General features: G+C 69.6%; 51 protein-coding genes (2 of these 51 cut by a window edge). 28 read left to right on the top strand and 23 right to left on the bottom strand.

What is annotated here, in order from left to right:
• The 10 genes from GGR71_RS08735 to GGR71_RS08690 form a co-directional block, all read left to right on the top strand.
• Positions 1–367, top strand: partial view of a Smr/MutS family protein gene (locus GGR71_RS08735; protein WP_048488990.1) — the 3' portion only. 167 nt of this gene lie to the left of the window's left edge; 367 of the gene's 534 nt are visible here — the last part of the coding sequence; its start codon lies beyond the left edge, outside the window; it ends in the stop codon at positions 365–367.
• Positions 368–721: 354 nt separating this feature from the next.
• Positions 722–1,795: a DUF535 family protein gene (locus GGR71_RS08730; protein WP_160958841.1), complete on the top strand. Its 1,074-nt coding sequence runs from the start codon at positions 722–724 to the stop codon at positions 1,793–1,795.
• 48 nt (positions 1,796–1,843) lie between these two features.
• A complete protein-coding gene (locus GGR71_RS08725; protein ID WP_160958844.1) occupies positions 1,844–2,392 on the top strand; it encodes a sigma-70 family RNA polymerase sigma factor in 549 nt (182 codons plus the stop codon).
• The gene (locus GGR71_RS08720; protein WP_160958847.1) at positions 2,392–3,360 is read left to right on the top strand and encodes a FecR family protein; all 969 of its coding nucleotides are present in this window, start codon (positions 2,392–2,394) and stop codon (positions 3,358–3,360) included. Before GGR71_RS08725 ends, GGR71_RS08720 begins: the two co-directional genes overlap by 1 nt.
• Positions 3,361–3,470: 110 nt before the next feature.
• Positions 3,471–5,870: a TonB-dependent siderophore receptor gene (locus GGR71_RS08715; RefSeq protein WP_343160800.1), complete on the top strand. Its 2,400-nt coding sequence runs from the start codon at positions 3,471–3,473 to the stop codon at positions 5,868–5,870.
• A gap of 58 nt (positions 5,871–5,928) precedes the next feature.
• Positions 5,929–6,294: a hypothetical protein gene (locus tag GGR71_RS08710; protein ID WP_160958850.1), complete on the top strand. Its 366-nt coding sequence runs from the start codon at positions 5,929–5,931 to the stop codon at positions 6,292–6,294.
• 25 nt (positions 6,295–6,319) lie between these two features.
• The gene (locus GGR71_RS08705; protein WP_160958853.1) at positions 6,320–7,987 is read left to right on the top strand and encodes an NAD-dependent malic enzyme; all 1,668 of its coding nucleotides are present in this window, start codon (positions 6,320–6,322) and stop codon (positions 7,985–7,987) included.
• A gap of 74 nt (positions 7,988–8,061) precedes the next feature.
• Positions 8,062–9,744 carry an aspartate-alanine antiporter gene (gene aspT / locus GGR71_RS08700; RefSeq protein ID WP_160958855.1) on the top strand — a complete coding sequence of 561 codons (1,683 nt, stop codon included), beginning with the start codon at positions 8,062–8,064 and terminating at the stop codon, positions 9,742–9,744.
• 253 nt (positions 9,745–9,997) lie between these two features.
• On the top strand, positions 9,998–11,848 hold the full coding sequence (locus tag GGR71_RS08695) for a sensor histidine kinase (RefSeq protein ID WP_160958858.1): 1,851 nt from the start codon (positions 9,998–10,000) through the stop codon (positions 11,846–11,848).
• A complete protein-coding gene (locus GGR71_RS08690; RefSeq protein ID WP_160958861.1) occupies positions 11,845–13,167 on the top strand; it encodes a sigma-54-dependent transcriptional regulator in 1,323 nt (440 codons plus the stop codon). Before GGR71_RS08695 ends, GGR71_RS08690 begins: the two co-directional genes overlap by 4 nt.
• A 28-nt stretch (positions 13,168–13,195) precedes the next feature.
• Here GGR71_RS08690 and truD read toward each other — a convergent pair whose 3' ends face one another.
• From truD to GGR71_RS08635, 11 genes are all read right to left on the bottom strand, one after another.
• Positions 13,196–14,275, bottom strand: a complete 1,080-nt coding sequence (truD, locus tag GGR71_RS08685) for a tRNA pseudouridine(13) synthase TruD (RefSeq protein WP_160958863.1) — start codon at positions 14,273–14,275, stop codon at positions 13,196–13,198.
• Between the two features lie 111 nt (positions 14,276–14,386).
• Positions 14,387–14,890 (bottom strand): 2-C-methyl-D-erythritol 2,4-cyclodiphosphate synthase, encoded by a 504-nt coding sequence (ispF, locus tag GGR71_RS08680; protein WP_160958866.1) that lies wholly within the window; start codon positions 14,888–14,890, stop codon positions 14,387–14,389.
• A 39-nt stretch (positions 14,891–14,929) separates the two neighbouring features.
• On the bottom strand, positions 14,930–15,400 hold the full coding sequence (locus GGR71_RS08675) for a hypothetical protein (RefSeq protein WP_160958869.1): 471 nt from the start codon (positions 15,398–15,400) through the stop codon (positions 14,930–14,932).
• Complete coding sequence (ispD, locus tag GGR71_RS08670; RefSeq protein ID WP_160958872.1) at positions 15,400–16,098, bottom strand: 2-C-methyl-D-erythritol 4-phosphate cytidylyltransferase; 699 nt, start codon at positions 16,096–16,098, stop codon at positions 15,400–15,402. Before ispD ends, GGR71_RS08675 begins: the two co-directional genes overlap by 1 nt.
• Positions 16,098–16,460, bottom strand: a complete 363-nt coding sequence (gene ftsB, locus GGR71_RS08665; RefSeq protein WP_160958875.1) for a cell division protein FtsB — start codon at positions 16,458–16,460, stop codon at positions 16,098–16,100. The genes ispD and ftsB overlap by 1 nt, the downstream gene beginning before the upstream one ends.
• A gap of 3 nt (positions 16,461–16,463) precedes the next feature.
• Positions 16,464–17,756, bottom strand: coding sequence for a phosphopyruvate hydratase (eno, locus tag GGR71_RS08660; RefSeq protein ID WP_160958877.1), 1,293 nt, complete (start codon positions 17,754–17,756; stop codon positions 16,464–16,466).
• A gap of 87 nt (positions 17,757–17,843) precedes the next feature.
• Entirely contained in the window at positions 17,844–18,191 is a 348-nt protein-coding gene (locus GGR71_RS08655; RefSeq protein WP_237474301.1) for a hypothetical protein, read from the bottom strand.
• A gap of 85 nt (positions 18,192–18,276) precedes the next feature.
• On the bottom strand, positions 18,277–19,107 hold the full coding sequence (kdsA, locus tag GGR71_RS08650) for a 3-deoxy-8-phosphooctulonate synthase (protein ID WP_048488981.1): 831 nt from the start codon (positions 19,105–19,107) through the stop codon (positions 18,277–18,279).
• Positions 19,108–19,114: 7 nt separating this feature from the next.
• Entirely contained in the window at positions 19,115–19,603 is a 489-nt protein-coding gene (locus tag GGR71_RS08645) for an acyltransferase (RefSeq protein ID WP_160958880.1), read from the bottom strand.
• Positions 19,600–21,267, bottom strand: a complete 1,668-nt coding sequence (locus GGR71_RS08640; protein ID WP_160958883.1) for a CTP synthase — start codon at positions 21,265–21,267, stop codon at positions 19,600–19,602. Before GGR71_RS08640 ends, GGR71_RS08645 begins: the two co-directional genes overlap by 4 nt.
• Before the next feature lie 137 nt (positions 21,268–21,404).
• Positions 21,405–21,659 carry a hypothetical protein gene (locus GGR71_RS08635; RefSeq protein ID WP_010343426.1) on the bottom strand — a complete coding sequence of 85 codons (255 nt, stop codon included), beginning with the start codon at positions 21,657–21,659 and terminating at the stop codon, positions 21,405–21,407.
• Between the two features lie 165 nt (positions 21,660–21,824).
• Here GGR71_RS08635 and parE point away from each other — a divergent pair, with 165 nt between their 5' ends.
• Entirely contained in the window at positions 21,825–23,714 is a 1,890-nt protein-coding gene (gene parE / locus GGR71_RS08630) for a DNA topoisomerase IV subunit B (RefSeq protein ID WP_160958886.1), read from the top strand.
• A gap of 279 nt (positions 23,715–23,993) precedes the next feature.
• On the opposite strand, the gene GGR71_RS08625 is transcribed toward parE, so the two are convergent.
• A complete protein-coding gene (locus GGR71_RS08625) occupies positions 23,994–24,800 on the bottom strand; it encodes a CDP-diacylglycerol diphosphatase (RefSeq protein WP_237474302.1) in 807 nt (268 codons plus the stop codon).
• A gap of 208 nt (positions 24,801–25,008) precedes the next feature.
• On the opposite strand from GGR71_RS08625, the gene GGR71_RS08620 reads away from it, so the two are divergent.
• On the top strand, positions 25,009–26,457 hold the full coding sequence (locus GGR71_RS08620) for a S10 family peptidase (protein WP_202404962.1): 1,449 nt from the start codon (positions 25,009–25,011) through the stop codon (positions 26,455–26,457).
• A gap of 234 nt (positions 26,458–26,691) precedes the next feature.
• Here the strand turns inward: GGR71_RS08620 and GGR71_RS08615 are convergent, their stop codons facing one another.
• Together GGR71_RS08615 and GGR71_RS08610 are read right to left on the bottom strand one after the other, a co-directional pair.
• A complete protein-coding gene (locus GGR71_RS08615; protein ID WP_160958891.1) occupies positions 26,692–27,813 on the bottom strand; it encodes an inorganic phosphate transporter in 1,122 nt (373 codons plus the stop codon).
• Between the two features lie 82 nt (positions 27,814–27,895).
• Positions 27,896–28,522 (bottom strand): DUF47 domain-containing protein, encoded by a 627-nt coding sequence (locus tag GGR71_RS08610; protein WP_160958893.1) that lies wholly within the window; start codon positions 28,520–28,522, stop codon positions 27,896–27,898.
• A gap of 258 nt (positions 28,523–28,780) precedes the next feature.
• Between GGR71_RS08610 and GGR71_RS08605 the strand changes: the two genes are divergently transcribed.
• Positions 28,781–30,124 carry a hemolysin family protein gene (locus GGR71_RS08605; RefSeq protein WP_160958896.1) on the top strand — a complete coding sequence of 448 codons (1,344 nt, stop codon included), beginning with the start codon at positions 28,781–28,783 and terminating at the stop codon, positions 30,122–30,124.
• Positions 30,108–30,770 carry an exopolysaccharide biosynthesis protein gene (locus tag GGR71_RS08600; RefSeq protein WP_160958899.1) on the top strand — a complete coding sequence of 221 codons (663 nt, stop codon included), beginning with the start codon at positions 30,108–30,110 and terminating at the stop codon, positions 30,768–30,770. The genes GGR71_RS08605 and GGR71_RS08600 overlap by 17 nt, the downstream gene beginning before the upstream one ends.
• A gap of 36 nt (positions 30,771–30,806) precedes the next feature.
• Here the strand turns inward: GGR71_RS08600 and GGR71_RS08595 are convergent, their stop codons facing one another.
• Positions 30,807–30,995 carry a hypothetical protein gene (locus GGR71_RS08595; RefSeq protein ID WP_160959079.1) on the bottom strand — a complete coding sequence of 63 codons (189 nt, stop codon included), beginning with the start codon at positions 30,993–30,995 and terminating at the stop codon, positions 30,807–30,809.
• 198 nt (positions 30,996–31,193) lie between these two features.
• Entirely contained in the window at positions 31,194–32,192 is a 999-nt protein-coding gene (locus GGR71_RS08590) for an LLM class flavin-dependent oxidoreductase (protein WP_160958902.1), read from the bottom strand.
• A gap of 538 nt (positions 32,193–32,730) precedes the next feature.
• Between GGR71_RS08590 and GGR71_RS08585 the strand changes: the two genes are divergently transcribed.
• Positions 32,731–33,537 (top strand): SDR family oxidoreductase, encoded by an 807-nt coding sequence (locus tag GGR71_RS08585; RefSeq protein WP_160958905.1) that lies wholly within the window; start codon positions 32,731–32,733, stop codon positions 33,535–33,537.
• Positions 33,538–33,902: 365 nt separating this feature from the next.
• On the opposite strand, the gene GGR71_RS08580 is transcribed toward GGR71_RS08585, so the two are convergent.
• Both GGR71_RS08580 and GGR71_RS08575 read right to left on the bottom strand, forming a co-directional pair.
• A complete protein-coding gene (locus GGR71_RS08580; RefSeq protein WP_160958907.1) occupies positions 33,903–34,640 on the bottom strand; it encodes a sulfurtransferase in 738 nt (245 codons plus the stop codon).
• Positions 34,641–34,755: 115 nt separating this feature from the next.
• Positions 34,756–35,121: a DUF6164 family protein gene (locus GGR71_RS08575; RefSeq protein ID WP_184451827.1), complete on the bottom strand. Its 366-nt coding sequence runs from the start codon at positions 35,119–35,121 to the stop codon at positions 34,756–34,758.
• A gap of 66 nt (positions 35,122–35,187) precedes the next feature.
• Between GGR71_RS08575 and GGR71_RS08570 the strand changes: the two genes are divergently transcribed.
• The gene (locus tag GGR71_RS08570; RefSeq protein WP_160958912.1) at positions 35,188–35,634 is read left to right on the top strand and encodes an FKBP-type peptidyl-prolyl cis-trans isomerase; all 447 of its coding nucleotides are present in this window, start codon (positions 35,188–35,190) and stop codon (positions 35,632–35,634) included.
• Between the two features lie 13 nt (positions 35,635–35,647).
• A complete protein-coding gene (locus GGR71_RS08565) occupies positions 35,648–36,910 on the top strand; it encodes a TIGR03862 family flavoprotein (protein ID WP_160958914.1) in 1,263 nt (420 codons plus the stop codon).
• Between the two features lie 26 nt (positions 36,911–36,936).
• Here the strand turns inward: GGR71_RS08565 and GGR71_RS08560 are convergent, their stop codons facing one another.
• The 4 genes from GGR71_RS08560 to GGR71_RS08545 all read right to left on the bottom strand — a co-directional run bounded on the left by GGR71_RS08560 (position 36,937) and on the right by GGR71_RS08545 (position 42,847).
• Positions 36,937–39,123, bottom strand: coding sequence for a diguanylate cyclase domain-containing protein (locus GGR71_RS08560; protein ID WP_184451825.1), 2,187 nt, complete (start codon positions 39,121–39,123; stop codon positions 36,937–36,939).
• Positions 39,124–39,300: 177 nt separating this feature from the next.
• The gene (locus GGR71_RS08555; RefSeq protein ID WP_160958919.1) at positions 39,301–39,789 is read right to left on the bottom strand and encodes a GNAT family N-acetyltransferase; all 489 of its coding nucleotides are present in this window, start codon (positions 39,787–39,789) and stop codon (positions 39,301–39,303) included.
• The gene (locus tag GGR71_RS08550; protein ID WP_160958921.1) at positions 39,786–41,408 is read right to left on the bottom strand and encodes an FMN-binding glutamate synthase family protein; all 1,623 of its coding nucleotides are present in this window, start codon (positions 41,406–41,408) and stop codon (positions 39,786–39,788) included. Before GGR71_RS08550 ends, GGR71_RS08555 begins: the two co-directional genes overlap by 4 nt.
• 149 nt (positions 41,409–41,557) lie before the next feature.
• A complete protein-coding gene (locus GGR71_RS08545; protein ID WP_160958923.1) occupies positions 41,558–42,847 on the bottom strand; it encodes a nucleotide sugar dehydrogenase in 1,290 nt (429 codons plus the stop codon).
• 363 nt (positions 42,848–43,210) lie between these two features.
• Between GGR71_RS08545 and GGR71_RS08540 the strand changes: the two genes are divergently transcribed.
• Complete coding sequence (locus GGR71_RS08540) at positions 43,211–43,534, top strand: hypothetical protein (RefSeq protein WP_048488963.1); 324 nt, start codon at positions 43,211–43,213, stop codon at positions 43,532–43,534.
• Between the two features lie 15 nt (positions 43,535–43,549).
• Complete coding sequence (locus GGR71_RS08535) at positions 43,550–43,726, top strand: hypothetical protein (protein ID WP_184451815.1); 177 nt, start codon at positions 43,550–43,552, stop codon at positions 43,724–43,726.
• An 85-nt stretch (positions 43,727–43,811) separates the two neighbouring features.
• Here GGR71_RS08535 and GGR71_RS08530 read toward each other — a convergent pair whose 3' ends face one another.
• Positions 43,812–44,792: a substrate-binding domain-containing protein gene (locus GGR71_RS08530; RefSeq protein ID WP_160958926.1), complete on the bottom strand. Its 981-nt coding sequence runs from the start codon at positions 44,790–44,792 to the stop codon at positions 43,812–43,814.
• Positions 44,793–44,952: 160 nt separating this feature from the next.
• Here GGR71_RS08530 and ptsP point away from each other — a divergent pair, with 160 nt between their 5' ends.
• The 9 genes from ptsP to GGR71_RS08485 form a co-directional block, all read left to right on the top strand.
• Positions 44,953–47,463 (top strand): phosphoenolpyruvate--protein phosphotransferase, encoded by a 2,511-nt coding sequence (ptsP, locus tag GGR71_RS08525; protein ID WP_160958928.1) that lies wholly within the window; start codon positions 44,953–44,955, stop codon positions 47,461–47,463.
• Positions 47,460–48,413, top strand: coding sequence for a 1-phosphofructokinase (pfkB, locus tag GGR71_RS08520; RefSeq protein ID WP_184451813.1), 954 nt, complete (start codon positions 47,460–47,462; stop codon positions 48,411–48,413). The genes ptsP and pfkB overlap by 4 nt, the downstream gene beginning before the upstream one ends.
• Positions 48,414–48,468: 55 nt before the next feature.
• The gene (locus GGR71_RS08515) at positions 48,469–50,199 is read left to right on the top strand and encodes a fructose-specific PTS transporter subunit EIIC (protein ID WP_184451811.1); all 1,731 of its coding nucleotides are present in this window, start codon (positions 48,469–48,471) and stop codon (positions 50,197–50,199) included.
• Between the two features lie 92 nt (positions 50,200–50,291).
• Positions 50,292–51,560: a carbohydrate porin gene (locus tag GGR71_RS08510; RefSeq protein WP_184451809.1), complete on the top strand. Its 1,269-nt coding sequence runs from the start codon at positions 50,292–50,294 to the stop codon at positions 51,558–51,560.
• An 855-nt stretch (positions 51,561–52,415) separates the two neighbouring features.
• The gene (locus tag GGR71_RS08505; protein ID WP_160947424.1) at positions 52,416–53,123 is read left to right on the top strand and encodes a response regulator; all 708 of its coding nucleotides are present in this window, start codon (positions 52,416–52,418) and stop codon (positions 53,121–53,123) included.
• Complete coding sequence (locus tag GGR71_RS08500; protein ID WP_184451807.1) at positions 53,120–54,541, top strand: sensor histidine kinase; 1,422 nt, start codon at positions 53,120–53,122, stop codon at positions 54,539–54,541. The genes GGR71_RS08505 and GGR71_RS08500 overlap by 4 nt, the downstream gene beginning before the upstream one ends.
• Positions 54,538–55,962, top strand: a complete 1,425-nt coding sequence (locus tag GGR71_RS08495; protein ID WP_160958939.1) for an efflux transporter outer membrane subunit — start codon at positions 54,538–54,540, stop codon at positions 55,960–55,962. The genes GGR71_RS08500 and GGR71_RS08495 overlap by 4 nt, the downstream gene beginning before the upstream one ends.
• Positions 55,962–57,095 carry an ABC transporter permease gene (locus tag GGR71_RS08490; RefSeq protein WP_160958942.1) on the top strand — a complete coding sequence of 378 codons (1,134 nt, stop codon included), beginning with the start codon at positions 55,962–55,964 and terminating at the stop codon, positions 57,093–57,095. Before GGR71_RS08495 ends, GGR71_RS08490 begins: the two co-directional genes overlap by 1 nt.
• Positions 57,092–57,671: the 5' portion of an ABC transporter ATP-binding protein gene (locus tag GGR71_RS08485; RefSeq protein ID WP_184451805.1), read on the top strand. It continues 188 nt past the right edge of the window; the window shows 580 of its 768 coding nt (coding positions 1–580); the start codon lies at positions 57,092–57,094; its stop codon lies off the right edge, out of view. Before GGR71_RS08490 ends, GGR71_RS08485 begins: the two co-directional genes overlap by 4 nt.

Raw genomic sequence — 57,671 nt, 5'->3', positions numbered from 1 at the left:
GCTGCGCCAGAGCGCACCGCTGGAAGCCGGCGATGTCGCCAGCTACCGCCGCGAGCATGTGCCGGCGCGGGTATTCCAGCGCCTGCGCAAGGGCCAGTTCTCGGCCCAGGACGAACTGGACCTGCACGGCGCCACCGCGGCGCAGGCCGAGACGCTGCTGCGCCAGTTCCTGGCCGAGGCGCACGCGCACGAGTTCGGCTGCGTGCGGATCGTGCACGGCAAAGGCCTGCAATCCGGTGGCGTGCCGCTGCTGAAGAACCTGGTGGACCGCCTGCTGCGCCAACGCAACGACGTGCTGGCCTTCCATTCGGCGCCAACCGCGCAAGGCGGCACCGGCGCGATGCTGGTGCTGCTGGCGCGGCGCTGACGGCTCGGCAGCCGCAGGCACCATGACGCTCGCCCCAGAAAGGATCCTTGCAGTGGCCAAGGTCGCGGGCGCCGGATCGTCTCCACGCGAATCCTGCACCGCGCACTGACCTGTAACGCCCGCGTAGGAGCGGCTTCAGCCGCGACCGGCGTGAACGGAAAACCCCGTCGCGGCTGAAGCCGCTCCTGCGTCAGCGCATGCACGTGATGTCACGCGCACCCACGCCCCGCCCGACCCCGGCCCGGTCGGGCCAGGACGCCGGTTGCACGACCGGCCACTTCGCGTGCGGGCGCATTTCAATTTTCGCCCGCTGAAACGTCTTGTCAGAGAGTACCGCCCCTCTGCGAGCCGAACGTGACCGAAGCAACCACCGAATTCTTCCTGCAACCCACTGATCTGGTGGACGTTTCCACGAGCGCCGCGGCGTTCGAGACGGCGCCGGCGCGCCTGGCCCGACCGGTGCCGCCGTCGCCGCCCCGGCCGAGCGATAGCGCCGCACCGTCCCGGTGGTGGCCGCTGCTCCTGGCATCGTTCCAGGGGCGGACGGACTGGCACGGCAACCGCCTGCAGCGCGGGATCAAGGCGGCCAAGTACCTGCTGCGTGCGTTGAGCATGCCGACCGAACACGGGCGTTTCCTTGACGCACTGCGCCGCGATCCGCGGATGCGCGGCTACGCCGAGCGCGATCCGCGCCTGCTCGAGCGCCACCTGCACCGCTTCGTCAACACCCGCTGGAGCCGTGCGGCGCGGCTGCGCCATCTCCAGCAACACTATCGGCTGATGCTCGAGCGCCTGCCTGCGGCGTTGTTCGACGCCATCTATCGGCAAGGCCAGGCGGACCTCGGGACGCTGCCGCTGCACGATGGCAGCGCGTTGACGCTGTCCCTGCTGCCGCCGGCGCCGATGAGCTGCGAAGGCGAACTGTGGCTGCAGCTCAGCGACGCGGCGGGGCGCCAGCTGTATCGCCTGGTGCTGACAGTGACCGGTGACGACGCCTCCCCCTCCGTGTTGATCGGTTGCCTGCAGGGCCCCAGCGGCGGCGATGCCCGGGACGTGGTGCGCATGCTCACCAAGCAACTGCATGGGCTGCGGCCCAAGCAACTGATGCTGACGCTGGCCTGCACCTTTGCCGAGCGCATCGGCGCGCGTGCGATCCATGCCGTCTGCAATGCCGCCCATCCGCTGCAACGCAAGCGGGAAGTGTTCCTGGCCAACTACGACGCGTTCTGGATCGAGCAAGGCGGTACGCCCATCGCCGATGGCTGGTTCGCGTTGCCGCTGACCCCGGCGCGCAAGACCGCGGCCGATGTCCCCAGCCAGCATCGCGCGGCGTTTCGCCGCCGCGAAGCATTGCGCGCACACGCCGAGGGCTTGCTGGCCGCCGCGCTGCCGACGGCGTGCGCCGCCGCGTCGCGTGGCGACCAGTGAGCCTGGCTATACTGCCGCGGCCGCTTCCCTCCAGGAGCACCAGCAGTCGTGAGTCGGGCCGAGCACACCGAGGGCGCACCGTCGCCGGAGCAGGTGCCTGCGCACCAGGTCGACGCGCTGTTCAAGGAACATCACCGCGCCCTGCTCGCCTTCCTGCACTGCAAGCTCGGCTCGATGGCGGACGCGCAGGACGTGGCGCAGGAGGCGTACATGCGCATCGTGACGCTTGAGCGTCCCGACGCGCTGGCATCGCCGCGCGCCTATCTGTTCCATGTCGCCTCCAACCTGGCGGTGGACCGGCTGCGCATGCGCAAGGTCCGCGAAAACGCCGCGGTGGAGCTGCCGGAGCACGACCTGCCGCTACCGCCGATTCCGGAGCGGCACGCCACGGCCAGCGAACAACTGCGCGAGCTGACCCGGGCATTGAAGGAACTTCCCGCCAAGACCAGCCGCGCCTTCGTGCTGCACGTGATCGAGGGCAAGGACTTCGGCATGATCGCCAAGGCGATGAACGTGAGCGAACGGATGGTCCGCTACCATGTGGCCAACGCGCTCGCGCATTGCCGCAAACGCTTCGACGAAGCGGAGATCCCGTAATGGACAGCGGCATCGACCAACACATCCTCGACGACGCCGCGCGCTGGTGGACCCTGCTGCGCGAACCCGACAGCAACGAGGATACCGTGGCGCGCTGGCTGGACTGGACCGCGGCCGACCCGCGGCACCTGCAGGCGTTCGAACGCATCAATGCGCTCGGCGGCGATCTGGCAACGCTGGATGCGGCCGCGCGGGACGAGGTGGTGCGCAGGTTCGCGCCGCCGCGTTCGCGCTGGCGGCCGCTGCAGGTGGCGGCCTGCGCCGGCGTGCTGGCGCTCGGCGGCGCCCTCGCCTGGCAGCAGCTGAGCGCGCCGCCGGTCACCCAGGTCTACAGCAGCGCGACCAACCGCCACCAGGACATCGTGCTGGCGGACGGGTCCAGGATCGCGCTCGGCGGCGCATCGCGGCTGAGCACCCGCTTCAGCGCGGCGCAACGCCACGTGGACCTGATCGCCGGCGAGGCCTTCTTCGAAGTGACACATCACGCCGGGCGTCCGTTCGTGGTCGACGCCGGCGGCGTGTCGATCCTGGACGTGGGCACTGCCTTCGATGTCAGCCGCGACGGCGAACGCGTCGAAGTCGCGGTCACCGAGGGCCGGGTCCGCATCTACGGCGCCGGCCAGGTGCCGGCCGACGGCAGCGGCGGGCTGGAAGCGGTGGCCGGACAGCGCGTGTCCTACGACCCGGCCAAGCCCACGCTGCAGGTCAGCCAGATCGACGTGGCGCAGGCCACCGCCTGGCGCGATCACCGGCTGGAATTCGTCGATACGCCGCTGGACACGGTGATCGCCCGGGTCAACCGCTACAGCGACAGGCCGCTGCGCCTGGCCGATCCGGCGCTTGCGCGGCTGAGTTTCACCGGCACCGTGGACACCCAGGCGACCGCACAGTGGATCGAGGCCCTGCCGCAGGTGTTCCCGCTGCGGGTGCGTCAGGACAAGGACGAGATCGTGCTGAGCCGCCGATAGGCGGTATCGCCCTCCACCCCGGTCCCGCCCAGGCGGCAGTCGCGCGCGCGGCACGCGTGGGCGATGCCGCGCATGGCATAATTCGCGCTTCCGCTGGGGGGCGACGGGCAGTGCGTGGGCTGAGGCGACTGATCATCTGCGGCAGCCTGGCACTGCAGCTCGTACCCTGGAATCGCGCCCTCGCCCTGCCACTCGCGTCCGACGCACGCCGGGTCGCCTTCTCGATCCCGCCACAGGCGCTGTCCACTGCGCTGATCGCCTACGGCAAGCAGGCCAACATGCAGGTACTCACCGCCAGCCCGACCCTGGCCGGGCTGCGCAGCGACGGGCTGCAAGGCGTGTTCACCCCGGACGCGGCGCTGCAGCGCCTGCTGCAATCGAGTGGCCTTGCGTACAGCGTGCTCGATGCGAACACGGTGGCCATCACGCCCGCCGCGCCGGCGCCGGTCGATCCTGCGGCTGCCGCCGATGACCATCGCGCCGGCACGCCGCCCAAGCTGCTGGAACAGGTCGACGCCGCGGCGCTGACCGAGCACGCCATGGGCGACGTCCCCGCCTATGCCAGCGACGCGCTGCGCTATGCCGCCGACTCCATCGCGGTGCCGCAGTCGGTCAACGTCGTCGCCCCGCACCTGATGGCAACGCAGCAGGTCCGCACCGTCGCCGACGCGCTGCGCAACGTGGCCAGCGTGCAGCACATCGAAAACCCGTTGCGCGCGCCGCTGTTCAAGATCCGCGGCATCTACACCGGCAACGGCATGACCGACGGGATGCCGAACAGTTTTGTCGGGCTCGGCGGCTATCCGCCGATGATCGGCGTGGAGCGGGTCGAGGTGCTCAAGGGCCCGGAATCGATCCTCGGCGACAGCAACGGCGGCGACATGAGCGGACTGATCAACGTCGTCACCAAGCAGCCGCTGCGCAGGCCGCAGCGCGAACTGAGCTACGCCCTCGGCGAACGCGGCGACATGCAGGCCGGGCTCGATGCGACCGGACCGATCGGCACCACGCCGCTGAGTTACCGGCTCGTCGTCTCCGGCCAGCATGCCGATACCACGGCGCAGGGCTACGGCCCGCGCAACGCGGCCTACCTTGCGCCCTCGATCGCCTGGCAGAGCGAGGACACCCGTCTGGTGCTCGGCGTGCAGCGCGTGACCGACCGCCAGCCGGCCGCCGATCACGCGCTGCTGCTGCGCAATCACGTGTCGGCGATGACGCCCAGGTCCCTGCGCCTCGGCAACCCGCAGGACCACACCGCCTACCGGACCCAACGCGCCTACTACCTGCTCGATCAACGGCTCAGCGACCGCTGGCAGTTGCGCAGCCGCGGGCAGTACGTGACCCAGGCGGTCGACGCACGCAACTGGGGCATGCTGTCGCCTTCGCCCAAGGGCATTGTGCGCGCCTATGCCGAGGCCTATCGCAATACGACGGCGTACTACACCATCCAGAACGACCTGGTCGGCAGCTTCGGCGACGGGCCGCTGCGGCAGACCGTGACCCTGGGCCTGGATTACACGCGTGCGCGCCTGGGCAGCAGCGACTACTTCATCCGCATGCACCGCAACCGCTACGACGTGTTCGGCGACGCGCAGTTGGGACCGGTGCACTGGCCGCATTCGCGACGCGGCATCCTGCATTACCCCGGCAGTCCCTGGTCGAGCCGCAGCGGCATCCTGCTGCAGGACCAGATCAGCGTGGGCGAACGCTGGGACGTGTCGCTGGCGCTGCGCCGCTCCGCGTACGAGATCTCCAACTACGACGCCAGGGGCAAGCTACGCCAGTTGCGCCGGCGCCGCTGGGTGCCCAACATGGGCGTGGTCTACAAGCTGAGTCCGGATGCGGCGCTGTACGCCAGCACCATGAACGGCTTCGCGCCGAGCGCAGTGCTCGGCAAGAACGGCCGGCCGCTGCCGCCCGCGCTGTCGCAGCAGGTGGAGGTGGGTGCGAAGATCGATCTGTTCGACCACCGGGCGCGGCTCAACGTCGCGTACTACCAGATCACTGTCGACCGCAGTTTCGATCTGGTACTGGCGCATCCGTCGTATTTCGCCAGGCCGATCGACAGCCAGAGCAACCGCGGGCTGGACCTGGATTTCGTCGGCGCGCTCGCTCCGGGCCTGGAACTGAGCAGCAGCCTGGCACTGGCACGCATCGGCCGACGCGACGGCACGCCCACCACCGGCGTGCCGCGCATGCGTTTCACCCTATGGAGCAGCTATCAGTTCCAGGACAGCCGCTGGAGCGGCTGGGGCGTGGCCGGCGGCATCCTTGCGCGCGATCACACCCTCGGCCGCCGCCTGGCCGGTGGCTACTTCAAGATTCCCGGGCAGGCCAGCGTCGACGCGAACGTGTCGTACCGCACCGACACCTGGGGCGTGACCGTGGGCATGCGCAACGTCTTCGACCGGCGATTGTATGCGGACGATTTCGACGAGACCTTCGTGCCACTGCCGGACGGCCGCAGCCTGCTGCTGACCGGCACCTATCGGTTTCAGGAAGCACGATAGGCTTCGGCTGGAATATGGGACAGGGCGAGGCAGCGACGCGCGAGGCGGTCCGCCTCGGTTGAACCGCGATCTGCAGATGGCCGGCCTCGTCCGTGCGGCACGCCACACGCCGGTCCTGCGGCATGCGCTGCAGGGAAGCTCCGTCGAGACCGCCTCATCCGCATTGCCGCGCACCGGCGTGGCACGACCCAACGTCGTCGATTCTTTGCAGGCGCCTGCCCGCCGCCCCGCGCGCGGCGCGTTCGGAAATCCGGACGACGCCTGCCGCGGATTTCCGGAAAACCGACCGACAGTCATACAGATTCCCCAAAAAATCCTTATCAATCAATCGACTGATAACTCAAAAAAGCTGGCACGACAGTTGCGCTCCACTTCGCGAAAGCGGCCACCACACCCCTGGTTCCGACTGCTTTTCGACCACTGAACGCAACGATTCGAGGAGTGCACTCATGAATGCCAATGCCAAGATTTCCACCGAACCCAAGCGCCCCGCTGGGGAGCCGGCACGCAACGCGCGCGGCCCGGGCCTGCTGCACGATCCCAGCCTCAACAAGGGCACCGCCTTCACCCAGGAGGAACGCCGCAAGTATGGCCTCGAGGGCCTGCTGCCGAGCGCGGTGGAGAGCCTGGACCGCCAGGTAGAGCGCGTGCTTGCGCACCTGGACGAAAAATCCGACGACCTGGAGCGCTACATCTACCTGATCGGCCTGGAAGACCGCAACGAGACGGTGTTCTACAAGGCCATCATGTCCGATCCCAAGCGCTTCATCCCGATCCTCTACGATCCCACCGTGGCCGATGCCTGCGAGACCTTCGGCAACCTGTACCGGCGTGCGCGCGGCATGTACATCACCCGCCACATGAAGGGCCGCATCGCCGAGGTGCTGCGCAACTGGCCGCAGCGCGACGTGCGCTTCATCTGCGTGTCCACCGGCGGTCGCATCCTCGGCCTGGGCGACATCGGCGCCAACGGCATGGGCATCCCGATCGGCAAGCTGCAGTTGTACACGGCCTGCGCCGCGGTCCCGCCGCACTGCCTGCTGCCGGTGCTGTTCGACATCGGCACCAGCAACGAGACCCTGCGTGCCGATCCGTTCTACCTGGGCCTGCGCGAGAAGCCGATCGACGAAAAAGAACTGGACGAACTGACGGAAGAATTCATGCAGGCGGTGCAGGAAGTGTTCCCAGGCTGCTGCGTGCACTTCGAGGACTGGAAGGGCACCGACGCGATCCGCATGCTGGACCGCTACAAGGACAAGGCGCTCTGCTACAACGACGACATCCAGGGCACCGCCAGCGTGACCCTGGCCGGCATCGCCGCCGCGCTCAACATCACCGGCGGCGCGATCGCCGAGCAGCGGGTGATGTTCCTGGGCGCCGGCTCGGCCGGCCTGGGCATCGCCAAGCTGTTCTGCGCCGAACTGCAGACCAAGGGGCTGAGCGCCGAGCAGGCGCGCGAGCACGTGGCGCTGTTCGACATCAACGGCCTGATCGAAGCATCGCGGCAGGACCTCAGCGAGACCCAGGCGCTTTACGCGCGCCCGGCCAAGCCCTGCAAGGATTTCCTGCAGGCGATCGAGGACTTCAAGCCCACCGTGCTGGTCGGCGTCAGCACCAAGGCCGGCGCGTTCAACCGGCAGGTGATCGAGACGATGAGCCGGCTCAACGAGCGGCCGATCATATTCGCGCTGTCCAACCCCACCCACAAGGCCGAGTGCAGCGCCGAACAGGCGTACACCTGGTCCAGGGGCAAGGCGCTGTTCGCCGCCGGCGTGCAGTTTCCCGAGTTCGAGTACGAGGGCAAAACCTACCGTCCGGGCCAGGCCAACAACTTCTACATCTACCCGGCGATCGGGCTGGCCACCTACGCCGCGCGGCCAACCCGCCTGAACGACGAATGCTTCATCGTCGCCGCGCACGCCACCGCCAACCAGGTGGGCCTGGGCATGCGCGCCAAGGGCATGCTCTACCCGAGCCAGGAGCAGATCCTGGAAACGGAGATCACCACCGCCGCCCGCATCGTCGAATACATGTTCGACGCGGGGCTGGCCCAGGTGGAACGTCCCGACGACATCCGCGCCTGGCTCGAGACCCTGCTGTACGCGCCGCACTACTGAGGCCATGCCGGCCCGATCCCGGGTCGGCCACCTGGCCGGCCCGGCCTTTTCCCTGCGTCACGGGACGACACGCCATGCACGCTTTCATCGCAACGCTCCAGAAGTATCCGGAGATCGCGATCTATCTGACCATTGCCCTCGGCTTCTGGTTCGGAAAACTGCAATTCAAGAATTTCAGCCTCGGGGTGGTCACCAGCACCCTGCTCGCCGGCCTGCTGATCGGCCAGGTCGGCATCGATCTTCCCAACGTCCTGCAATCGACCTTCTTCGCGATGTTCCTGTTCGCGGTCGGTTACGCGGTCGGACCGCAATTCATCCGCGCCATTCGCAGCGACGGCATGCCGCAGGTGGTCTTCGCGGTGCTGGTCTGCGCCTCCGGCCTGGTCACCGCGATCGTGCTGGGCAAGCTGTTGCACTACAACGCGCCGCTGACCGCCGGCCTGCTGTCCGGCGGCTACACCAACTCCACCGTGCTCGGCGTCGCCACCGACCTGATGCACCAGCCTGGCAATCTTCCCGAGGGCGGCGCGGCGGCGCTGGCGCTGATGCCGGTGGCCTATGCCGTCACCTACCCGTTCGGCACCGCCGGTTCGGCCTGGTTCCTGGCCACCGTGGTGCCGCGCGTGCTCAAGTTCGACCTGCCGAAGGAATGCGCGGAGTACGAGGCCGCGCACGGCACCAGCAACGCCATCGGCACCACGGCCTATCGCGAATTCTCGGCGCGCGCCTACAGGTGGGAAAACCCGGCGCTGGCAGGGTTGACGGTGGACGAGGTCGAAGCCCGCTACGACCACCGGATCTTCATCCGCCGCATGCGTGCCAGGGGCGGCGCCACGATCGTGGATTGCGTGGGCGACACGCGTTTGCCCGCCGGCGCGATCGTCGCGGTCTCCGGCGCGCTGGACGCACTGCTCGCCCACGACGCCAGCTTCGGCACCGAACTGAAGGACGTGACGTTGCTCGACTTCTCGACGGAACTGCTGGACCTGGTGGTGACCAATCGCAACTACGCCGGGCAGACCCTGGGCGCGATCACGCAGAAGCTGTTCGGCACGCCTGGACGTGGCGTGTTCCTGACCAAGTTCACCCGCTCGGACCTGGCGATGCCCGCGACGCCGCAGCTCAAGGTGCAGCGCGGCGATGTGCTGACCATCCTCGGCGCCCGACAGGACGTCGCCAAGGTCGCCAAGGAACTCGGTTATGCCGACCGGCCACTGGAAAATTCGGACATGGCCTTCATGGGCTTCGGCATCGTCGCGGGCAGCCTGCTGGGCGCGATCACGGTCCACGTCGCCGGTATCCCGCTGAGCTTCGGCACCTCGGTCGGGGCGATCGTCGCCGGCATCGTCTGCGGCTACCTGCGCTCGACCATGCGCACCTTCGGCCGGATTCCGGACGCGGCGCTGTGGGTGTTCAGCAACGTCGGGCTCAATGGCTTCATTGCGGTGGTCGGCCTCAAGGCGGCCTCGGGATTCATCGCCGGCCTGCAACAGTACGGCCTGACCCTGTTCCTGGCCGGGGTCGCGGTGACCATGGTGCCGTTGATCGTCGGGGTGCTGCTGGGCCGCTACGTCTTCAAGTTCCATCCGGGCATCCTGCTCGGCGCCTGTGCCGGCGCGCGCTCGACCACTGCGGCACTGGGAGCATTGCAGGACGCGGCGGGCAGCAAGGTGCCGGCGCTGGGCTACACCATCGGCTACGCGGTGTCGCGGCTGGTCATGGCGGTATTCACCATCATCCTGGTCAATGTGTTCTAACCATCGCGGCGGGCGAGGTGCCGCGCCGGCCTCTCCCGTTGCGTCCGCGGCGGCAGACCTGCCCGCCGCCGCGGACGCGGGACGACACGCCAGCGCATGCGCCGGCCTCGGCGTGCAGGGCCCGCTTGCGCGCATTGCGCCTTCCGCGACCGCCGTGGGTGCAGGTACTCTGCCCTCCACCTCCCGGCGCTGGCGGTGGCGACCTGCCGGTGGCGACGTCGCGCCGCCGATGCCGCCCGATCTGAAGCATGCGATGAGCAGACGCAACCGCGATTTCTACCTCTACCTGCTGCTGTCCCTGGTGATCGCGCTGGGAACCGGCGCGGTCGCCTACGGCTACACCGCCTGGTCGGGGCTGCGGCTGCTGCGCCAGAGCGGCGAACGGGCACTGAACCGCCATGCCGACAAGCTGGAGCGCGAGATCGGCAAGTTCGGCCTGCTGCCATTGACCGCCTCGCTCAACGGCGAGATCGGCGACTTCCTGACCGAGCATCCCACTGCGGCGCGCACGCACCGCATCAACGCCTACCTCAAGACGCTCAACGACAGCGTCGGCAGCCTGCAGACCTTCCTGGTGAATGCACGCGGCGACATCGTCGCGTCCAGCAACTGGACCCGCGCCGATACGTTCGTTGGACGCAACATCTCCTACCGGCCCTACGTCCAGGCCGCGCAGCCAGGCCGGATCACCAGCTACTACGGCGTCGGCACCACCGACGACCGCCCCGGCTACTACCTGGCCACCGCGGTGGAGCGCGACGACACGCGCCTCGGCGTGGTGGCGATCAAGGTGGGGCTCGAGCAACTGGAGCATCTGTGGCTCGGCAACGAGCAACCGGTACTGCTGTCCGATGCCAACGGCGTGGTCGTGCTGTCGTCGATGCCGCAATGGAAGTACCACGTGCTCGGCGCGATGGACCGGCAGTCGCGGCAGCAGGTGAACGCCTCGCAGCAGTACAACGGCCACCCGCTGCACCCACTGCAATGGCGCTGGCTGCGCGGGATCGGCGACGAAGACGGGCTGGTGCAGATCCACGACCGCGGCGCCTGGCGCACCTACCTGGCGGTGACGCGGCGGCTGCCGGCGCTGTCGATGCGCTTCACCGTACTGAGCGATCCGCACGAGGTCTACCGGCTGGCGATCGCGCGCGCCGTGGCTGCGGCGGTGCTGGCCGCGTTCGCGATGGCGGTGCTGCACGCGCTCAACCAGTGGCGGCTGTCGATCAGCGAACGGCTGTCGGCCCAGGCCGCGCTGCAAGCGGCGCACGCGCAGTTGGAAACGCTGGTGGAACAGCGCAGCGCGGAACTACGCGCGGCCAATGCCGGCCTGCACCGCGAGATCGCCGAACGTATCCAGGCCGCACGCCAGTTGGAGAACGTGCAGCAGGAACTGATCCGCACCGAGAACCTGGCGGTGATCGGCCAGCTCTCGGCCGGCCTGGCACACGAGATCAACCAGCCGCTCGCCGCGCTGGGCACGCTGTCGGCCAATGCCGTGCGCTTCCTGGACCGCAACGATCTGGAAACGGTGCGCTTCAACCTCGGCCGCATCACCGAACTGGTGGCGCGGATGGGCGTACTCACCGGCCAATTGCGCTCGTTCGCGCGGCGCTCGTCGGGCGAACTCGGCGATGTCGCGGTCGCCGCCAGTATCGACAGCGCGGCGGCGCTGCTCGGGCACCGCCTGCGCGGCGAGCCTCCGGTACGCCTGGTGCAGCACCCGCCAGCGGTGCCATTGCGGGCGCGCTGCGATGCGATCCGGCTGGAGCAGGTGCTGGTCAACCTCATCAGCAACGCCATCGACGCCACGGCCGACACTGCCACGCCGCAGATCGAGGTGCGCTGGTACGCCCACGAAGGACGTGTGCGCATCGAGGTAAGCGACAACGGCCCGGGCCTGTCGGACGAGGTCCGCCAGCGTCTGTTCGAGCCGTTCTTCACCACCAAGACCCACAGCGGCCTGGGGCTGGGGCTGGCGATCTCCGCCGACATCGTCAAAGGCTTCGGCGGCAGCCTGCACGCCGTCAACGCCGCCGCCGGCGGCGCCGTGTTCACCCTGGACCTGGCGAAAACCGGCGCCACCGACGAGGAATCGCAGCCATGAGCGAGCACCAGGTGCTGGTGATCGAGGACGACCAGGACATCCGTCTGGGGTGCCTGCAGGCCCTGGGCCTGGACGGCATCGCCGCACACGGCGTGGCATCGGTGGAACAGGCGCAGCGCCTGGTCGGCAAGGAGTTCGCCGGCGTGGTGGTGACCGACATCCGCCTGCCCGGCATGGACGGCCTGCAGTATCTGCGCCAGTTGGTCGAGCAGGACGCCGACCTGCCGGTGATCCTGATCACCGGCCACGGCGACGTCGCCACCGCGGTGCAGGCGATGCGCGACGGCGCCTACGACTTCATCCAGAAGCCGTTCCCCCCGCAGCAACTGGTGGGCGTGGTGCAACGAGCGCTGGAGAAGCGCCGGCTGGCGCTGGAGGTGCGCCAGCTACGGCGCCAGCTTGCCGCGTTCGGCGGCCTGGAAAGCCGCCTGATCGGCCGCTCGCAGGCGATGGCGGATCTGCGCACGCTGGTGCAGGACGTCGCCGCCACGCCGGCCGACGTGATGATCCTGGGCGAAACCGGCACCGGCAAGGAACTGCTGGCGCGCTGCCTGCACGACCTCAGCGGGCGCAAGGGTCCGTTCGTGGCGCTGAACTGCGGCGGCCTGCCGGACACCCTGTTTGACAGCGAGATCTTCGGCCACGAGGCGGGCGCGTTCTCCGGCGCCAGCAAGCAGCGCATCGGCAAGATCGAATACGCCCAGCACGGCACCCTGTTCCTGGACGAGATCGAGAGCATGCCGATGCCGATGCAGGTCAAGTTCCTGCGCGTGCTGCAGGAACGGGCGATCGAGCGTCTCGGCTCCAACAAGCTGATCCAGGTGGATTTCCGCGTGATCGCCGCGACCAAGGCCGAACTCGGCGCACTCGCCGACAAGGGCGAGTTCCGCGCCGACCTGCACTTCCGCCTCAACGTGGTCACCCTCGACCTGCCGCCGCTGCGGGCGCGGCGCGAGGACATCCCGCTGTTGTTCGAACATTTCGTCGCGCAATCGGCCCTGCGCATGAACCGGCCACCGCCACCGGTGAGCGCGGCCGTGGTGCGCGACCTGCTGGGCCATAGCTGGCCCGGCAACGTCCGCGAACTGCGCAACCAGGCCGAACGCTTCGTGCTCGGCCTCAAGAGCGCACCCGGCCAGGGCGCCACGGACCACCCCTTGCCGCTGAGCCAAGCGGTGGAGGCCTACGAACGCAGCCTCATCCGCGAGGAATTGCGTTGCCAGCACGGCAACATCTCGCGCGCGGCCGACGCACTACAAATCGCCAAGACCACCCTGTTCGACAAGATCCGCAAGTACGGCCTGGACGAACGCGGCTGAGGCGCAGCACAGACCGCGAGGCGCGCGCTCAGCCTTCCGGTGTGTCCGCGGGCGCCGCCGCGGACGGGTCGACAGCAGCGACATCGGTCACCTCGCCCACCTCGTGCAGGAGCGCGGTGGCATAACACCCGGGCGGCAGCGCGAAACTCAGGTGCAGCACGTCGTCGGCCTGCCACTGGTAGGCCAGCGCCTGTGGCCGCAGCCGCAGGGCGCGGCGTTCCTGCTTGAGACCGGCTTGCTCCAGCCCGGCACGCAAGGCCAGCGAGGTGGCATCGCCCAACGCCGCCTGCTCCACCGCGGCGGCGGCGGCTTGGCTGCGCAGTTCGCCCGCTCCCCACAATGGGCCGCTGGGATGGATGTCGAAACGCGCCAGTCGCTCGGCCAGCGCCGCGTTCCACGGTTCCGGGCCGAACACGCTGCGCGATCCGTCCAGCATCCATACCTCCCCGTCCAGCGGGCGATCCCAGTCGTCCTGCGCCACCCGCTGCGCCAGCACCTGGTTGAACAATGCCGAACGCGCGGCAGACAGCAGCAGCGAACGCTGCTCCTTGCGCACGCGGCGCCCGCGGAACATCGCCAGCGCCGCCGCGACATTGCCGCCCTCGCGCCCGAAGCGCTGCTCGCCGAACCAGTTGGGCATGCCGCGCGCAGCGATGGCGTCCAGGCGCTGCGCGATCGCGTCACGGTCGCCGCGCACCTGCCGCAACACCAGCGCGAAGCGATTGCCGGCCAGCGCACCGCGCTGCAGCTTGCGGTTGTGCCAGGTGGCCTCGACCACCTGCAGGTCGTCGTCCTGCAACGCCGTCACGTCCGGCGCCACGCGCTTGGGCAGGTGCACGCTGAAGCGCTGGGTGGTGACCGCATGCCGGTCCTTCATCCCGGCATAGCTGACCGCCATCTCCGCCACGCCCGCCCACTGCGCCAGGCGCTTGGCGACGAAAGCGGTGTTCTGGCCGCGCTTGCGCACGCACAACAGCAGGTGTTCGCCTTCGCCGCTGGGCTCGAAACCGGGTAACTCATCTACCTGAAAATCTTCTGGCACGCTGCGCAGATCCGCGTGCAGCACCGAGGGGCCGTGAGCCCTTGCAACAAGAGAACGCTCGTTCACAAAAATACCTGTGCGCTCGCGTGCGAGCGGAAGAGAAAAAACGGGCCTGACGCAGCACGAACCAAACAACGCTCAGCGGCGCGCCTTGGCGCTGTGGTACGTGCCATCGCGCTAGGCGCGATGCAGCAGCGCCACCGCCTGCGCGGCGATGCCCTCGCCGCGCCCGGTGAAACCGAGCTTCTCGCTGGTGGTGGCCTTGACGCTGACGCAGTCCAACTCGACCTGTAGCAGCGCCGCCAGGCGTTCGCGCATCGCCAGTGCATGCGGGCCGACCTTGGGCCGTTCGCAGATCACGGTGATGTCGGCATTGCCCAGGCGCCAGCCGCGCGCACGCAACAGGCCCACGCAGTGATCGAGGAACTGCGCGCTGTCGGCGCCCTTCCAGCGCGGACCGGATGGCGGGAAATGCTGGCCGATGTCGCCCAACGCCAGCGCGCCGAGCAAGGCGTCGCACAAGGCGTGGATCACCACGTCGCCGTCGCTGTGAGCGAGCACACCGCGCTCGTGCGCCACGCGCACACCGCCGAGCATGATGTGGTCGCCCTCGCCGAAGGCGTGCACGTCGTAGCCCTGGCCGATGCGGAAGGGAGGAGCGGAAATGGAATCGTGTGACATGGGAATCCTGTTCTTAAAAGCGGCGACGCCGTCTGGCGGTCAGACGCCGGAGTGCAACGTGCGCACGTAAACCGGCAGGGCCTCGGACGCCTGCATCGCGTCGTCTTCCGCGTCGGCTGCGCCCCACTGCGGGTTGAGCCAGTCGGCCTGGACGATGCGTTCGACAATCACTGGCAACGGCGTCTGCTGGATCGGCACGCGGAACGGCAGGCGACCGTGCGCCGACGACACCAGGCTGAAGCGCAACTGCCGCGCCTGCCCGTCGTGCCAGCAATAGAAGGTCATCGCCGGCGCTCCCTGCGCGCGCAGCGTGGCCTGGCGATGGTCGGCGACCGCCTCCACGAACAGCGTCATGCTCCCGACGTCGATGCCCGTGGATTGCGCGTCGCGCGGCGAGAACGCCCATAGGTTGGCATTCGCCTCGTGCTGGATGTCGTCGCCATCGATCACGATCACAGCGTCCGCGGCCTGCTGCAGCCAGGCGTGCGCCACCGAGTCCTCGAACTGCATCAGCCGCCCTGCCGCTGGAACAGTTCGAACTCGAAACGCGCCAGGTCGGCCGGCGTGGTGACCTTGAAATTGTCTTCGGCGCCCTCGACCAGCAGCGGCCGTAGCCCCAGCAATTCCATCGCCATCGCGTCGTCGGTGACCTCCACGCCGGCCGCGGCGGCCTGCTCCAGGGCGCGGCTCAGCTGCATGCGCCGGAACAACTGCGGGGTCAGCGCGCGCCACAGGCGCTCGCGCGGTTCGGTGCCGTCGATGCCGCCGTCGTCGCCGGCGCGCTTGAGCGTGTCGCGCACCGGCGCGGCCAGGATCGCGCCGACCGGATCGCCGCGCCCCGCCTCCAGCAGCCGGTCCAAGTCGGCCAGCGCCAGGTTCGGCCGCGCCGCATCGTGCACCAGCACGAAGTCGTCCGCTTTCACCGACTCCGGCAAGGCGTGCAACGCGGCCAACACCGAGCCGGCACGGCTGCCAGCGCCCAGGCAGGTCAGTACCGGCTTGCCGACCAGTTCGGTCCAGCCCGGCCACTGCGCATCGTCCACGCCCAGCGCGACCATCGCCCCGGCCACCGCCGGATGCGCCAGCAGCGCTTCCAAGGCATGCGCCAGCAACGGGCGCCCGCCCGCCTGCAGGTACTGCTTGGGGGTGGCGCCGCCGAAACGGATGCCGCGGCCGGCTGCCGGGACCACGGCCCAGACGGTGGCCATCAGGGTTGCTCGCCCGGCGCCGGCGTCACAGGCGCCGGCTGCGCGCCGGCTGCCGTACCGGCCGGCACGGTCGACACCGGCGCGTTCTCGACCACGCGGTAGAACTTTTCGCCCGGTTTGATCATGCCCAGTTCGCTACGCGCGCGCTCCTCGATCGCCGCCTCGCCGTCCTTGAGGTCCTTGACCTCGGCGGCGAGCGCGGCGTTGCGTTGCTGCAGTCCTTCGTTGTCGCGCTTCTGGTGCTCGACCTGGCTTTCGAGCACCAGCACTTCGCCGGAATTGCCCGGGCCGAGCCAGAAACGGTACTGCAGCCACGCCAGCAGTCCCGCCAGCACCAGCAGCAGCCAGCGCCAGTTGCGCACGGCTTATCGCTTGAGCGAGACGAAGGCGTCGCGCCCGGCGTAGCGCGCGGCGCTGCCCAACGCTTCTTCGATGCGCAGCAACTGGTTGTACTTGGCCACGCGATCGCTGCGGCACAGCGAGCCGGTCTTGATCTGGGTGGCGGTGGTGGCCACGGCGATGTCGGCGATGGTGGTGTCCTCGGTTTCGCCGGAGCGATGCGAGACGATGGCCGCGTAACCGGCCTTGTCGGCCATGGCGATGGCTTCCAGGGTCTCGGTCAGGGTGCCGATCTGGTTGACCTTGATCAGGATCGCGTTGGCGGTGCCGGACTCGATGCCCTGCTTGAAGATCTTCGGGTTGGTCACGAACAGGTCGTCGCCGACCAGTTGCACCTTGCTGCCGATGCGGTCGGTGAGCAGCTTCCAGCCGGCCCAGTCGTCCTCGGCCAGGCCGTCCTCGATGCTGACGATCGGGTACTGCGCGGCCCAGTCGGCCAGGAAGTCGACGAACTGCTCGCTGGTCAGGCGCTTGCCCTCGCCCACCAGGTGGTACTTGCCGTTGTCGTAGAACTCGCTGGACGCCACGTCCAGGCCCAGCAGCACGTCTTCGCCGGCGGTGTAGCCGGCCTTGCCGATCGCTTCCAGGATGGTGTCCAGCGCTTCGACGTTGCTGCGGAAATCCGGAGCGAAGCCGCCTTCGTCGCCGACCGCGGTGGACAGGCCGTGGCCCTTCAGCACCGACTTCAGCGCGTGGAAGATCTCGGTACCGGCGCGCAGCGCTTCGGAGAACGAGGCGGCGCCGACCGGCAGCACCATGAATTCCTGGAAATCGACGTTGTTGTCGGCATGCGCGCCGCCGTTGATGATGTTCATCATCGGCACCGGCAGCGCCAGGTTGGCGGTATTGCCCGCGGCCAGCGACTGCCACAGCGGCTGCTTGCGCGAGGCGGCGAGCGCGTGCGCGTTGGCGAGCGAGACGCCGAGCAGCGCGTTGGCGCCGAGGCGGCCCTTGTTCTCGGTGCCGTCCAGGTCGATCAGGCGGCGGTCCAGGCCCTGCTGGTCGGCGGCGTCGAAGCCCTGCAGCGCGCTGGCGATGGTGGTGTTGACGTTCTCCACCGCCTTGCGCACGCCCTTGCCCAGGTAACGGGTCTTGTCGCCGTCGCGCAGCTCGACCGCTTCCTTGGTGCCGGTGGACGCACCCGAGGGCACCGCGGCACGGCCGAACGAACCGTCCTCCAGGATGACATCGGCTTCCAGCGTGGGATTGCCGCGGCTGTCGAGGATTTCACGGGCGTGGATGCTGCGGATCGTACTCATGGGCGGGCCGGTTACCTGTAGGAGGAGGGGGCGGAAACGAATGCCGGCTGATTATCCCCGGCCGCCCGTTCCTTGCCAAATGCCGCTTCAGCCGAGGTGCACCGCGCCCAGCGGGATCCCGCCGAGGAACAACAGGATCAGGACCAGCATCGCCAGCAGCAGGCCGGCGGCGATGCCGGCCAGGAGGCGGCCGCGCCGCAGCGCCCAGCCCAGCGCGGCGGCGATCAAGGTGCCCAGTGCGGCGACCGCCAGCACCAGCAGGCCGCCGACGATCCAGGGCTGCATGGCCAGGATGCCGTGATCGCCATCGCCGGGCGCACCGATCGCGCGGAGGAAGGCGAACAGCACCACGCCCAACGCCGCCCAGGCCAGCAGCGACAGCAGTAGCGCACACAGGCCCCAGGCGCGGACGCGGATCTGGCCACGCGGGCTCATCGCCCGCGGCCCGCCGCGCAGGCAGACGCCCGGCAGGCCACTCCCCGCCAAGAGTCGCACGGATGCCGCAGATGCAGCCGAGACCTCACGCGAAACGCGAGAACCCGTGCTTCTTGGTGACCGCATCCAGTTCCATCAGCGTTTCCAGCAGTGCTTCCATCTGGTCCAGCGGCCACGCATTGGGGCCATCGGACAGCGCCTTGGACGGATCCGGGTGCGTCTCGGCGAACAGGCCGGACACGCCCACCGCCACCGCCGCGCGCGCCAGCACCGGCACGAACTCGCGCTGGCCGCCGGAACTGCCGCCCTGCCCGCCCGGCAACTGCACCGAATGGGTGGCGTCGAATACCACCGGGCAGCCGGTCTCGCGCATCACGCTCAGCGAGCGCATGTCGCTGACCAGATTGTTGTAGCCGAAGCTGGCGCCGCGCTCGCAGACCATGATCTGCTCGTTGCCGGTGGACTTGGCCTTGTCCACCACCGGCTTCATGTCCCACGGCGAAAGGAACTGACCCTTCTTGATGTTGACCGGCTTGCCAGCGGCGCACACGTTCTTGATGAAATCGGTCTGCCGCACCAGGAACGCCGGGGTCTGCAGCACGTCCACCACCGCCGCCACCTCATGCATCGGCGTGTATTCGTGCACGTCGGTCAGCACCGGCACGCCGATCTGGGTCTTTACCGCGTCCAGCACCTTCAGGCCCTCTTCCAGGCCCGGGCCGCGGAAGCTGGTGCCGGAGGTGCGGTTGGCCTTGTCGAAGCTGGACTTGAAGATGAAGTTGATGCCGAGCCGGCCGGTGATCTCCTTGAGCCGGCCGGCGACGTCGAGCTGCAGCTGCATCGACTCGATCACGCACGGGCCGGCGATCAGGAACAGCGGCTGGTCCAGGCCGACGTCGAAGCCACACAGTTTCATACTGCCGTCAGTTTTCATGTACTGCTCCATCCAGCATTTTGATGAGCTTGGCTGGCGCGCCGCCAACAACTGCAAAGGGAGGAACGTCGTGAGTCACGACCGCTCCGGCAGCGACTACCGCGTGTTCGCCGATGATGCAGGGCCCTACAAGGATCGCTCCCGTACAGATCCACGCACCTCGCTTTACGACGATATCGCGCCCTTTTTGCGGAATGCTCGTTTGCCGCTCTTGGTCAAACCGTGTCGCATCGTGACTGCCCGTCAGCAACTTCACCTCATGGCCGAAGAACGCCCAGTCCTCGATACGGATGCTGCCAGACGACAGGTTGAACGTCGCATTGTTAACGACCGCGCTGGCTGCGATATCGAGGGTGTTGGAACCGTCCGAAGACTCGAAAACCAATGGCTTGTTGAGGACGATGTCTTTGACGAACGCTTCCGTTTCAGGGTCTTTCAGGATCTTGCGTAGCAAGACCTTGTAGTCGTCCTCAGTCATTGGGCAACCGCTTCCTTCAGCAGCTTGCCGCCGGCCTTGCGCTCGCGCGCAGCCCGGACGAAACCGATGAACAAGGGATGGCCGTCGCGCGGCGTGGACAGGAACTCCGGGTGTGCCTGGCAGGCCAGGAACCACGGATGCGTCTGGCGCGGCAACTCCACCATTTCCACCAGGGTGTCGTCCATCGACTTGGCGGCAATCACCAGACCGGCGTCCTCCAACTGGGTGCGATAGCGGTTGTTGAACTCGTAGCGGTGGCGGTGGCGCTCGGCCACCACGTCCTTGCCGTACAGCTCGCGCGCCAGCGTGCCCGGCTTGAGCCGCTGCTCCTGCAGGCCAAGGCGCATGGTGCCACCGAGGTCGGACTTCTCGTCGCGCTTCTCGACATCGCCGCTGGCGGTGCGCCATTCGGTGATCAGGCCGATCACCGGGTACGGCGACTGCCGGTCGTTCTCGGTGCTGTTGGCCGCGTCCAGCCCGGCGACATGCCGCGCATAGTCGACCACCGCGGCCTGCATGCCGTAGCAGATGCCGAAGTACGGCACGCCGTGCTGGCGTGCGTAGCGCGAGGTCAGCACCTTGCCTTCGAAGCCGCGGTCGCCGAAGCCACCCGGCACCAGGATGCCGTCCACGTCGGCCAGCGCCGCCATGTCGCTGCCTTCCAGGTCCTGCGCTTCCAGCCACTTGAGGTTGACCTTGGTGCGCTGGCGCAGGCCGCCGTGCTTGAGCGCCTCGCCGACCGACTTGTAGGCATCCTGGTGGTCCACATACTTGCCGACCACGGCGATGGTGACCTCGTCGAGCGGATGCTTGATCGCATCGACCACCGCCTCCCACTCCGACAGGTTGGCCGCGCCGACCTTGTCGCGCAGCTTGAACTGGTCGATGACGATCTCGTCCAGGCCCTGCCGGTGCAGTTCCAGCGGCATGCCGTAGAGCACGTCGATGTCGGCGGCACTGATCACCGCGCGCTCGGAGACGTTGGTGAACAGCGCGATCTTGCGCCGCTCCGAATCCGGGATCGCCTGTTCCGAGCGGCACAGCAGCACGTCCGGCTGGATGCCGATCGAGCGCAGTTCCTTGACCGAATGCTGGGTCGGCTTGGTCTTCAGCTCGCCGGCCGCGGCGATGTACGGCACCAGGGTCAGGTGCATGAACATGGCCTTCTCGGCGCCGCGCTCGGTACGCACCTGACGGATCGCTTCCAGGAACGGCAGCGACTCGATGTCGCCGACGGTGCCGCCGATCTCGACCAGGGCCACGTCGTGGCCGGCGGTGGCTTCATCCACGCAGCGACGGATCTCGTCGGTGATGTGCGGAATCACCTGCACAGTGGCGCCAAGGTAGTCGCCGCGGCGCTCCTTGCGGATCACGTTCTCGTAGATGCGCCCGGTGGTGACCGAATTCTTGCGCGACAGGCGCGTGCGCACGAAGCGCTCGTAATGCCCCAGGTCCAGGTCGGTCTCGGCGCCGTCGTCGGTGACGTACACCTCGCCGTGCTGGAACGGGCTCATCGTGCCCGGGTCGACGTTGATGTAGGGGTCCAGCTTCATCATCGTGACCGACAAGCCACGTGCTTCGAGAATGGACGCAAGCGAAGCGGCCGCGATGCCCTTGCCAAGCGAGGACACTACGCCGCCGGTAACGAAGATCAGGGGGGTCATGGCTCAAAGGCCTCCCGGAAAGCCATAGTTTAACGGGTGAAGCGGATTTGCCCAAGCGCTTTCGCGCAACAGCCGCCCCACAAAACAGCGACGCCCCGGGCGACCGGGGCGTCGTGTGCAGGAAACCATGCGCAGGCTCAGGGCTTGCGCGCTTCCTCTTCCTCTTCCTTCTTCGGCGCGGCCGCATCCTTGCCGGCCTTGTGCTCGGCGGCCGCGGCGGCACGGCGCTTGGCCTTGGCATCGGCCTCGGCCTTTTCCTTGGCGACCTGCGCCTCATAGGCAGCGGCACCGGAGGCGGCCGGATCGGCGCTCTGCGCCTGGGCCATCGCGACCGGCACGGCCACCGCGGCGGCGACCAGGGCGGCCAGGGTCAACAGCTTGCGAACGTTCATGGCGGACTCCTTTGGGACGTGCGACGAAGATGTGGGCGACGTCGCGGTTTTTCCAGGGACAGCGTAGCGCCGAACCCCCGCACCTGCCCTGAACACCGGCGACGTGCAAAAAACCGCCGCAGACCGCACACTTCCGGATCTGCTTCGCGCCACCTGCTGAGACGCATGAATACCCGCTATAACGCCGCCGACATCGAAGTTCTCTCTGGCCTGGACCCGGTCAAGCGCCGGCCCGGCATGTACACCGACACCGCACGGCCAAACCACCTGGCGCAGGAAGTCATCGACAACGCCGTGGACGAGGCGCTGGCCGGCCACGCCCGGCACATCGAGGTGACGCTGTACAAGGACGGCAGTTGCGAGGTGTCCGACGACGGCCGCGGCATGCCGGTTGACATCCACCCGGAAGAGAAGATCTCCGGCGTCGAACTGATCCTCACCCGGCTGCACGCCGGCGGCAAGTTCAGCGACCGCAACTACACCTTCAGCGGCGGCCTGCACGGCGTCGGCGTCAGCGTGGTCAATGCGCTGTCCAATCGGGTGGAACTGTTCATCAAGCGCGAAGGCAACGAGTACCGCATGGCCTTCGCCGACGGCCACGCCGCCTCCAAGCTGGAGATCGTCGGTAGCGTCGGCAAGAAGAACACCGGCACGCGCCTGCGCTTCTGGCCGGATCCGAAGTATTTCGACACGCCGAAGTTCGCGGTGCGCGCGCTGCGCCATCTGCTGCGCGCCAAGGCGGTGCTGTGCCCCGGCCTGACCGTCAAGCTGCACGACGAGGCCACCGGCGAGCAGGACACCTGGTATTTCGAGGACGGCCTGCGCGACTACCTGCGTGGCGAACTGGCCGAGCGCGAACTGCTGCCGGCCGAGTTGTTCGTCGGCAGCCTGAAGAAGGACCGCGAGATCGTCGACTGGGCGGTGGCCTGGGTGGTGGAAGGCGAGCTGGTGCAGGAAAGCTACGTCAATCTGATTCCCACCGCGCAGCACGGCACCCATGTCAACGGCCTGCGCAGCGGCCTCACCGACGCACTGCGCGAGTTCTGCGATTTCCGCAACCTGCTGCCGCGCGGCGTGAAGCTGGCGCCGGAAGACGTGTGGGACCGGGTGGCGTTCGTGCTGTCGCTGAAGATGACCGACCCGCAGTTCAGCGGCCAGACCAAGGAACGCCTGTCCTCGCGCCAGGCCGCCGGCTTCATCGAAGGCGCCGCGCACGATGCCTTCAGCCTGTGGCTGAACCAGAACGTGGAGACCGGCACGCGCATCGCGCAGATCGCCATCGACCGCGCCAGCGCGCGGCTGAAGACCGAGAAGCAGATCGTGCGCAAGAAGGTCACCCAGGGTCCGGCACTGCCGGGCAAGCTGGCCGACTGCATCAGCCAGGATCTGTCGCGCACCGAGCTGTTCCTGGTCGAGGGCGACTCGGCCGGCGGCAGCGCCAAGCAGGCCCGCGACAAGGATTTCCAGGCGATCCTGCCGCTGCGCGGCAAGATCCTCAACACCTGGGAAGTGGCCTCCGGCAGCGTGCTGGCCTCGGAGGAAGTGCACAACCTGGCCATCGCCATCGGTTGCGACCCGGGCAAGGACGAGATCGACGGCCTGCGCTACGGCAAGGTGGTGATCCTGGCCGACGCCGACTCCGACGGACTGCACATCGCCACCCTGCTGACCGCGCTGTTCCTGCGCCATTTCCCCGCGCTGGTGCGCGCCGGCCACGTGTTCGTGGCGATGCCGCCGCTGTTCCGCGTGGACGTGGGCAAGCAGGTGTTCTACGCGCTGGACGAGGAAGAGAAGCGCTCGCTGCTGGACAAGATCGAGCGCGAGAAGATCAAGGGCCAGGTCAGCGTCACCCGCTTCAAGGGCCTGGGCGAGATGAATCCGCAGCAGTTGCGCGAATCCACCATCCACCCGGACACCCGGCGCCTGGTGCAGCTGACCGTGGACGACGGCGACCAGACCCGCTCGCTGATGGACATGCTGCTGGCCAAGAAGCGCGCCGGCGACCGCAAGCAGTGGCTGGAGACCAAGGGCGACCTGGCCTCGCTGGAGGTCTGAGCGGTCCCCACGCGCTGACGCCTCCCGTCAGCGTGTGCGCGGCGATGGCGCGCTGTTTGCCCTCCCGGCTCGGCTAGAACCGTGTCGCGTTTGCGGTAACGGATTACAGCTGCTCCCGAAAGCATCGTGTGGGAGCGACTTCAGTCGCGACGCGCGAAGCAAGCAGGTGCTCAAGCATGGTGCAGTCGGACTGAAGTCCCTCCCACAACGTGCCCGCTTCGCTCCGCATGCCAGGAGCGGCTCCACATTACATGCCAGAGATAACCGCCACCTAGGCGCTCACCCCTGCACAGCCACCGGCATCACGCCCGAGCAGTCGTGATCCTGCAGTTCCTCCGCACCGACCCCATCGCCAGGAAGCGCGGTGGCCGCCAGCAGCACGAAGCCGGGGTGGCCATCGAACTCCGCGCCGACCACCGCCAGCGTCTGCTGCGCCATGCGCTGCTGTGGTGGCAGGCCACGCGCCAGCAGCTTCAGCGGATTCGCATCGAGCGTCTGGCCGTCCACGCGCATGGCCCGATAGACGTGGCCGTGCAGCAGCTGCGGCAACGGCGCCCAGGCCGGACCGATCGAGGCCTGCATCGCCTGCAGTTGGTCGCGCACCTGCGGCGCCAGGCAATCGATGTGGATGTGCAACTGATCCTGCGAGCGCGCCGAGGGCGGATTGATCGTCAGGCTGGTCAGTTCGCGCGGCAGCGGCCGGCCCAGCGCACGCTCGACGCGGCTACGCGCCTGCCAGGCAAGACCCAACCAGTTCGGCGCACTGGCGGCACGCGCGCGCGGATCCTCGATCCCGCTGACCGGCACCGTCGGGATCAGCAGGTACTGGTAGGCGCCGCGCAGGTCCTTCATCAGGGCGTAGCGCTGGCCGGGCTCGGCATGCACTTCGCTGCACGGCGCCGGATCGGCGCCGGCCCGCGCCTGCGGCAGGCAGCGCGTGCTCAGCAGCCGCCACAAACGCTGGCGATCGTGGGCATGCGGATCGTGCGCCGCCGGCGAATCGGCCACGGGCGGCGCGCTGGTACAGCCGGTCAGCAGCGCCAGCAGGGACAGGCACAGCGGCAGGCGGGAACGAAGGACAGGCATGCGCAGCGGACCGGGGACGAAACGAACCGGCGATTGTAGCCAGCGCCGATGAACCGGCATGCCGCGGCCGCACCGCCGGCGACCATGGCTTTGGGCACATCCGCCGCGCCGGCGCCGCGGCCTAGCATGCCGGCTCCCTCCCTGCGAGCGACCGCCCGTGCCAACCTTCCCCTCCGTCCTGCTGGCCGTGCTGCTGGCCGCGACGCCGATGACCGCGGCACTGGCCGCCGATGCCGATGCGGCGAACGCCGACAAGGGCGACAAGCCCGCCGCCGAACCGGCGCCGCTGCCGGCCGATGCCCAGACCAGCCAATCCACCCAGCTCGACGGCCGCACGCTGCGCTACACCGTCAAGGTCGGCACGCTGCCGGTGAAGGACAAGCAGGGCAAGGTCGTCGCCGACGTGGTCTATACCGCCTACACCATGGACGGCAGGGACCGCCCGGTCACCTTCGCGCTCAACGGCGGCCCCGGCGCGGCCTCGGTGTATCTCAACCTGGGCGCGATCGGGCCGAAGGTGGTGGCGTTCGGCAGCGAGGGCGACAGCGCCTCGGCGCCGGCGCAGCTGCGCGACAACCCCGGCACTTGGCTGGACTTCACCGACCTGGTGTTCATCGACCCGGTCGGGACCGGCTTCAGCCGCTCGCGCGTGCCCGACGAGCAGGCCAAGAAGCAGTTCTACAACCCGCAGGCCGACATCGAGTACCTCTCGCGCACCATCTACGACTGGCTGCTGAAGAACCAGCGCCTGCAATCGCGCAAGTACCTGGTCGGCGAAAGCTACGGCGGCTTCCGCGGCCCGCGCATCACCCACTACCTGCAGACCAAGCTGGGCGTGGCGATGAACGGCGTGGTGCTGGTCTCGCCGTATCTGAATCCGACCCTGGACGACAACGGCGACGTCTCGCCGCTGCCGTGGATGCTGACCCTGCCCTCGATCGCCGCCGCGCGCCTGGAGCGCGAGGGCAAGCTGACCCCGGAGGCGATGCGCCAGGTGATCGACTACACCCGCGGCGATTACGTCACTGCGCTGCTGCGCGGGCGCTCCGACCCGGCCGGCACCACCCGCATGATCCAGCAGGTGACCGCGATGACCGGCCTGGATCCGGCCTTCGTGCGCCGCGCCGGCGGCCGCCTGGAGACCCAGGCCTATCTGCGCGAAGTGTTCCGCGACAAGGGCGAACTGGGCAGCCGCTACGACTCCAACGTCACCGCCTTCGACCCGTTCCCCAACGCCCCCGAGCAGCGCGCCAACGACCCGCTGCTGGACAGCATCATCGCCCCCACCACCACCGCGATGGTCGATTTCGTGACCCGCGTGGTCGGCTGGAAGATCGACGCCCGCTACCAGGCGCTGAACTACGACGTGAACCGGCTGTGGGACTGGGACGACGAACTGCGCAAGGGCTCGGTGACCGAACTGCGCCAGTCGGTGGCGATCGACCCGAAGCTGCGCGTGCTGATCGTGCACGGCTGGAACGACCTGTCGTGCCCGTTCATGGGCTCGGTGCTGACCGTGGACCAGATGCCGGTGATGGGCAACGACCCGACCCGCGTGCAGGTCAAGAACTACCCCGGCGGCCACATGTTCTACAACCGCGCCGACAGCCAGCGCGCGCTGCGGCAGGACGTGATGGCGATGTATCGGGCCAACTAGCGGGGATTGGGCATTCGGGATTGGGGATTCGTAAAAGCGGCTCCCCAGCGCTGAAAGCAGGAATTGGAGATTGGTGGATTGGGGATTCGCAAAAGCCGCGCCTCGACGGCGCGAGCCAGTACGAATGGGCTTGCGTCTACCCCGCTGAAGTGCGGCGGCGAACGCGGGATATCAGGCTAGCCGGGAGCCTGCCTTAGCGAATCCCCACTCCCGACTCCCCAATCCCCGCCCCTCTTACACCCAACCAAACCACGCAAATCCCCGGAAAATCAGATACGCCACGCCGGCCGCGGCCGGAATCGTCAGGATCCACGCCCAGACGATGCGCTCGATGACGCCGAAGCGCAGCGAGCGCGGGTTCTTGGCGAAGCCCACGCCCATGATCGCGGTGGAGATGCTGTGGGTGGTGGACACCGGCATGCCGAAGTGCGCGGCCAGGGTGAGGATCGTGGCCGAGCTGGTCTCCGCGGCGAAGCCGTGGATCGGGTGCAGCTTGACCATCTTGTGGCCCAGGGTCTTGATGATCTTCCAGCCGCCGGAGGCGGTGCCGGCGGCCATCACCACCGCGCAGGTCAGCACGATCCAGGTGGCGATGCCCTGCCCCTGATGGGCGTCCGGGTGCAGGAACCCCAGCCACGACGGCAGGTCGTCCAGGGCGCCGGTGCTCTGCGCGCCGAGCAGGGTCATGGCGATGATGCCCATGGTCTTCTGCGCGTCGTTGTGGCCGTGCGCATAGCCCATGTACGCGGCCGAAGCGATCTGCGCCTTGCCGAAGAAGGCGTTGACCCAGCGCGGCCGCGCCAAGCGCCCGAGCCGGCCGCCCAGCTTCGACAGGCCGGCGATCGCCGCCCACAGCAACAGCATCACCGCGATGCCGAGCAGGAAGCCGGCGATCGGCGAGGTGACCATCGGCACGAACACCTTCCACAGCAGGCCCTTGTTCTTGGCCCAGTCGCCGACGTTCTGCGACCAGATCAGCGCATCCCAGTCGTTGTGCGCGGCGGCCAGGCCGGCGCCGCACAGGCCGCCGATCAGCGCGTGCGAGGACGAGGACGGCAGGCCCTTCCACCAGGTGATCAGGTTCCAGACGATGCCGCCGAGCAGCGCGCACAGCACCACCTGCGGGGTCACCGCGACCACGTCGGTGTTGAGCAGGCCCGAGGCGATGGTCATCGCCACCGCGGTGCCGGTCAGCGCGCCGACCAGGTTCATCGCCGCGGCCAGCATCACCGCCCAGCCGGGGCTGAGCACCTTGGTGGCGACCACCGTGGCGATCGAGTTGGCGGTGTCGTGGAAGCCGTTGATGAACTCGAACACCAGTGCCGCCAGGATCACGATCAGGACCAGGGTCAGCATCGGCGCGCCTCCACGCACGCGGCGGCGACCGGCGCGCGCAGGGCGCCGCGGCCGCGCAGGCAGCAACTCCGCAGCGCGTCCATCAGGAGTTCTTCAGCACGATCTGGTAGACCACCACGCCGGCCTCGCGGCAGCGGTCGATGGCCTTCTCCAGGATTTCGAAGAACTCCTTGAGCAGGAACATCTGCAGGTTGTCCAGGCGCCCGGAGTAGATGTCGCGGTACAGCTCCAGCATCAGCCGGTCGGCCTCGTTCTCCAGCGAGCGCAGCTTGTCGTTGAGCGCGCTCATCCGGTCCAGGTGCATGTTGCGCAGGTCGTGGACCATCTCCACCACCACCGCCGCGGCCTGCTCCAGCATCGCCGCACGCGGGGCGAAATCGATGTGCTCCAGGTGCTGGATCGCCAGCGAGTAGCGGTCGGCGAACTTCTCCACCTGCTTGGGGATCTTGTACAGCGCCGAGCCCAACGCCTCGATGTCCTCGCGCTCGATCGGGGTCATGAAGCTGTCCACCAGCGCCTGGCCGATCTTGTCGGAGGCCGCGCGTTCGCGCAGGCGTGCCAGCTTGAAGCCGTCCAGCGCCGGCTGCCGGTCGGACTCGCGCATCATCGCGTGCAGGGCCTTGGTGCTGTCGTAGGCGGCCTGCGCCGCCTCGTCGAGCAGGGTGTAGAACTGCTTGCCGGAACCGAAGATGGTCTGCAACGAAAACATGCAACGCGCTTCCCGCCGTCGCGGGAAGGACGGCACTGGGGTGGAATTATGACTGTTTGCTGACACCTGCGGGTAGTCGCGGCACGGCAGGGCACCCGCGGGCGTGGGCGCCGCGTGGAAGCGGCTCCCTCCCGGGTTTGTTACCATCCCCGCCGCGCCCTTCGTGGGTGCACCCTATGGACGACCACCCTAGCCCCCCTCCCCCGCGCCGCAACGGCGCCCATGTCCCCGCTTTCCTTGGCGCCAAGGAGCGCGCGCATGCTTGAACTGTTGATCGTGGCAGCCCTGGTGCTGCTGAACGGTTTCTTTGCAATGTCCGAGATGTCGCTGATGACCTCGCGCAAGAGCCGGCTGAAGCAGATGGCCCAGTCCAGCACGCGCGCGGCCAAGGCGCTGGCGCTGGCCGAGAACCCCGAGCACTTCCTGTCCACCGTGCAGATCGGCATCACCGCGATCGGCATCCTGACCGGCGTGTTCGGCGGCGAGGCCATCGGCGTGGCGATCGCGACCAAGCTGCAGGCGCTGTTCCCGGCGCTGGCGGCCAACTTCACCCTGTTCGGCGACCCGCAACCCTGGTCGGCGCTGATCGGCAAGACCCTGGCGATCGTGCTGATCACCTTCCTGACGCTGATCTTCGGCGAACTGGTGCCCAAACGCCTGGCCCTGACCCGTTCCGAGGTCATCGCCGGCTTCGTCGCGATCCCCATGGGCTGGCTGGCCCGGGCCGCCGCGCCATTCGTCTGGGTGCTGTCGCGCTCGACCCGGCTGGTGCTGCGCCTGTTCGGCCTGGGCAAGGAGGAATCGGCGTCGGTGACCGAAGAGGAGATCCGCATGCTGGTGGCCGAGAGCCACGAAGCCGGCGTGATCGACGCGCACGAGCGCGACATGATGAACCGGGTCATGCGCCTGGGCGACCGCACCGCCGACAGTCTGATGACCCCGCGCAACCGCATCGCATGGCTCGACGCCAACGCCGAGCCGCAGCGCAACCTGCAGGTGATGCGCGAACACGAATTCTCCCGCTACCCGGTGTACCGCGGCAGCGACCAGGACATCGCCGGCGTGCTGGAAGTGAAATCGCTGGTCACGCGCATGGACGGCGACGCCACCCAGCTGTTCCAGAGCCTGCGCGACACCTTGTTCGTGTCCGAGTCCACCCACGCAATGAAGCTGCTGGAGATCTTCCGCGAGGAGCAGCAGTCGATGGCGCTGGTGGTGGACGAATACGGCGAGATCCAGGGTCTGGTCACGATCAGCGACCTGATGGGCGCGGTGGTCGGGCGCCTGCAGTCGGCCGACAACGCCGACGAGGACGCGCTGGTGGTGACCCGCGCCGACGGCTCGCTGCTGATCGACGGCTCGCTGGCGATCGAGGACCTGCGCGAACTGCTGGGCGGCGCCGAGCTGCCCAGCGCCGAGGAGGGCGACTACAACACCCTGGCCGGCCTGTGCATCTATTACTTCGGGCGCATCCCGCACGCGGGCGAGTTCTTCGACTGGGCCGGCTGGCGCATCGAGATCGTCGACCTGGACGGTGCGCGCGTGGACAAGCTGCTGCTGCGCAAGCTGCAGGACGAGAACAGCGATGACATCACCGGGTGACGCGCCCGGCGGCGCGCCGCACGAGCGCGACCACGGCTACAGCGCCGAGGGCATCCGCACCCTGCTCGATACCTTCGTCCTCGGCGACCCGGAGGAACACCTGCGGCTGCGGCTGATCCTCGCCGATCTGCAGCAGAGCGCGTTCGGCGTGTTCCTGTTCGTGGCGATCCTGCCGGCGTTCCTGCCGGTGCCGGGCCTGGCCGGCGGCATCAGCGGGCCGCTGGTGACGCTGATCGGCCTGCAGATGCTGATCGGCCTGCGCAAGCCATGGCTGCCGCGCTTCATCGGCGAGCGCGGGCCGCGCCGCCGCACCATGCAGCGCTTCGTCGGCCGTATCGCGCCCTGGCTGCGGCGCCTGGACCGGCTACTGAAGCCGCGCCTGTCGGCGCTGGTCGACACCCTGCCGGCGCGCGCCTTCAGCGGCCTGCTGCTGATCGTGCTGGGGGTCCTGCTGTCGCTGCCGATCCCGTTCACCAACTACGCGTTCGGCGCGATGTTGCTGCTGTTCGCGCTGGCCTTGCTGGAGCGCGACGGTGGGCTGATGCTGCTGTCCTGGCTAGGCAGCATCGCGGTGGCGCTGAGCCTGGGATTGGCCTCGGACCAGGTGGTCGACCTGGGCCGGGAATGGATGCAGAAGCTGCGCTGATCGCGCGACCGCAGCGGAACTGCGCCGCTGCCTGCCTCACTTCACCAGATACAGCGCCGCATCGTTGGCGAACACATTGCGCATGTGCGACGGACGCGGCGATGCCGTCTGCGTCGTCCCTTCGGTCGCGCGGCTGCGCACGCGCTCCAGGCATTTGCTCATCTGTTGCAAGGCCGCCTCCAGCCCACACTCGTGGGCCGGCGCCATCGGATGCTGTGCGTTCATTACTGCCCCCTGTTTCGCGTCGTTGTTCGGCCATGTTCCGGGCCGAGCGCCACGCTGATGCGCGACGTGAAACGATGACATACCCGGGAAAATCAAGACATCGTGAAAGCAGCGCATGGTGTGATGCATATCAATACAAATGCCGTGTTCCTCGCAAAAGCGCGTCTGCGCTTGTAGACACGTGCGCAGACCCGTGCATCAGGCCGCTGCAACGACCTGCATCCATGCATCCGCCGCGAGTTGGAACGAGCGCAAACGTGCGGCGTGATCGTGGATGTTCGCGGTGAACAGCAACTCGTCCGGACGATGCCGCGCGACGAAATCGGCCAGGCCCTGTGCAACCGTTTCGGGATCGCCGAGCACGGTGCAGGCCAGCGCGCGCTCCACGCCCAGCTTCTCGTGCGGTGCCCAGAACGCCTCGATATCGTCGATCGGCGGCGGAATCAGCCCCGGGCGGCCGCGGCGCAGGTTGACGAAGCTCTGCTGCTGGGTGGTGAACAAGCGCCGCGCTTCGGCCGTGGACGCGGCGGCCACCACGTTCAACGCCAGTACCGCATACGGCGCCTGCAGCCGCGACGACGCGCGGAACTCGCGGCGATACACCGCCAGCGCCTCGTCCATCGCGTCCGGCGCGAAATGCGAGGCGAAGGCGAACGGCAGCCCCATTGTTGCGGCCAGGCGCGCACTGAACAGGCTGGAACCGAGCAGCCACACCGGCACCTCGATGCCGGCGCCCGGCACGGCGCGCACCAGTTGCCCATCCACCGCCGGCTCGAAGTAGCGCAGCAGTTCGGCCACGTCTTGCGGGAACTGGTCGGCGCTGTCGAAGTAGCGACGCAACGCGCGCGCCGTGGCCTGGTCGGTCCCGGGCGCGCGGCCCAGGCCCAGGTCGATGCGTCCCGGATACAGCGAGGCCAGGGTGCCAAACTGTTCGGCCACCTGCAGCGGCGCATGGTTGGGCAGCATGATGCCGCCAGCGCCGACGCGGATGCGCTTGGTGCCGCCGGCCACATGCCCGATCAGCACCGCGGTGGCGGCGCTGGCGATGCCCGGCATGTTGTGGTGCTCGGCCAGCCAGTAACGGTGGTAGCCCCAGCGTTCGGCGTGCTGGGCCAGGTCCAGCATGTTGGCGAAGGCACCAGCGGTGTCGCTGCCTTCGCAGACCGGGGCGAGGTCGAGGATGGAGATCGGCATCATGGTGAGGCAGGTTTCCTGCAGGCGATGCGATCAAGGTGGGGGCATGGGACGGCGATTGCAGCGGCTGCGACCGGAACGCTGATTTGCGCTGGGTGTAGGTGTGGGTACACGAGGCAGCACGCTTGGCTGGCGGTCGTACCCTCACCCCAACCCCTCTCCCGATGGGAGAGGGGCTCCGGCTTTCCCTCTTCCTCCGGGAGAAGGTGCCCCGCAGGGGCGGATGAGGGTACGGGCGAAGCCTCGCGCAACCAGATCAGTGCAGGCGCTGCGCGCTACCTACCCTCACCCCAACCCCTCTCCCGATGGGAGAGGGGCTCCGACTTTCCCTTCTCCCTCCGGGAGAAGGTGCCCAGCAGGGGCGGATGAGGGTACGGGCGAAGCCTCGCGCAACCAGATCAATGCAGACGCTGCGCGCTCCCTACCTCCCCCCAACCCTCTCCCGATGGGAGAGGGGCTTTGGTTGCCTGCACCGCACTACCACGCGGGTTGCACGGCGCGCTGGCTACGCTGGACACCCCGCACTCGCCTGGTCGTCGCCATGTCGCTGATCCCACCACCCGCCCCGGTTCCCGCGCTGCCCTTGCAAGACCGGGTGGTGCTGGTCACCGGCGGCGCCCAAGGCATCGGCCGCGGTGTGGTGCAAGCGGTGCTGGGCGCTGGCGGCCGGGTCGCCTTCTGCGATCTCGACGCCGATGCCGGCCGTGCCTGCGTGGCCGAACTGGATGCCGGCGAGCGTCTGCTGTTCCGCCGCGTCGACGTGGCCGCCGAGGCCAGCGTGCACCGCTTCATCGACGCCGCGCTCGCCCGCTTCGGTCGCATCGACGGCCTGGTCAACAATGCCGGCATCGCCGATCCGCATACCGGCCCGCTGGAGCGGCTGTCGCTGCGCGAATGGAACCGGCGGCTCGGGGCGAGCCTGGGCGGTGCGTTCCTGTGCAGCAAGCATGCCCTGCCGGCGCTGCGCGACAGCCGCGACGGCGGTGCCATCGTCAACATCGCCTCCACCCGCGCGCAGCAGTCCGAACCGGACACCGAGGCCTACGCCGCATCCAAGGGCGGGCTGGTGGCCTTCACCCATGCGCTGGCGATCAGCGCCGGTCCGGCGGTGCGGGTCAACTGCATCAGCCCCGGCTGGATCGCCACCGACGCCTGGCGCAAGCCGAACGCGCGACGCACGCCCACACTGTCGCGGCAGGACCATGCGCAGCACCCGGCCGGGCGGGTCGGCACGCCGCCGGACATCGGCGCGCTGGCGGTCTATCTGCTGTCGGCGCAGGCCGGCTTCATCACCGGCCAGGAGTTCGTGGTCGATGGCGGGATGACGCGGAAGATGCAGTACGCCTGATGGCGGCGATTGGGGAGTTGGGATTGGTGAGTCGTTGAAGCGCTGGGATTGGGGAGTCGGGATTGGGGAGTCGTTAAAGCGGCTGTTGCCTCATCTGAAGGGCCGAGTGCGCCATCTGGCCACTGGCTCGCTACGCTGGCAAACACCGTATGGCTCGGAGTGCTCAGGCGCCTTCCAGGCCAGAACCGTTTCCGAGATTCGCGATGGAGGACTGGGATTCGCTGAAGCGGATTCCTTTGAAGCTCAGAGCAGACGCGGGGGCATGCAGCGAGCCGAAACCCACTCACAGGGCGCGAGTCTTCCGGCAGTCGCGAGGCAGCCCGCCTTTGCCAATCCCCAATCCCGACTCCCCAATCCCGCGGCAATCAGCCGCCCACCAGCGGCTCCAACTGCGGATCCAGCGCCACGCGTTCGTCGAAGACGAAACAGCGGCCGTCGTAGCCTTCGCCGCCCACCTCCTCGAAGTAGCCGAGGATGCCGCCGTCCAGTTGCAGCACGTTGTCCATGCCGTCGGCGCGCATCCACAGCGCCGCCTTCTCGCAGCGGATGCCGCCGGTGCAGAAGCTGACCACGGTGGCGTCGGCCAGTGCCGCGCGATGCGGGGCCAGCGCCTCCGGCAGGTCGGTGAACTTGACGATCGGCAGGGTCAACGCGCCGGCAAAGGTGCCATGCACCACCTCCTGCGCATTGCGCGTGTCCAGCAGCACCACGCGCCGGCCGGTGTCGTCGTGGCCCTGGCGCAACCAGCGCTGCAGCGTGGCCGGCGCTACCGCGGGCGCGCGCACCGCCTCCAGCGGCGAGGCGGCCTCACGGCGGAAGCTGATGATCTCCGGCTTGACCTTGACCTTCAGCCGCGCGAACGGCTGCTGCGCACTGGCGCTGGTCTTGATGCGCAGATCGGCGAAGCGCGTGTCCGCGCGCAGTTGCACATAGAAGGCGTCGATCGCCGCTGGCCTACCCGCCAGGAACAGGTTGATGCCCTCGCCCGCCACCAGGATCGTGCCGCGCAGGGCGCCGGCCTGCGCCCAGGCGTGCAATTGCGCGGCGAGCGCGTCGGGGTCGGCGATGGCGACGAAGTGGTAGGCGGCGGTGTTGGCGATCATCGGCGCATTTTAGAGCCTGCGACGCGCGACCGCTGCCGGAACACGCCTCGCCGTTGCGCACCGGCGCACCGGCGCATCGGCCCAGCGCGCCGAGACACGCATCAACGCCGGGCCGCTACCCGCGCAGCAACAGGAACGGCAGCAACACCAGCGAGGCGACCAGCAGCATGCCCAGCAGCGTCGCCAGCACGAACAACGGACGCCGCCGCAGCAGGCTGGCGAAGGTCTCGGCGCTGCCGTCGCGCAGCGCCGCGGCACGCTCGGCGCGGGCGCGTTCGCTGCGCTGAGCCTGGTAGTCGGCCAGCAGCGCCTTGGCCCGCGCCTGCTCGGCATCCTCGCGCAGCCAGATGCCACCGGCGGAGATGCCGAAGGTGCCGGCGCGGGTTTCGTAGTAGCCGATGCCGGCGGCGTCGAGCAGCGCGCAGACCTCGGCGCGTTCGTCGTCGGGCACGTGGCGCAGGTTGAGCAGCAGTTTGGCCATGCGCCGCATGATAGCCGCTGCGGCGATGCGCTACCCTTGCACGCCCTGCCCGCCTGGACATCCCGCATGCGCCGAATCCTGCTGCTGTTGAGCCTGTCGTTGTTGCCGGCGTGGCTGCTGAGCGGCTGCACGCCGCCGGGCCCGCCACCCGGCGGCAGCATCGCCGCGTTCCAGGCCACCGACGAACGCGTGGGCGACGGCACCGAAGCGCGCCCCGGCAGCCGGGTCACCGTGCACTACACCGGCTGGCTGTACGACGAGCACGCCAAGGACAAGCGCGGCGAGAAGTTCGATGCCTCCGCCGACCACGGCCAACCCTTCAGCTTCGTGCTCGGCGCCGGCCAGGTGATTCGCGGCTGGGACGACGGCGTGGCCGGCATGCGCGTGGGCGGCAAGCGCCTGCTGATGCTGCCCTCGGACTACGGCTACGGCGCCAACGGCGCCGGCGGGGTGATCCCGCCGGGCGCCTCGCTGGTGTTCGAGGTCGAACTGCTCGATGTCCAGCCGCGTTGAGCCGCACTCGCCGATGGCCGCCGCCAAACACGCCGCGCCGGTGCGCGGCCGTCTCGCCATCGTCGGCGGCGGCCCGGCCGGGCTGATCGCCGCCGAGACCGCGCGCGCCGCCGGCGCCGAGGTCGATGTGTACGAGGCCAAGGGGTCGGTGGGACGCAAGTTCCTGATCGCCGGCAAGGGCGGTCTCAACCTGACCCACTCCGATCCGTTCGACCGTTTCGTCACCCGCTATCGCGAACGCGCGACGGCGGTCGGCGACTGGCTGGCCGACTTCGATGCCGACGCACTGCGCGCCTGGGCGCAGGCGCAGGGCGTGGACACCTATGTCGGCAGCTCCGGGCGGGTGTTTCCACGGGACCGCAAGGCCGCGCCGCTGCTGCGCGGCTGGGTACGACGGCTGAAGGACGCCGGCGTGCGCTTCCACGTGCAGCAGCGCTGGCTGGGCTGGGACGCGGACGGCGCGCTGCGCTTCGCCGGCGCCGACGGCGAGCAGCGGGTGCAGGCCGATGCCTGCGTGCTGGCGCTGGGTGGCGGCAGCTGGCCGCAGCTCGGATCCGACGGCGCGTGGCAGGACACGCTGCGCGCGCGCGGCGTGGAGGTGGCGCCGCTGCAGCCGGCCAACTGCGGTTTCGACGTGGACTGGAGCGCGCATTTCCGCGACCGCCACGCCGGCGCGCCGCTGAAGCCGATGGTCGCGCACTGGCACGATGCGCAGGGCCGGCCGCAGTCGCTGCAGGGCGAATGCGTGGTCGGCGAACACGGTATCGAGGGCAGCCTGATCTATGCGCTGGCCGCGGACCTGCGCGAGGCCATCGCCGCACACGGCCCGGCCACGCTGTGGCTGGACCTGGCGCCGGGCCGGGACCTGCCGCGGCTGCAGGCCGAACTCGGCAAGCCGCGCGGCGGCCGCAGCTTCGGCGAGCACCTGCGCCGCCAAGCCGGCATCGACGGGGTCAAGGCGGCCCTGCTGTTCGAGATCCTCGGCAAGCAGGCCGGCCAGGATCCGGCGCTGGCCGCGGCCACGCTCAAGCGCCTGCCGCTGACCCTGCAGCGCCCGCGTCCGTTGGCCGAGGCGATCAGCAGCGCCGGCGGGGTGCGCCTGGAGGCGCTGGATGCGCAGTTGATGCTGCGGGCGCTGCCGGGCACGTTCTGCGCCGGCGAAATGCTCGATTGGGAAGCGCCGACCGGCGGCTACCTGCTCACGGCGTGCTTCGCCAGCGGCCTGCGCGCCGGACGCGGCGCAGTGGCCTGGCTGCAGGGCCAAGCCGCGCACTGACGTCCGCTGCGCACGGCACGCAGCGCTCAGAGCACCGCGATCTGCACCCGCGCCTGCGGATCGCGCTTGGCCACGTACATGGCCTCGTCGGCGCGCTGGGTGAGCAGGACCGGATCGAAACCCGGCCCGGTCTGCACGGCGATGCCGATGCTCGGTTGCAGCGGCAGATGCCGGCCGCTGACCTCGCAGCCGACCGCGCACGCTTCCATGATCCGCGCCGCGGCCGCCAGCACTTCGTGCCTGGCGTCGGTCAGCCCTTCCAGCAGGACCACGAACTCGTCGCCGCCCAGCCGGGCGATGCTGTCCTGTCCACGCAGGCAGCGCTGCAGCAGCCGCGCGAAGTGCACCAGCAGCGCATCGCCGACGTGATGGCCGAAGCGGTCGTTGACGCTCTTGAAGTCGTTCAGATCCAGGAACATCACCGCCACCTGGCCCTGGCCACGGCGCTCGTTCATGCGCCGCCGCAGGATCTGGTTCCAGGCCATCCGGTTCGGCAGCCCGGTCAGTTCGTCGCGCAGCGCACGCTCTTCCAGCAGCCGCGCCAGCCGGGTCTGCCCGGTGATGTCGCTGATCATCAAGTGCAGTCCGACCGGCTGCGGCGCCAGCGCCACGTCGGGGATCAGGCTGAAGTGCATGATCCGCAGGCTATCGGCGGCATCGCACAACTCGGCGTCGAACTGCGCCGGCACGCCCTGCAGCGCCGTCGGCAGATGCGGTTGCAGCAGCGCCAGTTGCTGCGGGTCCAGCACCTCGTGCAGGCTGCGGCCGACGATGCGCTCCGGCGCCAGTGCGAACCATGCCGCATACGGCCGGTTGACGAACTGGTAGCGCAGGTCGCGGTCGAGGTAGGCGATCAGCGCCGGCGCGTTGTCGGCGATGGTACGCAGCTGCGCCTCGCTATGGCGCAGGCGCAGCTCGGCCAGGTGCTGCTCGTTGATGTCCTGGATATGTGCGACGAAATGCAATGGGCGCTCCTGTTCGTCGCGCACCAGCGACACCGCCAGACGCGTCCGTACGAGGCCGCCATCGCGCCGGCGATAGCGCTTTTCGATGCGGTAGTCGCTGCATCGACCGGCGATCAGCTCCGCCACCAGGGCCATGTCCTCGGCAAGATCGTCCGGATGGGTCAGGTCCTGGAAACGCAGCTCCAGCAATTCCGCGCGGCTGTAGCCGAGCATTGCGCACAAGGCGTCGTTGACGTCCAGCCAGCGCCCTTCCAGCGACACCAGCGCCATGCCGTGCGCGGCTGCCGAGAACGCGCCGGAGAAGCGCTGCCCGGCCAGCAGTGCCGCGTGCGACGCTGCGCGTTCGGCGCTGACGTCGCGCATCACGCACACCGCGCCCAGGCTGCGCCCATCGCCGCCTTCGAGCCGTTCCGCATTGCACAGCACGCTGCGCGGCGCTTGACCCTTGGCCGCAATCACGATCTCCGCATCGCGCACCGATTCGCCGCGCCAGGCGCGGACCAGCGGCACTTCCTCGCTGGACAGCAGGCGCTTGCCGCTGGCGTCGAACAGGTCGAAGTACTGCGGCCACTGCTCGGGCGGCAAGGCGCGCGGATCGGCCCCGTGCCAGTGCCGCGCCACCTGATTGAATTCGCCCAGCGTGCCGTCGGCCAGGCACGACACCACGCCATCGGGCATGGTTTCCAGCAGCAGGCTCAGGGTCTTGGCCTGGTCGTGGGCGATGCGCGCGTCGCGGCGCGCTTCCAGTTGCGCGGTGACCTGCCTGGCCAGCCGCTGCAGGCTTTCGCGCTGGCGCGCGTCCAGTTGCCGCGGACGGATGTCGATCACGCACAACGTGCCGTAGCTATAGCCCTGGTCGCCGACCAACGGCATGCCTGCATAGAAGCGCAGGTGCGGCGCACCGCACACCAGCGGGTTGCGGGCGAAGCGCGGGTCCAGCGTGGTATCCGGCACCTCCAGCAGCTGCGGCGACAGCAAGGCATAGGTACAGAAGGCCAGTTCACGCGGATAGCCGGTGGTACCGGCAGGCAGGCCGCAGCTGGCCTTGAGCCATTGCCGGCGTTCGTCGATCAGCGAGATCAGCGCGATCGGCGCCTCGCACAGCTGGCTGGTCAGCCAGATCAGATCGTCGAAGTCCGGCTCCTGCGAAGTATCGAGCATGCCCAGTTCGGCCAGCGCGCGCAGGCGCTCCGCTTCGTCGGCGGGCAGCGGCACGGACGCGGCGTCGGGGACCGAGGGTGGGTTCATGCGCTGCACGCTGGGGAGATGACGGCACGATAGCGGGCGGCGGCGGCGATGGCGAGCCTGCGGGAAAATGCTGCGACGCAAAAAGGAGGAGTGCGACGAGTGCGTTGGCTGTCAGCAGCCGATCCTTCATCGCGGCGAACGCCGGGAGTCACACGCCCTTTCCGCCAAGCGCATCGATTACTCTGCCGCGCCGATCTTCTCCATGAACACGCAATCGAGCTCGATTCCGCTGGGATGGGGATAGCGTCCCTCGCGTACCACCGCATAGCCCTGCGCGCGGTAGAACGCCACCGCGTTCAGCGCAGCGGCGAGATGGATGCGCGGACACGGCGCCAGGCGCTGCTCCAGTGCCTGCAGCAGGCGCCGACCGAGGCCGCTGCCGCGCAACGATGGGTCCACGAACAGGCCGTCGATTTCTGCGCCGGCCACGTCGACGACGCCGAACCCGAGCACGCGGCCACCGGCATCCTCGGCGACCATCGCCGCACCCATGGCGACCAGGTCGCAGTAAGACGCCGGCGCCGGTGCCGCGGACCAGCGCGCGATCACGTCCGGCGGATAGTGGCTGCTGCACACCTCGCGCACGCAGCGGGTGCGCAGCGCCCACAGTACCGGGATGTCCTCAGGCACCGCCTGCCGCAATCGCGCCGGCGCCGCTTCGCTCATTGCGACTTGCTGTCGCGCAGGCGGCGGATGCGCTCCGGCGGCTGGAACGAATCGCTGCGCGCGTCGCCCCAGTAATCGTGGAAGACCGCATGGTCGGGCACCGTGCGCAGCAGTTCGCCCGGCTCCAGGTAGCGGTATAGCGAAGCCAGCGAGCGGATCTCCACCTGCGAGATGCGGCGCAGGATGTGCTCCGGCCCCAGTTGCGACGGATGCGCCAAGCCAGCGGCGCTGAGCAATTCGCGCAATGCCTTGAGCGTGTTGGCGTGATAGTGCGCGACCCGGGTGGCCTTGTCGGTGGGGTCCAGGTGCTGCCAGCGGCGCCGGTCCTGGGTGGCGATGCCGGTCGGGCAGCGGTCGCTGTGGCAGCTCAGCGACTGGATGCAGCCCAGCGCGAACATGAAGCCGCGCCCGGCGTTGCACCAGTCCGCGCCCAGCGCCAGGGTGCGCGCGATGTCGAAGGCGCTGGTGATCTTGCCGGCGGCGCCGAGCTTGATCCGTTCGCGGATGTCCAGCCCGACCAGGGTGTTGTGCACCAGCAGCAGCGCCTCGTGCATCGGCACGCCGACGTGGTCGATGAACTCCGCCGGCGCCGCGCCGGTGCCGCCCTCGGCACCGTCGACGACGATGAAGTCTGGATACAGCTCGCTTTCCTGCATCGCCTTGGCGATGGCGAACCACTCCCAGGGGTGGCCGATGGCCAACTTGAAACCGGTGGGCTTGCCGCCGGAGAGTTCTCGCAGCCGCGCCACGAACTGCAGCAGCTCCAGCGGCGTGGAGAACGCCGAATGTCGCGATGGCGAGACGCAGTCCTGGCCCATGGCGACGCCGCGGGTGGCGGCGATCTCGGCGCTGACCTTGGCCGCCGGCAGCACCCCGCCGTGGCCCGGCTTGGCCCCCTGCGAGAGCTTGACCTCGATCATCTTGACCTGCTCCAGCGTCGCGTTGGCGACGAAACGCTGCGGGTCGAAGCGTCCCTGCTCGTCGCGGCAGCCGAAGTAGCCCGAGCCGATCTCCCACACCAGGTCGCCGCCGCACTCGCGATGGTAGGGCGAGATCGAGCCCTCGCCGGTATCGTGATAGAAGCCGCCCTGGCGCGCGCCGGCGTTGAGCGCACGGATGGCGTTGGCCGACAGCGCGCCGAAGCTCATCGCCGAGATGTTGAACACGCTGGCCGCGTACGGCTGCGCGCAGTCGGCGCCGATGGTGACGCGGAAATCGTGGTCGGCGATCTCGCTGGTGGCCAGCGAATGGTTGATCCATTCGTAGTCCGGTGCGTAGGTGCTGCGCTGGGTGCCGAACGGCACCACGTCCATCACGTTCTTGGCGCGCTGGTAGACCAGGGCGCGCTGCTGCCGTGAGAACGGCGCCTCCTCGATGTCGCTCTGCAGGAAGTACTGGCGCATCTCCGGGCCGACCGATTCCAGGCCATAGCGGAAATGCGCCAGGATCGGATAGTTGCGGCGCAGGGTGCTGCGGGTCTGCAGCAGGTCCACGGTGCCCAGTACCGCCAGCACGGCGAAGGCGGCCACGCCCCAGCCCCACAGCGGCCAGATCGCGCACAGGGCGATGGACAGCGCCAGCAGCAGGCAACTGGCGAGATAGGCTAGGTAGCGGTGCATCGCGGTCCTCGCAGGCGTCGGAAGCCGGCGAGTGTAGAGGGTGGCGCGGTCATGGCGGCGCATCCGCCGCCGGCTCCGCTCCGCGCAGGTACAGCTTGCGGGTGCCAGGCGCGCCAGCGATGTGGGCTGGCGCTAGCCCGTGACCAGTCTTACAACCGGTCGTCCACCGCCGCGCGCGGCCACACCGACTTGACGTCGTAGACCACCAGGTCGGAGGTGCCGAGCGCGCGGATCTGCGCTGCGTCCAGGTCGCGATACGCCGCATGCGCCACCGCCAGCACCACCGCATCGTAGCGGCCGGGCACCGGTTCGGGCAGCAGGTCGACACCGTGCGCCTGCGCCGCCTGCGGGTCGGCCCAGGGGTCGCAGGCGTCGACGCGGGCGCCGGCCGCCGCCAGCGCCTGCACCAGTTCCAGCGCTCGGCTGTTGCGCAGGTCCGGGCAGTTCTCCTTGAAGGTGACGCCGAGCACCAGCACGGCGGCGTCGGCCATCGCCACGCCTTTGTCCGCCAGCAGCGCCTGCACCCGCGCGGCGACGTGCGCGCCGACCCGGTTGTTGACCTGGCGCGCGGTGTGGATCAGGTCCGGGTGGTAGCCCACGCTCTCGGACTTGTGCAGCAGGTAGTACGGATCCACGCCGATGCAGTGGCCGCCGACCAGGCCCGGCCGGAACGGCAGGAAGTTCCATTTGGTGCCGGCGGCATCCAGCACGTCCTGGGTGTCGATGCCGAGCCGGTCGAAGATCAGCGCCAATTCGTTGACCAGGGCGATGTTGACGTCGCGCTGGATGTTCTCCACCACCTTGGCCGCCTCGGCCACGCGGATCGACGGCGCACGCCAGGTGCCGGCGGCGATGATGCCGGCATACAGCGCGTCCACCGCGTCGGCGGCGGCCGGGTTCGAGCCGGAGGTGATCTTGCGGATGTCGGCCAGGCGCCGCTGGCGATCACCGGGGTTGACCCGCTCGGGGCTGTAGCCGCAGTGGAAATCGATGTCGCAGCGCAATCCCGAACCCTGCTCCAGCAGCGGCACGCACACCTCTTCGGTGGTCCCCGGGTAGACGGTGGATTCGTAGATCACCAGGTCGCCGCGCTTGAGCACGCCGGCCAGCAACTCGCTGGCCTGGCGCAGCGGCTGCAGGTCGGGCTGCTCGTGCGCATCGATCGGGGTCGGCACGGTGACGATGTACACGTTACGGTCGCGCAACTCGGCCGCGTCGTCGCTGTAGCGCAAATGCACGCCGGCGCGCAGCTCCTCGGCCTCCAGTTCCAGGGTCTGGTCGTGCCCGTCGCGCAATTGCGCCACGCGCTGCGCATCGATGTCGTAGCCGAGCGTGTCGTGGCGGGCGCCGAACGCCACCGCCAGCGGCAGGCCGACATAGCCGAGGCCGATCACGGCGATGCGCGGCGGCGCGGAATCGAACACGGGGGCGACGGACATGCCAATCCTTTACGGGCGCCGGCAACGGCGGCCGTCGGCGCGTGATGGTGGAAACCGGAGTGCCCGCGCATGCGGACGTCGCCCATGGTAAGCCGCTCTGCGGGCGCGGACCAAGCCATCCGCGGAACACCGGCATTGCATGCGCGTGCCATGCCTTCACACGCGCGGCGGCGGCCGTCTTCACAACACAGCGTGTGAAAGACGCCACCCGGCGTCACGCTTTGCCAGGAAAACGCCTGCGTCTTGCCGCGCAGACGACACCAGCACGACTCCGCCTTTACGCGGCGCGGCCTAGTCTCGGGAAGTGGACGCGTCAGGGGGCGCCTCCGCATCTCCCATTCCTCTCACTCAAGGAGAACTCGCGTGAGTCACGCTCCGAGCCTGCTCGTGGATGTCGAAGCCGAATTGGCGCATTGGAAAGCGCTGCACGCGGCGGGCAAATTGGGGTCGCAGTCGTTCAGCGAACATGCGCGCCTGATCAAGATGGCGTGCGACGTCTTCCTGCAACTGCCGCGCGAATCCAACGACGTGCGGCTGCAGCGCCTGCGTCAGCGCTACGACGCCGAGCACCCCTGGCCGCGCATCGCCTGGAGCGATGCCGAAACCCTGGTCGTCGCCTGCTGGGCACGCCTGGACGGATCCGAGCAGCGCGACCGCAGTCCCGATCCGGCGCACACCCCCGCCTGATCCAGGAGGTCCGTCATGTCCCCGCCCGCCAACCGCGACAACGCCCACGATTCGCAGCAACGCAGCCAGACACCCGACAAGATGCACAACGACGACGCGCAGTGGAAGGCGCGCGATCAACCCGACAGCGATCCCAAGCACGACCACGCCGACCCGGAACACGACTATCCGCGCCCGGACGGCAGCGAGTAAGTAAGCACGTCACCCCTCCCGCTGCGGCCGACCACGGTCATCGCCGCAGCGGCACCCCTCCCGCCATACCACCGACCTGCGGCAGTCAGCGCAGGCTCGACCCGCGCACGATGCAGCGGCCGCTGAGTACCACCTTGCGGGTCGGCTGCGTCGGCGCGTTCATCCGCTCCAGCAGCAACGACATCGCGGTGCGGCCCATCTCTTCCACCGGCTGTTCGATCACGGTGATCCCGGGCTCGACCAGGTCGGTCCAACTCTCGTTGTCGAAGCCCGCCAGCGCCAGGTCCTGCGGGATGCGCAGACCGGCGCCGCGCGCGGCCTTCAGCGCCCCCATCAGCAGCAGGCTGTTGCTGGCCACCAGCGCATCCGGCCGCGGCGCCTGTGCCAGCCAGGTCTGGACCTCGGCGATCGCCGCCTCCGCGCTCGGCGCCACCTCGCGATAGTCCGGCGTCAGCCCGTGCCCGCGCATCGCCTCCAGATAGCCATCGCGGCGTTCGGCAGCGGTGCTGCTGGTCTTGCCGAACAGGCCGCCGATGCGGCGCACGCCTTGGCCGACCAAGTGATCGACCAGGGCGGCCATGGCCGCGGCATTGTCCAGGACCACGCTGTCGTGCGTGCCGCTCTTGCCGGCACGGTCGAGCAGCACCACCGGATGGTCGAAGGTCAACTTGCCCAACTGGCTCTGGGTGGTGCGGGTCGGGGCGAAGATCAGCCCGCTGACCCGCTCCTCCTGCATCAATTGCAGATACAGCGCCTCGCGCTGCGGATCCTCGTCGGTATTGCACAGGATCACCCGCATGCCGGCGCGGTAGGCGACGTCCTCGACCGCGCGAATCGCGGCGGTGAAGAACGGATTGCGGATGTCGGCAACGATCAGGCCCACCACCCCCGAATGCTGCGAGCGTAGCCGCCGCGCCATCAGGTTGGGGCGGTAGCCGGTCTCGCGTACCGCCGCTTCCACCCGCGCCCGCACCTCTTCGCTGACCGGGCCCTGGCCCAGGGCGCGCGACACCGTGGAGGTCGAGACGCCGGCGACCCGGGCCACGTCGTGAATGCTGACGCTCACTGGCAACGTTCCCGCATTGTCTTCATTCCAACTCCCTGTCGCCTGGCGTTTCTCGATAGTAGCACCAGGCTTTTCCGATGGATTTGTGCACTGCACATTGACGATCGACTGGGAACGTTCCCACACTGCGCCCACTTGCCGCCCACCCCAAGGATTCCGCGTGTCCCAGACGCCCTCCTCTCTCCTGGTTTCCAGCGACCTGGTCCGGGTCGATGTCCAGGTCCGCGACAAGGCCGACGCGATCGCCCAGGCGGCGCAGTTGCTGGTCGCCGCCGGCTGCGTGCCGCCGGCCTACGAGGCCAGCATGCTGCGCCGCGAAGCGCTGGCCAACACTTTCCTGGGCCACGGCGTGGCGATCCCGCACTGCACCGGCGAAGACCGCCACCTGGTGCGCCGCGACGGCATCGCGGTGCTGCAGCTGCGCGACGGCGTGGAGTGGAACCCGGGCCAGACCACGCGCCTGGTGGTCGCCATCGCCGCCCAGTCCGATACCCACATCGCCGTGTTGCGGCGGCTGACCCGCTTGATCCAGGACCCGCCGCGGCTGGAGGCGCTGTTCGCCAGCGACGATCCGCAGGCGATCGTCGCCGCGCTCAGCGAGGATGCGGCCCCGGCCGCGCCCACCGCGCCAGCCAGCGATCTGGCCGAGCGTTTCGACTGGACCGTGCGCTACCCCACCGGCCTGCATGCGCGCCCGGCCACGCGCTGGGTGGAAACCGCGCGCGGCTTCGCCGCCCGCATCCAGGTGCGCGCTGGCGACCAGGTCGGCGACGCCAAGAACCTGGTGTCGCTGCTGCAGTTGGGCCTGCACGCCGGCGACACCGTGACCATTTCCGCCGAGGGCCAGGACGCCGCCGCGGCGCTGGCGCGGCTGCGCAGCGTGATCGACGGCCTGACCGCGCAGGAGCAGGCCGATGCCGAGGCCGCCGCGCAGCGCCGCGCCGCGCCGGTCGCCGGCTGGACCCCGCCGCAGGCGCAGCCGGCCATCGTCGGCATCGGCGCCAGCCCCGGCCTGGCGATCGGCGTGGTGCACAAGCTGGCCGGTCACGACGTCGCGGTGGCTGACACGCCGGTGCCGCTGAGCGACGGCGGCGCCTTGCTGCACGACGCCCTGCAGCGCACCCGCACGCAATTGCAGGCGATCGAAGAGGACACCCGGCGCCGGCTCGGCGCGGGCGATGCGGCGATCTTCCGCGCCCAGGCCGAACTGCTCAACGACACCGATCTGATCACCCTGGCCTGCCAGCTGATGGTCGAGGGCCACGGCGTCGCCTGGTCCTGGCAGCAGTCGGTCGAGCGCCTGGCCAACAAGCTCTCGGCGCTGGGCAATGCGGTGCTCGCCGGGCGCGCCAGCGACCTGCGCGACGTCGGCCGGCGAGTGCTGGCGCAGTTGGATCCGAGCCTGGCCGGCGGCAGCCTGGCGCAGTTGCCGGCCGCCCCGTGCATCCTGCTCGCCCACGACCTGTCGCCGTCGGACACCGCCAACCTCGATACCGGTCGCGTGCTCGGCCTGGCCACCGCGGTGGGCGGGCCGACCTCGCATACCGCGATCCTCTCGCGCACCCTCGGCCTGCCGGCGCTGGTCGCCGGCGGTGCCGACCTGCTGGACCTGGAGGATGGCGCCACCGTCATCGTCGACGGCAGCAGCGGCCGTCTGTACCTGGCGCCGTCGGACGCCGACCTGGCCTCGGCCCGCGCCTACATCGACGAACAGCAACAGCTGCGTGCACGCGAGGCCGAGCAGCGCAACCAGCCGGCGCAGACCCAGGATGGCCACCGCCTGGAGATCGGCGCCAACGTCAACCTGCCCGAGCAGGTCGCCACGGCGCTGGCGCAAGGCGCCGAGAGCGTGGGCCTGATGCGCACCGAATTCCTGTTCTTGGAGCGCGGCAGCACGCCCAGCGAAGACGAGCAGTACGCCACCTACACCGCAATGGCGCAGGCGCTGGACGGCCGCGCGCTGATCGTGCGCGCGCTGGACATCGGCGGCGACAAGCAGGTCGCACACCTGAACCTGCCGCGCGAGGACAACCCGTTCCTGGGCGTGCGCGGCGCACGCCTGCTGCTGCGCCGCGCCGACTTGCTGCAGCCGCAGCTGCGCGCGCTGTACCGCGCGGCCAAGGACGGTGCGCGCCTGGCGATCATGTTCCCGATGATCACCTCGGTGGCGGAACTGCTGACGCTGCGCGCCGAATGCGAGCGCCTGCGCGCGGAACTGCAGGCACCGGAGGTGCCGCTGGGCATCATGATCGAAGTGCCGGCCGCGGCGATCCAGGCCGATGCGCTGGCGAAACATGCGGACTTCTTCTCGATCGGCACCAACGACCTGACCCAGTACACCCTGGCCATCGATCGGCAGAACCCGGACCTGGCCGCCGAGGCCGACAGCCTGCATCCGGCGGTGCTGCGCCTGATCCGCACCACCGTCGAGGGCGCGGCGCGCCACGGCCGCTGGGTCGGCGTGTGCGGCGGCCTGGCCGGCGATGCGTTCGGCGCGGCGCTGCTGGCCGGGCTGGGCGTGCACGAGCTGTCGATGACCCCCAACGACATTCCCGCGGTGAAGGCGCGCCTGCGCGGCAGCCGCCTGGACGCGCTGCAGGCGCTGGCGCAGCGCGCGCTGGACTGCGAAAGCGCGGCCGAGGTGCGGGCGCTCGACGGAGCCGGCGCATGAGCGTCGATGCCGTCACCGTCACCCTGAATCCGGCGATCGACCTCACCGTGGCGATCGATCGGCTGCAACCGGGCCACGTGCATCGCGCCCACAGCGCCCACGCCATCGCCGGCGGCAAGGGCATCAACGTCGCCGCCTGCCTGGCCGATGCCGGCCTGCGCTGCGCCGCGCTCGGCGTGCTCGGCGCCGGCAACGCACAGGTGTTCGAGGCATTGTTCGCCGAACGCGGCATCGACGATCGTTGCCTGCGCGTGCCCGGCGACACCCGCAGCAATCTCAAACTGGTCGCCGCCGACAGCGGCGCCACCACCGACATCAACCTGCCCGGCCTGTCCCTGGACCAGGCGCAGCTCGACACCATCGGCGCGCGCCTGGCCGACGTGCTGCGCCCCGGCCTGCCGGTGGTGCTCAGCGGCAGCCTACCGGCCGGCCTGGCCGAGGACACCTGGCGACAGCTGCAGGCGCAGGCCGCCGCGGCCGGCGCGCGGGTGCTGCTGGACACCAGTGGCGCGCCGCTGCACGCCGCCCTGGACGCGCCGCGCGCGCAACTGCCGTTCGCGATCAAGCCCAACCGCCACGAGCTGGAGGAATGGGCCGGCGCGCCGCTGGCCACCACCGCCGACCTGCTCGGCGCCGCACGCGCGCTGCTGGCGCGCGGCATCGGCCTGGCCGTAGTGTCGCTGGGCAGCGACGGCGCGCTGTTCGTGCGCGGCGAGCAGGCGCTGCTGGCGCAGCCGCCGCAACTGACCGGCGGCAGCAGCGTCGGCGCCGGCGATGCGATGGTCGCCGGCCTGGTCGCGGCATTGCGCGCCGACGCCGACCTGGCGACCTGCGCGCGCCAGGCCACCGCCTTCGCCGTGGCCACGCTGGGCAGCGGCGTCGCCCGCCGCCTGCCGCGCGAGCGCCTGCCGGACCTGGCCGCCGCCGTCCGCATCGAGACCCTGTCATGACCTCCGCCGCGTCGCCCTGCCGCGCCGCGTCCTCTTGCGCTCATCGGGAGCCCGCATGAATCCGATCCTCGTGGTGATCGCCGCCGGCGATCGCAGTACCGAAGCCGTCCTCGCCGCCGAGGCGCTGCGCCATGCCGCCACGCTGCGGGGCGCCGTCCTGCAGGCCGAGGTGCGCACGCCGCAGGGCGTGATCGCGCCGCTGGACCTGGCCGCGGCCTCCGCCACCGCGCCGCTGCTGCTGGTCGGCGATGGCGAGGCCGATGCCGCCCGCTTCGGCGGGCGCGGCGTGCAGCGCAGCAGCCTGGACGCGGTGCTGGCCGATGCCGGCGCGGTGCTGGCGCCGCTGCTGGCGGGCGCCGCGGCGACCGCTGCCAGTGTTCCGGCCGCTGCCGGCAACACCGAGGGCGCCGGCAAGCGCATCGTCGCCATCACCTCCTGCCCCACCGGCATCGCCCACACCTTCATGGCCGCCGAGGGCCTGCAGCAGGCGGCCAAGCTGCTGGGCCACCAGATCCGGGTGGAGACCCAGGGCTCGGTGGGTGCGCAGGACGCGCTCAGCGCCGAGGAGATCGCCGCCGCCGACCTGGTACTGATCGCCGCTGACCGCGAGGTCGACCTGGGCCGCTTCGGCGGCAAGCGCCTGTTCAAGAGCGGCACCAAGCCGGCGATCAACGACGGCCCGGGACTGATCCGCAAGGCCCTGGCCGAGGCCGGCGTGCACGCCGCCGGCACTGGCGGCGGCGCCCCGGCCAAGGCCCAGGGCGGCCGCTCCGCCGGCCCGTACAAGCACCTGATGACCGGCGTGTCGTTCATGCTGCCCTTCGTCACCGCCGGCGGCCTGCTGATCGCGCTGGCGTTCGCGCTCGGCGGCATCTACGCCTTCGACGACGCGCACAAGGGCACCCTGGCCTGGTCGCTGTTCCAGATCGGCGCCAAGGCCGGCTTCACCCTGATGGTGCCCGCCCTGGCCGGCTACATCGCCTACTCCATCGCCGACCGCCCCGGCATCGCCCCGGGCATGATCGGCGGCATGGTCGCGGCCAACCTCGGCGCCGGCTTCATCGGCGGCATCCTCGCGGGCTTCATCGCCGGCTACGGCGTGGCCGCGCTGAACCGGGCGATCAAGCTGCCGCGCACGCTGGAAGGCCTGAAGCCGGTGCTGATCCTGCCGGTGCTGGGCACCCTGCTGGTCGGCCTGGCCATGCTGTACGTGGTCGGCCAGCCGGTGGCCGAACTGCTGGCCTGGCTCACCGAATGGCTGCGCGGCATGCAGGGCAGCAGCGCGGTGCTGCTGGGCCTGCTGCTGGGCGCGATGATGGCCTTCGACATGGGCGGGCCGGTCAACAAGGCCGCCTACGCCTTCTCCACCGGCCTGATCGCCAGCCAGGTGTACACGCCGATGGCCGCGGCGATGGTCGCGGGCATGACCCCGCCACTGGGCATCGCCCTGGCCACCTGGGTGTTCCGCAGCCGCTTCACCCAGGACGAGCGCGGCAGCAGCGCCGCCACCGGCGTGCTCGGCCTGGCCTTCGTCACCGAAGGCGCGATCCCCTACGCCGCGCGCGACCCGCTGCGCACCATCCCGGCGCTGATGCTCGGCTCGGCGCTGGCCGGCGCGATCTCGATGGCCGCCGGCGCCGAGCTGAAGGTGCCGCACGGCGGCGTGTTCGTGCTGCCGATCCCCAATGCGGTCAGCCACCTGGGCATGTACCTGGTGGCGCTGCTCGCCGGCACCGTGGTCACCGCCGTGGCGCTGCGGCTGCTGAAGAAGCCGGTCGCCGCCTGATCCCGTCCATGCGCCGGCGCGTCGCCCAGGCGATGCCCCTCCCCCGTCGCCGCTGGCGGCGCGCCGGCCTTTCCCTGCTGAGGAGTTCCGCCATGTCCCGTCCCCTCGTCTCGTCCCTGCCCCTGGCCACCCTGGCGCTGGCGCTCGCCGCACCGTTGGCCCACGCCCAGGACGCCAGCGACGCATTCAAGCTCAAGCTCGCCTACACCGGCGAAGGCGCCGTGTCGCTGGACGGCGGCAAGCATGAGGGCAGCGCCTACGCCGGGCAGCTGATGTTCGGCACCGACGTGGACCTGCAACGGCTGATGGGCTGGAACGGCGCCACGCTGAAGGTCTACGGCATCAATCGCCACGGCACCAACCTGGCCAACGGCAACATCGGCAACAGCACCTCGGTGCAGGAAATCTACGGCGGCCAGGGCACCCGCCTGGCCAATTTCACCATCGACCAGAAGCTGTTCGACGACCGCCTGGAACTGGAGGCCGGCCGCAGCGTGGCCAACATCCACTTCCTGGGCTCGGACCTGTGCGGCTACTTCCAGGGCAACTCCGCCTGCGGCAACCCGACCTTCGTGTTCCGCACCAGCAACTTCACCTATTGGCCGGTGTCGAGCTGGGCCGCGCACGCCAAGGCCTGGGTGACCCCGAACGTCTACGTCCACGTCGGCGCCTACGAGGTCAACCCGATCCAGGCCGAACGCGGCCAGCACGGCCTGAACTGGAGCACCAACGACCGCACCGGGGTGATCGTGCCCTACGCGATCGGCTACACCACCCAGGCCAGCGGCGCGCGCCTGCCGGCGATGTACGAGCTCGGCGGCTGGCAGGACAACTCCGACTACCGCGATCCGCTCAACGACCGCAACGGCAACCCGGCACGACTGAGCGGGCTGGACTACGCCACCCGCAACGGCCGCTCCGGCGCGTTCGTCCGCTTCGAACAGCAGGTCACCCGCCCCGACCCGGACAGCAACCGCGGCCTGGTGCTGTTCGGCTCGGTGCTCAAGGGCACCTCCGGACAATTGATCGAAGACCATTTCCTGGAACTGGGCCTGGTCCAGCGCGGCACCTTCGCCAGCCGCCCGCAGGACAACATCGCCTTCGTCGTCACCCAGCAGCACTACAGCGACGACGCCCTGGAAGACCTGCGCCTGGCCCGCGCCGCGGCCGGCGGCAGCGGCACCCCGCACCGTTCGCAGACCATGATGGAACTGAGCTACGGCATCCAGGTGACCCCGCAGCTGCGCATCGCCCCGAACCTGCACTACATCGTGCACCCGGACCAGTTCAACGAACCGGCGCGCACCCGCGACCTGCCCAATGCCCTGGTGGCTGGGTTGCGGCTGGACTGGGCGCTCTGAGGGGCCGGGATTCGGGAGTCGGGATGGGGGATTCGTCGAAGCGGGTGCGGCGGCTGCGGTGATCGGACCCGCTGAGGCGAGTGTCTCGGCGAACGCGATGGCTTGCCGAGGACCCGCCTGAACTCCGGCCGGCGGCGTTTGCCCGCCATGTCGCCGCTGGTCCGCCGGCGGCTGACAGCTGGCGCCAACGCTTGCGGACCTGACGCCAGGCCGCACCCGCCCATGAGGCACGACCCGGTTCGCCTGGATCGACAAGGCACGGAACACCCCGCGGTCGCCAGCCAGGTCGAGCGAGCGTGGCGGCAGATGCGCCACGCCCGACGGCTGGCCGACCGCGCGACCGCCCCCAAAAGCCGCCGACGGCAAGCGCACAGCGGCCGCACGCCAGCCATCGACCACCGCACGCCATCGCAGCAAGCACTGAACGCAGAAGGCCCCGGCATGCCGGGGCCTTCTGCGTTTCCTTCCCTGTGATTCCGATCGCAGTGACCATGCGCCGGTCCGTCGACGCCTGCGGGGGCGAAAAAGTGGCCGGCGAATCGAGATCCGTTCGATTCCGTGCGAACCCGTCTCCCTGGCGCGGGAGCGGTGACGTTGCCGGCGTATGCATGATGCCGGCGCCGCGGGGCCGTGAGGATCGGCGGATGCCGCGCCTGCTTATAGGATTTTCCCTACCCGGCGGAGGTCGGGCCAGGAAACCGTGCGAAAGATGTCATGGGTGACAATCATCATCACCCCATCGCACAATCTGCATGCAGGCTCCATCGAAGCTACATCGACTTATGTGAACGTAGTGACTTCGCCGCCGCCGATTACGACGGTTTTCCCACATCCCCGTTGCAAGCATTTCGCGTCATGCGCATCCTGGTCGCCGAAGACGATACGTCCATTGCCGTTGCATTGCGCGACTCGCTCGCCGAGTGCGGCCACGTGGTGGACCATGTCAGCGACGGTGCCGCCGCCGAACGCGCACTCGGTAGCGAAAGCTATCAACTGTTGGTTCTGGACCTGGGCCTGCCGCGCCGCGACGGGCTGCAGGTGCTGCAGCGCCTGCGGGCGCGCCGCGACGAGATCCCGGTCCTGGTGGTGACCGCACGCGACGCGGTGGAAGACCGCATCCGCGCGCTCGACCAGGGCGCCGACGACTACCTGATCAAGCCCTTCGAACTGTCCGAGTTCCTCGCCCGCACCCGCGCGCTCCTGCGCCGCAGCAGCAGCGGCGGCGTGCCGGAACTGGTGTTGGGACAACTGCGCATCAACCTGGCCGGGCGCCGGGTGTGGCTGCAGGACCAGCCCCTGGACCTGACCGCACGCGAGTTCGCGCTGCTGGAGACCCTGTTGCTGCGCAGCGGGCGCGTGGTCAGCCGCAGCCAGCTGACCGAGGCGCTGTGCGACTGGCAACACGAAATCACCGACAACGGGCTGGACATCTCCATGCACCGCCTGCGGCGCAAGCTGCATGGCGCCGGCGTCGGTATCCGTACCATCCGCGGCCTGGGCTATCTGCTGGAGGAGTCGCGCGCCGCCTCACCGGCCGCCGACCACGCACAGATCCCGCAGTGAGCGCGACCGCGGCCGCGCAGTCGCCGGCATACCGCCATCCCAGCCTGCGCCAGCGACTGCTGGCGTTCCTGCTGATTCCGACCATGCTGCTGATGCTGGTGGTGTCGGCGCTGTTCTACCTGCTGATGCTCAAGTACACCAATCACGTCCACGACATGGACCTGAAGGAGGACACCCAGGGCCTGGCCAATGCGGTCAACGACCCCGGCGAGCGCATGCCGCTGACCCTGCAGGCGCGTCAATTGCTGGAATACAGCAGCGACGGCCGGGTGTTCTTCAAGCTGGACAGCCGCCGCCACGGGGTGATCAGCGGCAGCACCCAGCCGATTCCCGCGCATCCGGATCCGGCCGAGATCGGCCGGGTGATGCTGTACGACGACCACATGGACAACGGCGTGCCGGTGCGCGTGGCCAGCCTGTTGCTGCCCTCGGCGCTGGAGCCGGGCGACTGGCTCACCGTGTCGGTGGCCGAGACCCTGGACGACCGCCATCGCCGCGCCCGCGAGATCCTGGTGCTGATGTTGCCGACCGAACTGCTGCTCACCTGTTCCCTGCTGGTGCTGGTCTGGCACGGCGTGCGGGTCGGCCTGCGCATGCTGGAGCCGGCGGTGCGCCGGCTCGACGACAGCCAGCGCGACCTCAGCCCGGTGTCCGGCCCCGACATCCCGGTGGAGATCCTGCCGCTGACCCAGGCCATCGACGGCCTGCTCGGCCGCCTCAAGCACATGATGGCGCTGCAGGAGCGCTTCCTCGCCGACGCCGCGCACCAGCTGCGCACGCCGCTGGCCGGGCTGAGCATGCACGTGCAACGCGCCCAGGCCAGCCAGCGCCCGGAGGACACCGCGCAGGCGCTGCAGCACATCCGCCAATTGACCGACCGCGCCACCCGCACCTCCACCCAGCTGCTGGCGCTGACCCGTACCCAGGCGCCGCGCGAGAGCATCCGCGAGTTGCTGCCGCTGGACCTGGCGCAATGGCTGCCGCAGGCCCTGTCCGACCGCATCCCCGATGCGCTGCACGCCGGCGTGGACCTCGGCTACGACGCCGCCGACGACGACGCGCCCGCCTGGGTGGCCGCCGACACCTATGCGCTGCGTGAACTGCTCGACAACCTGCTGGACAACGCCTTCCGCCATGCCGCCGGCCGCGTGGTCACGGTCAGCCTGCGGCGCGATCCGCAGGCCGTGCGCCTGGCCGTGGACGACGCCGGAAACGGCATCGACGAGGCCCTGCTGCCGCGCCTGGGCGAGCGCTTCTTCCGTGCCCCGGACGCGCCCGAGGGCGGCACCGGCCTGGGCCTGGCGATCGTCGCCAACATTGCCGCGCGCCACCACGCCACGCTGCGCTACCGGCGTTCGGCGCTGGGCGGCTTGCGCGCGGAACTGGACCTGCCGGCCGGCGCGGAGCCGCAGGCATGACCCGCGTCCGCTTTCGCCCGGCCAGCCTGCTGGCGCTGGCCGCCGCGTGCGCGCTGGCCGGCTGCGCCAGCACGCCGATGCCCGACCTGCCGCAGCAATCGCTGCCGGCGCACTGGAGCAGCCCGACGCCGCAGGCCGCGGTCGCCCGCCCGCCCGGCACGGCCTGGTGGCAGGACTTCCACGACCCACAGCTCGACGCGCTGGTCGCGCAGGCGCTGCGCGAGGACCTCAACGTCGGCCAGGCGCTGGCCAAGCTGCGGGCGGCGCGACGCCTGGATGCGGTGGCCGGCGCCTCGCAGCGCCCGCAGTTGCGCGCGCGCACCCTCGACCCGATCGACCCCGATGCCAGCGCTTCGTTCCTGGTGGTCGGGCTCGACTCGGAATGGGAGCTGCCGCTGTTCGGCCGCGGCGAGGCGACCCGGCGCATGGCGCGCGGCGATCTGGACAACGCCCAGGCCGACCTGGCGCAGGTGCGCGCGGCGACCATCGCCGAGGTGACCCGCAACTGGATCGACCTGCGCCACGCGCAGCAAGCCGAGCGGCTACAGCAGGACGTGGTCGCCGCACGCCAGCGCCAGGCGACCCTGCAGGCGGCGCTGGTCGACCTGCACCTGGCCACCCCGGCCTCCGCGACCCAGACGCAAGCCGCCGCGCTGCAGGCGCAAAGCGCCATGAACGAACCACGCGAGGCCGCCGCCGCGGCCGCGCGGCGCCTGGCCCTGCTGCTGGGCCGCAGCACGCCCGACCCGGCGTGGAACGCGGCCGCGGCCAGCGCCGCGCCGACCGCGCTGCAGATCGCCGCGGTCGACAGCGTCCCGGCCGACCTGCTGCGCCGGCGCCCGGACATCGCCACGCGCGAGGCCGAGGTGCTGAGCGCGGCCGGCGCGCTGGACCTGGCCCGCGCCGATCAGTACGGCAGCATCGGCCTGGGCGGTTCGATCCGTTGGTCCACCACCCTGCTGAGCCACCGCCGCACCGCCACCCACGGCATCGCCTCGTTCGGCCCGGTGATCGACATCCCGCTGTTCGACTGGGGCATCCGCCATGCCAAGGCCAAGGCGCGTGGCGACCTGCTGGAAGCGGCGACCCTGGCCTACCGGCAGACCGTGCTGGCGGCGGTCAATGAGGTCGAGGACGCCCTGACCGCACTGGAACAGCAGCGGCGCAACGTCGAGACCCAGCAGCAAGTGCTGCAGGCACAACAGCAGGCCAGCGACGTCGCGCAGCAGCGCCGGCGGCTGGGCCTGGGCAGCGACCTGGACGTGGCCACGCAACAGGCCGCGCGCGACCAGGCCGCCCTGGAACTGCTGGAAGCGCAGCGCCAGCGCGACCTGGCCTACGTCGCCCTGCACACCGCACTGGGCAGCGCCACCGCGCCCATTCCCGACACCGGCACCGGACACCAAGGCGCGCAACCCTGATGGTCGCGCTGGCCCGCCAGACCCTGCGCTACGAGTGGCGACGCTTCCTGCCGGTGGTGGTATCGGTGGGCTTCGCCAGCTTGTTGCTGCTGCTGCAGACCGCGCTGGTGCTGGGCATCTTCGGCAGTGCCAGCGTCTACGTGTCCGGCTCCGACGCCGACCTGTGGCTGGGCTATCCCGGCACGCAGAGCGTGGACCAGGGCCGTGCCATCGATCCGGACGCGGCCGCGCCGCTGTACCTGGACCCGCGGGTGGCGCAGGTCGAACCGTTCCTCTGGTTCGACGGCGACTGGCGCGGCCCCGGCGACACCGGCGCGGTGTCGGTCTACGTCTCCGGCATCGACACCCGCGACGGCGGGCTGATGTTCTCGCGTCTGCTCAGCCCGGCCTTGCGCGCGGCACTGCGCGAACCGGACACCGTGGTGGTGGACCGCGCGGAACTGGACAAGCTCGGCGTCGGCGTCGGCAGCAGCGCGCGCATCAACGGCCACCGGGTGCGGGTGATCGGGGTCGGCCGTGGCCTGCGCGCGCTGGGCGGGGTCAACGTGCTGGCCTCGCTGGATACCGCGCGCGCGCTCAACAGCGACACCGCACACCCGGACTGGCCGACCTACATGGTGGCCAGGCTGCGTCCCGGCACCGACCCGCAGGCGGTGGCGCAGGCGATCGACAGCACGGTCACCCGGCCGCGCGTGGAAGCCTGGAGCGCGGACGATTTCGCCCGGCGCAGCATCCTGTTCTGGATGTTCGACACCGGCGCCGGCTCCGGCGTGCTGTTCCTCGGCGGCATCGTGCTGCTGGTCGGCGTGGCCATCACCAGCCAAACCTTGCTCGGCACGGTGCTTGGCGCGGCGCGCGAGTACGCCACGCTCAACGCGTTGGGCGTGAGCATGCGCAATCTGCGCTGGGTGGTACTGGAACAGGCCGCATGGGTCGGCGCGCTGGGCCTGATCGGCGCCAGCGCACTGGGCGCGGCGCTGGTCGCACTGGCCCGCGCGCACGACGTGCCGGTGGCGTTCAACGCCAGCGGCTGGGGCCTGTGCGTGTGCGCGGTGATGTTGCTGACCGTGGTCTCGGCCCTGGCCGCGCTGCGCGGGCTGCGCCGCGCCGATCCGGCGTTGCTGTTGCGATGAGCCGGAGCGCCGCTCCCGCCGCCGCGTTGCACCCGGCCGCCGCCACCCTCAGCGGCAGCGGGCTGTGCAAGAGCTTCGTCTCCGGCAGCCTGCGCACGCCGGTGCTGCGCGACGTGGAACTGCAGGTGTGGCCGGGCGAACTGACCCTGATCTCCGGCCCGTCCGGCTGCGGCAAGAGCACGCTGCTGTCGATCCTCAGCGGCCTGCAGCGTGCCGACGCCGGCCAGGTACTGGCGCTGGGCGAGGAACTGGGCGCGCTCGGCGCCAGCGCGCTGGAGCAATTCCGCCTGCGCCACACCGGCTTCATCTTCCAGGGCTTCAACCTGTTCCCGGCGCTGTGCGCGCTGGACCAGGTGCGGCTGCCGCTGCAGTACATGGGCCTGGCGCCGGCTGAGGTGCGCAGCCGTGCCGAAGAGGCGCTGGCCGAGGTCGGCATCGCCCACCGCCAGCACCTGCGCCCGGCCGAACTGTCCGGCGGCGAGAAGCAGCGCGTGGCCATCGCCCGCGCGCTGGCCAAGCACCCGGCGCTGCTGTTCGCCGACGAACCGACCAGCGCGCTGGACGCCGGCAACGGCC

This window comes from Xanthomonas sp. F1, from assembly GCF_014199855.1.
This window is presented reverse-complemented; position numbering and strand designations above follow the sequence as displayed.

Bases quoted from the DNA above. Each gene is read 5' to 3' on its own strand.
- aspT (WP_160958855.1), top strand. From the start codon at position 8,062: ATGCACGCTTTCATCGCAACGCTCCAGAAGTATCCGGAGATCGCGATC.
- GGR71_RS08575 (WP_184451827.1), bottom strand. From the start codon at position 35,121: ATGGCCAAACTGCTGCTCAACCTGCGCCACGTGCCCGACGACGAACGC.
- GGR71_RS08495 (WP_160958939.1), top strand. From the start codon at position 54,538: ATGACCCGCGTCCGCTTTCGCCCGGCCAGCCTGCTGGCGCTGGCCGCC.
- GGR71_RS08505 (WP_160947424.1), top strand. From the start codon at position 52,416: ATGCGCATCCTGGTCGCCGAAGACGATACGTCCATTGCCGTTGCATTG.
- GGR71_RS08535 (WP_184451815.1), top strand. From the start codon at position 43,550: ATGTCCCCGCCCGCCAACCGCGACAACGCCCACGATTCGCAGCAACGC.
- ispF (WP_160958866.1), bottom strand. From the start codon at position 14,890: ATGTCACACGATTCCATTTCCGCTCCTCCCTTCCGCATCGGCCAGGGC.
- GGR71_RS08490 (WP_160958942.1), top strand. From the start codon at position 55,962: ATGGTCGCGCTGGCCCGCCAGACCCTGCGCTACGAGTGGCGACGCTTC.
- GGR71_RS08620 (WP_202404962.1), top strand. From the start codon at position 25,009: ATGACCGCGGCACTGGCCGCCGATGCCGATGCGGCGAACGCCGACAAG.
- GGR71_RS08605 (WP_160958896.1), top strand. From the start codon at position 28,781: ATGCTTGAACTGTTGATCGTGGCAGCCCTGGTGCTGCTGAACGGTTTC.
- pfkB (WP_184451813.1), top strand. From the start codon at position 47,460: ATGAGCGTCGATGCCGTCACCGTCACCCTGAATCCGGCGATCGACCTC.
- GGR71_RS08655 (WP_237474301.1), bottom strand. From the start codon at position 18,191: ATGAGCCCGCGTGGCCAGATCCGCGTCCGCGCCTGGGGCCTGTGTGCG.
- GGR71_RS08580 (WP_160958907.1), bottom strand. From the start codon at position 34,640: ATGATCGCCAACACCGCCGCCTACCACTTCGTCGCCATCGCCGACCCC.
- GGR71_RS08600 (WP_160958899.1), top strand. From the start codon at position 30,108: ATGACATCACCGGGTGACGCGCCCGGCGGCGCGCCGCACGAGCGCGAC.
- ispD (WP_160958872.1), bottom strand. From the start codon at position 16,098: ATGGCCACCGTCTGGGCCGTGGTCCCGGCAGCCGGCCGCGGCATCCGT.
- GGR71_RS08720 (WP_160958847.1), top strand. From the start codon at position 2,392: ATGGACAGCGGCATCGACCAACACATCCTCGACGACGCCGCGCGCTGG.
- GGR71_RS08545 (WP_160958923.1), bottom strand. From the start codon at position 42,847: ATGTCCGTCGCCCCCGTGTTCGATTCCGCGCCGCCGCGCATCGCCGTG.
- GGR71_RS08615 (WP_160958891.1), bottom strand. From the start codon at position 27,813: ATGCTGACCCTGGTCCTGATCGTGATCCTGGCGGCACTGGTGTTCGAG.
- GGR71_RS08570 (WP_160958912.1), top strand. From the start codon at position 35,188: ATGCGCCGAATCCTGCTGCTGTTGAGCCTGTCGTTGTTGCCGGCGTGG.
- GGR71_RS08695 (WP_160958858.1), top strand. From the start codon at position 9,998: ATGAGCAGACGCAACCGCGATTTCTACCTCTACCTGCTGCTGTCCCTG.
- GGR71_RS08565 (WP_160958914.1), top strand. From the start codon at position 35,648: ATGGCCGCCGCCAAACACGCCGCGCCGGTGCGCGGCCGTCTCGCCATC.
- GGR71_RS08510 (WP_184451809.1), top strand. From the start codon at position 50,292: ATGTCCCGTCCCCTCGTCTCGTCCCTGCCCCTGGCCACCCTGGCGCTG.
- parE (WP_160958886.1), top strand. From the start codon at position 21,825: ATGAATACCCGCTATAACGCCGCCGACATCGAAGTTCTCTCTGGCCTG.
- GGR71_RS08645 (WP_160958880.1), bottom strand. From the start codon at position 19,603: ATGACTGAGGACGACTACAAGGTCTTGCTACGCAAGATCCTGAAAGAC.
- GGR71_RS08560 (WP_184451825.1), bottom strand. From the start codon at position 39,123: ATGAACCCACCCTCGGTCCCCGACGCCGCGTCCGTGCCGCTGCCCGCC.
- GGR71_RS08705 (WP_160958853.1), top strand. From the start codon at position 6,320: ATGAATGCCAATGCCAAGATTTCCACCGAACCCAAGCGCCCCGCTGGG.
- GGR71_RS08610 (WP_160958893.1), bottom strand. From the start codon at position 28,522: ATGTTTTCGTTGCAGACCATCTTCGGTTCCGGCAAGCAGTTCTACACC.
- GGR71_RS08675 (WP_160958869.1), bottom strand. From the start codon at position 15,400: ATGCAGTTCGAGGACTCGGTGGCGCACGCCTGGCTGCAGCAGGCCGCG.
- GGR71_RS08640 (WP_160958883.1), bottom strand. From the start codon at position 21,267: ATGACCCCCCTGATCTTCGTTACCGGCGGCGTAGTGTCCTCGCTTGGC.
- GGR71_RS08555 (WP_160958919.1), bottom strand. From the start codon at position 39,789: ATGAGCGAAGCGGCGCCGGCGCGATTGCGGCAGGCGGTGCCTGAGGAC.
- eno (WP_160958877.1), bottom strand. From the start codon at position 17,756: ATGAGTACGATCCGCAGCATCCACGCCCGTGAAATCCTCGACAGCCGC.
- GGR71_RS08515 (WP_184451811.1), top strand. From the start codon at position 48,469: ATGAATCCGATCCTCGTGGTGATCGCCGCCGGCGATCGCAGTACCGAA.
- GGR71_RS08550 (WP_160958921.1), bottom strand. From the start codon at position 41,408: ATGCACCGCTACCTAGCCTATCTCGCCAGTTGCCTGCTGCTGGCGCTG.
- kdsA (WP_048488981.1), bottom strand. From the start codon at position 19,107: ATGAAACTGTGTGGCTTCGACGTCGGCCTGGACCAGCCGCTGTTCCTG.
- GGR71_RS08635 (WP_010343426.1), bottom strand. From the start codon at position 21,659: ATGAACGTTCGCAAGCTGTTGACCCTGGCCGCCCTGGTCGCCGCCGCG.
- GGR71_RS08585 (WP_160958905.1), top strand. From the start codon at position 32,731: ATGTCGCTGATCCCACCACCCGCCCCGGTTCCCGCGCTGCCCTTGCAA.
- GGR71_RS08590 (WP_160958902.1), bottom strand. From the start codon at position 32,192: ATGATGCCGATCTCCATCCTCGACCTCGCCCCGGTCTGCGAAGGCAGC.
- GGR71_RS08690 (WP_160958861.1), top strand. From the start codon at position 11,845: ATGAGCGAGCACCAGGTGCTGGTGATCGAGGACGACCAGGACATCCGT.
- GGR71_RS08595 (WP_160959079.1), bottom strand. From the start codon at position 30,995: ATGAACGCACAGCATCCGATGGCGCCGGCCCACGAGTGTGGGCTGGAG.
- GGR71_RS08625 (WP_237474302.1), bottom strand. From the start codon at position 24,800: ATGCCTGTCCTTCGTTCCCGCCTGCCGCTGTGCCTGTCCCTGCTGGCG.